The organism is Paraburkholderia sp. GAS38, from assembly GCF_050434965.1.
Taxonomy (GTDB): domain Bacteria; phylum Pseudomonadota; class Gammaproteobacteria; order Burkholderiales; family Burkholderiaceae; genus Paraburkholderia; species Paraburkholderia phenazinium_A.
Window position 1 is genome coordinate 172650 of sequence record NZ_JBNDJO010000003.1, and the last position, 57671, is coordinate 230320.

The window sequence follows — 57671 nt, forward strand, 5'->3', positions numbered from 1 at the left end:
GCGTTGCTCGCCATTGGCTTCGGAACTTCCGGCGCGGCGTTGCTTCACGCGCTGGAGCCACATGCACTGTTCTTTGGGGGCCTGTTCCTTGCGGGAATGGGTCACGGCATCGTCCTGCCGTCTGTCGTGCGGATCGTCATCGGCGAAATCGCGCCTGAGAAAGCGGGTTTGGCGTCTGGTGTCGTGACATCCATGCTGCAGATCGGATCGGCGTTCGGCGCAACCGCGATCAGTGGCGCGTTCTTTTCAGTGCTTTCCTCGGGTACGACGTCCGCCGATTACGTACGCGCCTACCAGACAGGCATAGCAATCGTGTCGGTGCTGTTTGTCGTCTGCGTTGCATTGTCGGTTGTACTGACGAGGCTGCAAGGAAGGGCGGAGGGCGCGTGAAACTGATGATCGACGGCGTCTGGCGCGGAGACATTGACCCCACGCCGGAGTTGCAGCGCAAGCGGATGATCCATGCCGGCCAGTTCCGTGAAAAGATCGAGGCGGGGGCGTTCCGTGCAGAGGCGGGTCGTTACCACTTATACCTATCGTATGCCTGCCCGTTTTCGCATCGCGTCCACGTAGTATGGGCGTTAAAGAAACTGACGGCTGTCATCGGTGTGTCGATCGTGCATCCGCTCTGGGATAACGGTGACGGCTGGACACTGGGTGCAACAGACTGGTCTACGGCTGACGGCGGCCGGAACGGATTCCGCTTCCTGCATGAGGCCTATCGCGCAACCGATCCGGCATACACCGGGAAAGTGACGGTGCCGGTCCTGTGGGACTGTTCGACGAAGCGGATCGTCAACAACGAGTCGATTGAAATCGCCACTTTGCTGAATGCGGAGCCTGATGAGCCGGGGTCCCGGCAGGTCGACCTTTATCCTTATCCCCTGCGTCGGGAGATTGACGGCCTGAATGAACAGATTGCGTCAAGATTAGCCAAGGGCGTGTATGCGGTTGGACAGGCGAGTGATCAGGACGAATACGACGCGGCGGTTAACAGCCTGTTTGGCTTCCTGGACGAACTGGAAGATCGCCTTGGCGATGGCCGGCCGTTCCTGATGGGCGACGAGATAACATTGACCGACGTGCTTGCGTATACCCCGTTGGCGCGCTTCGACGCTGTCTACCATCCCCTGATGAGGGCAAGCCGGAAGCGGTTGGTCGACTATGAACGGCTGGCGTCGCTCGTGCGCCGCATCCACGATCTGCCTGGTGTTGCCGCCGTCACCCGATTCGACCATATTCTCAAGCACTACTACGATGGCGATTGGGCGGTCGCGACCCGCCGCGGTATTGTTCCCGCCGAACCGAAAACCGATTTCCGTAGCGCAGCCGTTCTCAGCGCAGCGCGTTGAGCTTTGCGTAAAGCGCGTCGTAGTAGCCCGCACAGCTTTGAAGTCGTAGCCTGGCGCCGACCAGGATATCGGCGCCGGCAGACGGGGTTTGCTCGACGATCGGGACAATGACATTCATTAGCCATCCCTCACCGTGCACCACGTCGATAGTGACGTGCTCGTCGTAGTATTCCAGCTCGTTCGCGGTACCGAGTCCAACGCGCCGGCAGCCGCGCGCCAGCTTTTCGTATTGGGGCGGATCCAGCAGTTCGGTCATCGCCAGGATGCCTAATAGCTTGAAGTAATGTCTGCGGTTCAACGCGGTCAGCATGAAGAGGTTATAACCGGCGAGACCTTGCCAATCCAGCGTGGCCGCATGATTATCGACGGCCTGCCCGACACCGACACTATCGAGCAGCCGACGGAACAGCGTCACATGACTGCGCGCCGGTTCTCCTCGACCTGACTCGTCCCAGAAATTCTGCGCGAGTTCTTTGCGGACTTCGATTCTTGAACCGACCATGGAGAAAAGAAGCAGGTCGAAGAAGCGGATATTGAGCGCGCTGTCGCTCGTGAAGAACGCGATGATCTGCTCTTTCGAGGCTTCCTTCTCGAGGAAGTCGAATAACGGGTGGCACGAGGCGGGATGCTCGGACCATAGCCGCTTCAGCGCGGCAACCAGTTCGTCGCTGTCCGCCGGACGTGGAACGTGGGCGAATCTCGAGGTCTCAGTGTCGAGCCAGCGCCGTTCTATCTCGCGACGCAGCCGCGTCAGTAGGGGGTCGAATTGATGCTCGGTGCGGGGAGACCCCGCGTCTGCCACATGAAGGTCATATAGCAAAAAGAGCGCACGGTGAATCTGGTGCAGGGCGGCCTCATCGTGGTATCGAAGCGCTGCGTCCAGGGTTGCATGCGCTTTCGCGAGGAGTTCGTGCTCGTACGACCCGTTGTAACCCGGCACTTGATCGAGCGGTCCACTGTCGCACAACACAGCGACTGCTTCGTCAATGGGCAGCGAGAGGGTTTCGTCGATGATGCCTGGGTTGAATGTGACGAGGGGCGCGTCGTGACGGGCTAATCTCTGATCCGTAGGATTTGGACTCATGGTCTCCACTTCCCGGCAGGTTTCGGAGGCAATTGACGCACGCCACGGTTGATACTGGCCGGAGTGATGATACGTGTCTGTATCCTGTTTCGCCATCGTGAGATGAGCATTTAGATATGCAAAATATGGGAATGTACAGCGCATCAACCAGATCCACTCTTCCCAATTGTACGTAGCATCGGAAACATCCGTGCCACATGGTGTCCATAGAATCTCGGGCTTGTGCTGCGAGGCACCTCCCTTTCTATGCGCAATCGCCGCTATCGCCACAGCCCTCTCCGCTGCGGTGTGGCCGAACCGGACAACCGATGCCAGACGCCAGCATGCAGACCGACCATCCCGAAGCCGAACCGTCCGATGCCTGGTCTCCCCTGATCAACGTGCGTGACACAGGCCGCTTTCTGCAGGTTCTGGAAGCGCTGGGCTGCACGTTGGCGATCAGCCGGCGGCCGTCAGGGGTCGCCCTCGTCGGCGTAGAGAACGGCGTGCCTACACTCTCGGCTTGCTTACTGCCGCGTTCGATGGGTCTGGCTGTCACCCATGATCGCATTGCCATCGCCACGGCGCGCGAGTTGATGATTTTCGCCAACGTCCGCTCGATCGCCGCGCTGTATCCGGAACGGCCCGATTACTACGATGCGGTCTACGTGCCGCGTCATGCCTTTTACACCGGCGATTGCGACCTGCACGACATGGCCTTCGACGGCCAGCTCGTGTTGGCGGTCAATACCCGTTACTCGTGTATCTGCGTGATCGACGGCTATTTCAACTTCACGCCGATATGGCGCCCGCCGTTCCTCAAGGAACTGACCGCGGACGACCGCTGCCATCTGAACGGCATGGCGATGCACGACCGCAAGGTCAAGTTCGTGACGGCGCTTGGCACTACCGACACGCCCTATGGCTGGCGCGAGGGCATGGCCGGCGCGGGCGTGGTGATGGAAGTGCCGTCCGGGCGTATCGTCGCCTCGGGCCTCTCTATGCCGCACTCGCCGCGTGTCATCGACGGCCAGCTTTATGTTCTCGAAGGCGGCCGTGGCCAGGTGTTGCGCCTCGATCCGGTCAGCGGAGCCAGCACGGTGATCGCGACACTCCCCGGCTTTACGCACGGGCTGGCGGCGTATCGCGGCGTGCTGTTTGTCGGGCTGTCGAAACTGCGCCAGAAACGCGGTCCGCAGGGTCTGCCGATTGAGGCTGAAGGCGAACTGATGGCCGGCGTGGCCGCGCTCGATCAGGCCACCGGTGAGGTGCTCGGCATCCTGCACTTCTTCAATGGCGTCGAAGAGGTGTTCGACGTTCAGGTCATTCCGGACATCAAGCGCGCCGAGATCCTCGCGCCGGAACAGTGGTACCGGACCTCGTCGGTGGTGACCATGGAAGGCGGCATGTGGGAGCGGCAACCCCAGGAGCCGGTGGAAGAAGCCAATGGCTGAGGACGATGCCGGCACGCTATCCGCGAGGGCAAGCGCAAGCGCCGTCGAGCACAGCAGTGCTGTCTTCTGGTTGACGGGACTGTCCGGAGCGGGCAAGTCGACGCTCGCCTTCGGGGCCGAGAAGACACTTAAGGCGCTGGGCTACCGCGTGTGCGTGCTGGACGGCGACCGTTTGCGCACCGGCCTTAACCGCGACCTGGGATTCAGCGAGGCGGACCGGATGGAGAACATGCGCCGCGTCGCCGAAGTCGCTACGCTCTTCGCCGACGTAGGCGTGGTAGTGATCGTCGCGCTGATCTCGCCGCTGGCGGAGGGCCGCGAGCTCGCAAGGCGCGTGACAGGGCGCCGTTTTCACGAGATCTACCTCGCCGCCGATCTGGGTACGTGCGAAGCCCGCGATCCCAAAGGCCTGTACCGGAGGGCGCGCGCGGGTGAAATCGCCGGGTTCACCGGCATCGGTTCGGCCTACGACATTCCCCTTAGCCCGGACGCGGTCATCGATACTTGCAGCAAGCACGCGGCATCGTCCGTGGCGGATCTCGTCACGTATATCCGCTCGCGAATCGAACTTCGCTAAGTGCGTTTCGCCCGTGAAGCAACGGCCGCGCACGGTGGTTGCACACGGCGCGAGGTGCGTAACATCGGACATCGATTCGCCACGGCCGGCCGCTAGTATCGATTCGTTTCGTGCCCCCGTGCTGGCTTGCGAGGGGCGCTCCTCACGCTTTGCCGGACAACGCTAACAGCGCGATGCACGCGCCGGGCGGCGGGTTCTGCGCGGCAACGATCGACGCATCGCGGACGAGGCACCATGCGGAACATGTGGCAGCGAGGCGAGCGCGCTGGCGCACGCGGTTTTACCCTGATCGAAGTACTCATTGCGCTCGCGATCGTCGCGATTGCCCTGGGCGCGGTGCTGAGAGCGATCGGCGCGTTGAGTACGAACGTGGAGATGGCGCGTTCGCGTCTGCTGGCAATCTGGAGTGCCGACAACGTGCTCAGCGAGATCTCGATTGGACAGCAATGGCCGGACCCTGGTCAAAGCACATTCTCCTGTCCGCAAGGGCGTTACCGGTTTGTCTGCCGGCAAACGGTGACCCAGTTGAGCAGCCCATTGATCCGGCAGGTCGAGGTGCGTGTCTACGGCTATGCCGCGAGCGCCGACGTATTGGCCGACGCGGCAACGGTGATCCAGAATGAAATCCGTCGCTAGAGGTGTCCGTGTCCGTCCGCGTGCAGCGTTCGGCTTCACGCTGATCGAAATGCTGGTTGCCATTGCGCTGCTGGCCGTGGTGGCGATGCTGTCGTGGCGCGGTCTCGATGCAACCATCCGCAGCCGCAACGACATCGTGGAGAACCTCAGTCAGACACGCGAACTGGGCAAATACTTCGCGCAGTTGCAATACGACGCGCTAAACGTCGTCGCACCGGAAGAAGTGTTTGGGGCGCCGTTGCGGATGCGGCCTAACGAGCTCGTGCTGGTCAGACACCTCGGTACCGGATCTGGTGGGTTGACGCAATTACAGGTGGTCCGTTATCAGCTCAAAGGTCACGAGTTGTTGCGCAGCGCTTCGCCGCCGCTCTCGTCCCTGTCCCAGTTGAACGACGCCTTGCAGCACATGGACACATTCGCCGGCGTGGTCGTGAGCGACCAGGCGCGCGCTATGGGCATCTCGGTATGGCTGGCGCCGGGCGGCTGGACGGACCGGCAGGCAATCATCTCCGACGAGTACGCGCGCTTTCTCTCTACCCATGGCGTCTCGACGGTCGCGACCCGCGCCATGCCATTGCCCCGCGGAATTCGCCTCACGGTGACAACGGTTGAGCCGGTCACGGAATACGTTAGAACGGTTCCACTGGGCAGATAGCGCATTGAAGGTGAGTCCCCGAATAATAGTACGTACAACTGGTCATACAGTTGTTGGGATGCAGCCGTTAATCTGCAGAAAGCTGTAGCGAGCAGCCGCAAGACTTAACGACTGCGTGCCGGGCGGCGGTGCCGTGACGAGGCGCGCGACGACATCGAGGACATTGGGAAAATGAATCCGGAACCCTCATTGAACGACCGGGCCAGCGGGTCCGCGTCGGCAGGTGCTGCAAGCAGGCTGCCGCGCGGCGACATGTCGCTTGCCAGAGACCTGCATGGCAAGGGGCAATTCGATGCGGCCGCCCAGCAATACGAAACGGTGCTGGCCGGCCAGCCCGATCACGCCGAAGCGCTGCATCTGTACGGCGTGGTGCAGTATCAGCGAGGGCGGGCGGCGGAAGCAGAAGCGCTGCTGCGCCGTTCGGTGACGCTTACCGCCGAGCCGATGGCGCTCACCGATCTGGGCGCCGTGCTGGCCGCCTCAGGCCGCGTCGACGAAGCCCTCAAGCGCTTCGAGCAGGCGCTGGAGATCGAACCGCGTCACGTTCATGCGCTGGTTCGCCTGGGCAACACGCTCGTCGGCATGCAGCGCTACGAGCCGGCCCTTGCCGCTTATGACCGGGCGCTCGCGGTGTCGCCGCTGGTGCTCGATGCGCTATGCAATCGCGGCAGCGCGCTGCGCGCGCTAGGCCGTTATCTGGAAGCGATTGAAACCTACGATCGCGCCTTGACGGTCGACCCGCGCTCGTATGAATCGCTCTACAACCGCGGTCACGTTCTGCGCGATCTGCACCGCTACGCCGAGGCACTGCAGAGCTACGACCGTGCCATTGCGATCCGGCCGGGTAACGTCGCGATGCTGTCGATCCGCGGCCGAACCCTGGTGGATCTCGGCCGTCCCGCCGAGGCGCTTGCCAGCTTCAACGAAGCAATCGCGATTCAGCCGGACTTTGTCGAAGCGCTCTACAACAGCGCCGTCGCGCTCGAGCGCCTGGGGCGCGCGGCCGAAGCCGTGCAACGCTGCGAGCGCGTGCTGCTGCTGGAGCCGCAGCATAGCCGTGCGTTCGCCTGCCGCGGCAATGCATGGCTGCAGACGGAGCAGTACGCCGCCGCCTTGCGCAGCTACGATCAGGCGCTCGAAATCGATCCGCGCTCGGTGGAAGCACTCTGTAACCGGGGCACGGCGCTGCGCTTTCTCGAACGCTACGAGGAAGCGCTGCAGAGCTACGATGCCGCGCTCGCCGTCGACAAGGGCTTTGCCGAGGCATGGGGCAACCGCAGCAATGTGCTGCAGGATCAGCATCGTTACGAGGATGCGATGGCTTCGCTCGATCGCGCGCTCGCGCTGCGCGCCGATCATCCGACGAGCTGGTTCAACCGCGGCAACGTGCTGTACGAGATGGGCCGCCAGGACGCGGCGGTGCAGGCCTACGACAAGGCGATTGCTCTGGACCCCGGCTATCGCGATGCGCATTTTGCGCGCGGCTCGTTGTACCTGGCACAGGGCGACTTCGCACGCGGCTGGCCCGAATACGAGTGGCGCGTGCGCGACCCGAACGGCGAGCACAGCAGACGGGTTTTCACACAACCGCTGTGGCTCGGCGAGGAGCCGCTGGACAACAAGACCATTCTGATTCATGCGGAACAGGGCTTCGGCGACACGCTGCAGTTCTGCCGCTACGCGGCGCTGCTTCACGAGCGCGGCGCCCGTGTTGTGCTGGAGGTGCAGCCGGCGTTGAAGACGCTGATCGACAGCTTGCGCACGCCTGTGCAAGTCGTGGCGGCAGGTGAGTTGCTGCCGCCCGTCGATTACCACTGCCCGCTGCTGAGTCTGCCGTTTGCGTTCAAGACGGAGTTGCAGAGTATTCCTGGCAAGGTGCCCTATCTTTATGCCGATGCAGAACGGGTGAGCAACTGGGACAACCTGCTCGGTCCGAAGCGCGGCTTGCGCATCGGCGTCGCGTGGTCGGGCAACCCCTCGCATCGCAACGACCGTAACCGCTCGATCGCACTCGTGGCGCTTCTGCCGCTGCTGCGGGAGCCGAATGTCGAATGGATCAACCTGCAAAAGGTGGTCCGCGAGCGCGACCGCAGCGTGTTTGAGCAGGCGCCGCTGCGCAGCTTCGATGACGACATCGTCGACTTCGCGGATACCGCCGCGCTGGTGCAATCGGTGGACCTGGTCATCGCCGTGGATACCGCCGTCGCTCACCTTGCCGGCGCACTGGGCCGGCCCGTCTGGGTGCTGCTGGCCGAACCGCCCGAATGGCGCTGGATGCGTGCGCGCAGTGATAGTCCGTGGTATCCCGAGGCCAGGCTTTTCCGCCAGACGGTGGCGGGGCATTGGGGCGACGTCATCGACGCCGTCCGCAGCGAACTCAGGACGCTGTCGTAGCCAAGGAAGCGCAGCAAACGGATCACCGCGCGACAGCGGCGACAGGTGTGGCTTATCGAGGGATGAAGGATGCGATCAGAGGCGGAAAAAGAGCAGCCGGCTGCACCGCATGCCCAGTTGCAGCCTGGCGCCGCAGGCACGTTGTCGAGAGATGCCGCCTGGGAGGACAGTGTGCTGCGGCATGCACGGGCAGCGCACGAACGAGGGGCGCTCGCCGACGCGGAAGGGGGCTACCTCGAACTGCTTGGGGCTAACCCCCGGCACGCCGAGGCATTGCACATGCTCGGCGTTCTGCGGTTTCAGGAAGGCAATCTGCAGGATGCCGAAACGTTGATACGGCAATCCATTGAATGGAAACCCGCACCGCTCTCGCTGGCGAATTATGCCGCCGTGGTGGCCGGGCTTGGACGCCGTGAGGAGGCGCTAGGAAGACTCGAAGAGGCGCTTGCGCTCAACCCGGTGCATCCTCGCGCGTTGTTGCAGCGCGCGGGGATTCTCGCGGAGTTGCAGCGCCACGAGGAGGCGGTGGCGGCCTATGATCGCCTGCTGGCGGTGGCGCCTGCTTTCGTGGATGGACTGTGCCGGCGCAGCGCTTCGCTGCGCGCCATGGGGCGCCTGGAAGAGGCCCACGCCTCATGCGATCGCGCCTTGACGATAGACGGCCGGTCGTTCGGTGCGCTGGCGGAGCATGGACATGTACTGCGCGCGCTGGGCCACCACGAGGATGCCGTCACGAGCTTCGGCCGTGCGTTGGCGGTGGCGCCGGGCAACGCCGCCGTGCTGTTCGCACGCGGCATGAGCTTTCTCGACCTGGAGCGGCCCGAACTGGCGCTGTCGAATTTCAACGAGGTCCTCGCGAGCGCGCCTGATTTCACGGACGCGCTCTACAACAGCGCCGTGGTGCTGGAGCGGCTGGGCCGCAACGAAGACGCGCTGGCGCGTTGCAACCGGGTGATTGCCCTCGATCCGCAGCACGCCAGGGCACACGCCAATCGCGGCAACGTGCTGCACAACCTGGGCCGGATTGCCGAGGCCGCTGCCAGCTACGAGAAAGCGCTGGAACTGGAACCCGATTCGATCGAAGTGCTGTGCAACCAGACCAATACCTTGCGGCGTCTGGATCGCCGCGAGGCCGCGCTGCAATCTGCGGAACGCGCGCTCGCGATCGACGCGGGCTTTCTCGTCGCATGGTTTGCCCGCGGCCGGGTGCTGCAAGGGCTGCACCGCTACGAAGACGCGCTTGCCAGCTTCGATAAGGTGCTGGCGACAACGCCGGAAAACCCGTTCGCACAGTTTCATCGCGGCAACATGCTGATGACGCTGCGTCGGCACGACGAAGCGGCCGCGGCTTTCGGGCGAGCCATTGAGATCGATCCGGACTATGTGAATGCCCACTGCAACCTCGCGTTTCTCTGTTTGTCCATCGGGGACTTCGGCCCGGGATGGAAAGAGTACGAGTGGCGCTGGAAAGACCCGCAGATGTTCGGCGATCTCCCCAAATTCGCGCAACCGCGCTGGACTGGCGAAGAGTCGCTGGATGGCAAGGTGATTCTGCTGGGCGCCGAACAGGGTCTCGGCGATACGCTGCAGTTTTGCCGCTACATACCGCTAGTGAAGGCACTCGGTGCGAGGGTCGTACTTGAGGCTCAACCGGAGTTGCGCGGCGTGCTGGCGACGCTGGACGGGGTGGATGAATTCGTCGACCGCAAACGCGGCGCGGTGCTGCCGCCGTTCGATGTGCATTGCACGCTGCTCAGCCTGCCGCTTGCGCTGGGGACGGAGCTTGCGACGATTCCCTGCGACGTGCCATATCTGCACGCCGAACCGGAGCGCGTGGCGCGCTGGCGAGACAAATTGGGCACACCGACCCGTCCGCGTATCGGCCTCGTGTGGTCGGGCAATCCGCGGCATCTGAACGACCGCAATCGCTCGATTTCCCTCGCCAGCTTGTTGCCGCTGATGAGCGACGCGTTCGAATGGATCAGCTTGCAGAAGGTGGTGCGTGAGGAGGACGAACCGATTCTGGCCTCGTCGGCACTCAAGCATTTCGGCGACGAACTCGGCGATTTCGCAGACACGGCGGCGCTGCTTGAGACCGTGGATTGCGTATTGAGTGTGGATACTTCTGTCGCCCACCTGGCCGGGGCGCTGGGCCGGCCGCTGTGGGTGATGCTGCCGCATACGCCGGATTTCCGCTGGCTGCTCGATCGCGAGGACAACCCCTGGTATCCCCAGGCCCGGCTGTTCCGCCAGTCCAAACCGGGCGACTGGACGGATGTGTTCGAGCGTGTCGGTCACGCGTTGACGTCGGTGCGGGCGGCGACCGGTGTCGCCACATTTGCATGACGGCGGCCAACGGTCTGCGGGGGCAACTACTGGGAGAGCAGTGATGAGCGCTGAGCACAAGGGCTTGCAGGGACCCGCGATGTTGGCAGGCACGAGTGCCGTGCGCGCAGCGGTCGGGGATACGTTGCTGCGCGCGCGAGCGCTGCTTCAGCGCCGCGAGACTGCTGCTGCGCAACGGCTCTATCAAGGGGTGTTGCTGATCGATCCGGATAACGTGGAAGCGTTGCATCTGCTGGGCGTTGCCTGCCTGCAGGCGGGTGATGCGAAGCAGGCTGAACCGCTGATTGTGGGTTCGCTGAAGCTTGGGCTTGGGCGGGCATGGAATATCGCCAACCATGGTGCCGTGCTGGTTGCCCTGGGTCGCTACGCCGAGGCGCTTGCAGTGCTGGACAAGGCGTTGCAGCTCGACGCGAACTGCGCGCCGGCACTCCTCGCGCTTGGCAATGCGCTGCTTGCGCTTGGCCGCTGGCCCGAAGCCCAGGCGGCGTACGAGCAGGCGTTGGCGAATGCGCCTGGATTGCCCGAAGCCTGGTGCAATCGCGGCAAGGTGCTGCGCGCGCTGAATCGACCCGCGGACGCAATGATCAGCTTCGACCGTGCATTACGGCTCGAGCCGGCGAATGACGAGGCGCGTACTCATCGCGGTCATGCCTTGCGCGATCTGGGCCGCACCGAGGAAGCCCTGCGCAGCTATCAGCTTGCTCTGGTGGCGCGACCGAAGGCGCCGGAGTTGCTGGCGCTGTGCGGCTCCTTGCTGACGGATCTGGGCCGCGATCTCGAAGCGCTGGGGTGTCTCGACGAGGCGCTGCTGCAGCGGCCCAACGACGTTCAGCTTCTCTATCAGAGCTGTGTAGCGCTTGACCGGCTGCATTCCCACGCGGATCTGTTGACGCGTTGCGACCGGCTGCTCGCGCTTGCGCCCGGTCATCCGGTGGCGTGGCTCGCGCGCGGCAACGCGCTGCAAGGACTGCACCGCTATCCGGAGGCGGTGGAGGCCTATGGCAACGCTGTGGCTCGCGATCCGAGCCTGACCGACGCGTGGCGCAACCATGCCTCGGCGCTGCGTATGCTCGGCCGTTATGCCGATGCCCTCGACGACTATGACCGGGCGTTGGCTAAAACGGGCGCAAATGCAGAACTGCTCTACAACCGGGCAGCCACATTGCAGCAATTGGGCCACTACGACGAAGCGCTGACGAGTTATGAAGCGGCCGCGCTCGTCCCAGCCGAAACCGCACAGGCCCTCTACTCGCAAGCCATGGCGCTGCAGCAGCTACGTCGCGATAGCGAAGCGCTGGCGTGTTACCGGCAGGCGCGGGAGACCGACCCGAATCACGGCATCGCGCGCCGCTCGGAAGCGTTTTGCCGTCTGCTGACCGGCGACTTTGCTCAAGGCTGGTTGCAACACGAAAGCCGCTGGTCCGCCGGCGACACCATTTTTCACCGGCGCTATACCGACCGGCCGATGTGGCTGGGCGCGGAACCGGTGACCGGTAAAACCGTGCTGCTGCATGCGGAGCAGGGCTTCGGCGACACCTTGCAGTTCTGCCGGTATGCGCCGCTCGTTGCGGCGCTCGGCGCGACCGTTGTGCTTGAGGTTCCCTTGGCCCTGAAGCCGTTGCTCGGTTCGCTGCGCGGCGTCGACCTGCTGGTTGCTCAAGGAGGCGTCACGCCTCCCTTCGATCTGCATTGCCCGCTGATGAGCCTGCCGCTGGCGTTCGCTACGAACCTCGATACGATTCCCGCCGAGGTGCCTTATCTGCAAGCCGATCCGGGGCGACGTCAGGCGTGGCGGCAGCGTCTGGATGAGGTGTCCGCCCCGGGGCGTTTCCGGGTGGGTCTCGCATGGTCCGGCAATCCACGCCACAACAACGACGAAAACCGCTCGATTCTGTTGGAACACTTTGCGCCGCTGTATGGTCTGGACGCCACGTTCATCAGTCTTCAGCCCCTGGTGCGTGAACGCGATAAGGCTTGTCTTGCGCAAAGCGGCATCGTGAATCTTGGTGCGGAGCTGACCGACTTCGCCGATACGGCCGCATTGATTGACGCGCTCGACCTGGTGATCTGCGTGGATACCTCCGTGGCGCATCTCGCCGGTGCGCTAGGCAGGCCGCTCTGGGTGCTCCTGCCGAGGGTGCCGGACTGGCGCTGGCTGCTCGACCGGGACGACAGTCCGTGGTACCCAACAGCGCATCTTTTTCGACAGGATAAACCCGGTGATTGGCCGGCCACGATAGGGAACGCTGCGCAGGCGTTAAGCGGATGGATAGCGGAGAAACGCGCGCAGCGCTAACACCCGCGCAGCCTGGCGAAAGAATTGTCCAAGTATACGAAATATGAAAAATTCTACGTACAAATTCTGGAGTCCAAAAGGTATGTAACATCCGAAATACGGTTGCCACGCCGGATAAATAACATGCGGCCAGTTAACGCGGCCCTTGGGGTCGCTATCTGGCCGTATCCGTAACAACGACGTTCGGGGCGTTGAGGGGTGCGGTTATATCTCCTCTTTGCCCAGGATAGTCGGCGATGAAAGCACGTGGACGCGCACAGAAACAGACCAGCCCTTTCCCTGAGACGATCAGATCAGATATTCGCCCGCTATGCCGGGCCATTGCGATGGTGGTAGCGGCAAGTGCTGTGTCCGGTGCGGCGCATGCAGCAGGTCTTGTCAATCTCTCCAACATCAGTTCGCAGAGCGGTACCGCGCGCGCCGCGGCCGGCACGCCTGGCCTTGCGAACCTCGGCGTGGGGGTGTCCCCGCAACAGGCGCTGCAATCGAGTGCGCCGTCCATCCGTAACCTCGCCACTGCCGCACAAGGCATCGCGCAACAGATCGCCGCGCAACAGGCCGCTGCCGCTGCGGGCGCAACGACGCCGTCGAACGTGCCGAACGGATTGGCAGTGGGTGGCTTGCAGGTGGCGCCGGGCATCACGTTTGTGCCGGAGTTAAACGGGAACCAGACTGTCCTGGTCAGCCAGAACACCAATATCAGCAGTCCGCTGCTGTGGGTCAACGCGTACGGGCCGCAACAGACGGTCAATCCAAACGGCTCAGTCACCGTCAATGTTCAGCAAACCTCGCAGAACGCGGTGGCGACGTGGCAGACGATGAACGTCGGCAAGCAGACCACGCTCAACTTCGATCAGTCGGGCGGCACGCAATCGAACGGTGCCAACAACTGGATCATTCTTAACCGCATCGAGGATCCCAGCGGTGCGCCGAGCCAGATTCTCGGCAACATCACGGCCCAAGGCACGGTGCTGGTGATCAACCGTAACGGCATCCTGTTCGGTGCGGGTTCGCAGGTGAACGTGCACTCGCTGCTGGCGTCGTCGCTGGACCTGCTCAATAGGGACGACTACATCGTTGCGAACGCCCCGACGATCTTGGGCGGCGCGCCGCTGGTTTCCGGCAACCTGGTGCAGGACGCGGCGGAAATTGTCGCGAGCAACCAGTTGTTTTTGAATCTGCCCGGTACGACCGACGGCGGTCTCGCGGCACTTGAAGCGGGGACGTCGTCGACGACAACATCGGGTAAGGGCAATCCCAACGAGATACTGGGACTCGGCAACAATGTGTCGGTATCGTCGGCGAACCAGCTTCAGACGCCTGGCAATATCACCATCGCGCCAGGCGCGTCAATTACGACGAGCGCGGATGGTTCGGCCAGCGACGGTGGCTTCGTGCTGATCGCGGCACCGAACGTGAACAATGCCGGCAGCATCACCGTCGCGCCAGCCGGCCAGGTCGTGCTGGCGGCGGGCATCGGCGTCAGCCTGATTCCCGAGACTAGCAATCCGCAGGTGCTGATTCCTCTATTGAGCGGCAGGGTGGGGATCCCGACGGGCACGTCGACTTCAATCGATATCACGCCGGCTGGATCGCTAGTCAATACCGGCATCATCCAGGCCGACCGCGGCAATATCGACTTGCTGGGCAGTAGCGTTGCGCAGAATGGTGTGGTCGGTGTTACGACGAGCGTCAACACGCCCGGCAACATTTCGATCTCGACTGTCGACGAGTACGTGGCCAACACACCCACAGGGACCGCTTACACGGGCAGCGGCGGCGTCGTCACGGGCAGCAACACGGGACTCCCTACCAGTCGCGCCGGACAGTTGACTTTCGGCCCTGGATCGGTGACTGCGGTGTTGCCCGACACGGACGGCGAGACGGCGACGTCCACACCGGGCGAGAGCACCTTCACGCCCGGCGGCGTTTCAATGACGGCGGGATCAGTGTGGTTCCAGTCCGGCTCGCTCGTCGAAGCGCCCGGATCAACCGTTTCAGTTGTGGCGCTGACGCCATCCGCCGCAGGGGACATCACGCCTCCCGGCGATACCGCGGTGCAGGGACGTATCTATCTGGATACCGGTGCGATCATCGATGTGTCGGGACGTGCCAACGTCGAGTTGCCGATTTCCGATATCTTGCTCGATGTCGGAACGATCAATGAGAACGACCTCGCCAACTCGCCGCTGTTGCGTAACACCTTCCTGAATGGGTTGAGCGGCGTCGTGGTGGACAGCACGCTCTCAGGAACCTCGAGCGACGGCGTGCAGTGGGTAGGCAGTCCCATCCTCAATCTCGCGGGCGCCGTCGACCTGATGCCGCGCACCGTAGACCAGCTCCTGATCAACGGCGGCACGATTTCGCTGAGCGGCAACCAGGTGATGACGGCTGACGGCTCGTCGCTCAACCTGAACGGCGGCTACATTCATTACCTCGGCGGCGTGGTCAACACCACGCGGCTGGTCGACGCAAACGGAGCAATCGTGCCGATCGGCGAGGCGAGTCCTTACGATACCTATGTCGGGATTGCCGGAGAGTTTGTCGATAGTCACCCGCGCTGGGGTATCACCAACGAATGGTTCAATCCGCTCCTGAGCGGCGGCGCGTACGAGTCCGACTACATTGTGGGCGGCAACGCGGGCACCTTGAATGTGTTCGCTTCGCAGGCGATGGTGCTGGACGGCGATATCACGGCGCAGTCCTTGAGCGGTGAGAAGCAGGTACAGGGCAACGACCAGTCCACGGGCGGCTCGTTCAATCTGGGAAGCCTGGCTCTGGCGTCGTTGACACAGGGTCCCAATTCGTCCACCACAGGTGAGAGCGGCACGGTGATCCTGCAGGGGAGCGCGCCGGAACTGAACGACCTCCCATCCAGCACCGGAACCGCGTTTACCGCCAATACACCGCTGGATTCAGCCGCGCTAGGAACCTTGTCCAGCACCGATCCGCAGAACGTCCTCGCGACCACCGTCGTGCCGGTCAATACGCTCAATAGCGGCGGATTCGCAAACGTCAGCGTCACCGAGAACGGCACGGGCAGCGGCATTGTGGTCGCGCAAGGTACGCAACTCGCCGTGCAGCCAGGCGGCTCGATCAAGTTCGTTAGTCCCGGCGCGGCCGTCAGCGTGTTGGGCAGTCTGATTGCGCCGTCCGGCGTCATTTCGATTTCGACTGGCGGTGGCGGCGGTAGCGACCCGGCTGGCGGCGGAATTCTTGTCGGACCAGACGCTGTTCTCAGTGTGGCCGGACAGTGGGTCAACAACGACGTTGCCGCAGCGCCAGGCACGACGCTGGGTGACAGCGAGTACATCAACGGCGGCACGATTACTCTGACCACGGGGTTGGCGAGCGCTGTCAACAGCAACGGCACGGTGGTGACCGACCGGACGGGCTCGATCGTGCTGCAGTCGGGAAGCGTGGTCGACGTTTCCAGTGGCGGAGAGATCCAGTCCAACGGCCAGATGCTGATGCAGAACGGCATCCCGGAGGGCACCGGCGGCAGTCTTGCGATGATCACCTACTCGACCAATACGACCGATTCCTACGGGGGCGGCGGCGGTCCAGACCTGCCCACCACCCAGCCGACGGCCGGCCAGATTGTGATGGATGGCACGATCAAAAGCATGGGATTCGCGGGAGGCGGAACCCTGACATTGCAGGCGCCCGGTTTTCAGATCGGCGGTGATCCGGCTCAGGCACCGGCTGGCGATCTCTACCTGCCGACGGATTTCTTCGCGCAGCAAGGTTTTGGCAAATACATCCTGAACGCCATGTACGACGCGACGGTCGCGCCCGGCGCCACGGTGCAACTCACCCAGCAGAACCTGCTGCCTGATTTCGTCGCCTTGCAGCAGACGGCAACGGGCGCCGATATCACGGCAGCCGGCCTGACAACGCCCGGAACGCTTGATCCTTACCACCGCCAGGCAACCAGCCTTGTGATGACTGGCGGCGCCTATTTGGATTGGGAAAACAAGGCGGGATTCACCCCAGATTACGCCGGCGTAACGGGCGGGGTGACCGTGGGCGCGGGAGCATCGATCGTCGGCGACGCGGGTGCGAGTATCGGCCTGGGCTCGCCCGCGCAGGTGACGGTTTTAGGTTCAATCGTCGCGCCGGGCGGCTCGATTACCCTTTCGGCGGACTCGGGGGGGAATGGGTTTGCGATGCCGGGGCAGTTGTCGTTGGACTTCACGTCGCCGAGCCAGTCGGTCTGGCTCGGCCCGAATGCCGTACTCGACGTGGCCGGTGTGGCGCTTACTAATCCGCTCGCTGCACCGGTGAAGAACGGCTTGCAGACCGTCGTTCCCGACACAGGCAAGGTACTGCCTGGCGGTTCCGTAACAATCTCGGACGACTCGGGCTACGTGGTGGCACAGGCAGGCTCCGTGATCGATGTCTCGGGCACGTCGGCGAACTTCGACGAGCTGCAGTCCAACGGCCGCTATGCTTCGCAGCAGGTATGGAGCGACGCGGGTTCGATCACGCTGGGCGCGGCGAGCGGCCTGATGTTCGACGGTACCTTGCAGGCGCAGCCCGGTGCGGCACAGGCGCAAGGCGGTACGCTGACCATTTTGCCCGATACGACGGCGGTTACTCTGACTGGACACCCTGACGAGTCTAGTCCGGGCGCGCAGATCCTGATCCTGCAACAGAGCGGCAATTTCGTCCCTGCCGGCCTCATGCCAGGACAGAGCATTGCCGGCGTGGTGGGGGCCGGTGGCGAAGCCACGGGTGTACTGCAGTTCGCAGCAGATCGGCTGACGGGTTCCGGGATTGGCACGCTGGTGATCGGCATCCTTGGGAACAGCGCGTCAATACCGGTTGCCTTTGCCGGCAATGTCGACCTGAATCTTTCCAATGCGGTCGAGATCAATACCCCGCAGATAACTGCATTGAGCCGCGCCCAGGTCTCCTCCCTGGAGAAGGGAACGGCCAACGTCGCGTCACTGCTGGGCGACGAACCTGGGGCGACAGCACCGACCTCAATCGGCAGCACTGTGACGATCAATGCCCCGTATGTGGCGCTCATCGGAACGACGCTGTCAGCTTCGTCTCCAACCGCGCTGGTGGAAGCGGCGGCGGACAGCACGCTGAACGTCAACGCGTCGTTTATCGATCTGGAAAATCAGTTCGAGTTGAACAACTTTGGGCAGGCCAACTTCACGAGCAGCGGCGATATCCGCCTGAGCTCGACGAACGTGGCCGCGAGCGGAGCGAATGCCTTGGCGCCGGGCGAGCTGTTTACGCCCGGCAATCTGACCTTCAAGGCCGCAGACCTTTATCCGTCCACGGGCAGCGCCTTTATTCTCGATGCGGTCGGACCGACCGAGAGCGGCGCTCCGGCGCCGACGACCATTACATTCCTCGGCAACGGTTCGTCCGGGGTGCCTCTGTCGGCGGGCGGCGCGCTGCTGGTTGACGCGACGGATATCGTGCAGGCAGGCACGGTGCGTGCGCCCTCGGGCAGCCTGATTTTCGGGGTAGGCAACACGACCGATACGACGACACAGAGCGAGTTCAACGCGCTGCCGCTGGTCGCAACGAATTCGGTCTCGCTCGCCAACGGCAGCGTGACCTCCGTGTCGCTCGACGGCACGATCATTCCTTACGGCACAACGGTCGATGGAGTGGAATGGCAGTTCAACCCCATTCCCGGCCTGAATGCCGGGCCCGATGTTACGGCACCGCCCGCCAAGTTCGTCAGCGTCAACGGCAGCAACGTGTCGCTTGATCCGGGTGCGACGGTCGACCTCTCCGGTGGCGGCGACCTGCAGGCCGAAGAGTGGGTCTCGGGCACAGGCGGTACTCGCGACGTGCTGTCGCAATACAACATCAGCTATGCGACGTCGACGACCGGCACGGCCGTCCCGGTGAATGTGGGTGCGGCCAATGTGTACGCCATCCTGCCCGGCGCCCAGTCGTCGGTGGCTGCCTATGATCCGGTGTTCGCACAAACAACCCAGCCTCAGACGGGCACAAGCGGGACGGTCGGCACGATCACCGACAGCATCGGGGTCGGCAAAGCGGCGCTGAATGTTGCCACAGGCACTTCGGTGTACCTGTCCGGCGTACCGGGTCTGGCCGCCGGTTACTACACGCTGCTGCCGGCCGAGTACGCGACGCTGCCGGGTGCGTACCGTGTGACGGTGTCGAGCAGCAGCGGCACGGTCACGCCGGGGGCGAGCATGACGTTGCCCGACGGCACGGTGCAGGTGGCCGGCTACACCGGCAATGCGCTCACCGGCACGCACAGCGCGACGCCCACAGTGTTTGACGTGCAGTCCTCCGCTGTGTGGCAACAGTATTCGCAATACACGCTGACCAGCGCCAACAGCTTCTTCCCGCCGCTTGCTTCGAGCGCCGGCGATGTCACGCCGCCGCTGCCGATGGATGCCGGTCAACTGGTGCTGGCGGCCGCCCAGGGGCTGACGCTCGGCGGCACGCTCAAGACGGCGGCCGCGCCGGGTGGTGCGCCCGCCGAGGTGGATATCGCCTCGCAGGCGATCCAGATTGTCGGCAGCGGCGAAGCGGCCTTGCCCGGCTATCTGCAGATCAGCGCGGGGCAACTCGATGCACTTGATGCCGGCAGTCTTCTGTTGGGCGGTATCCGCACCCAGACGACCAGCGGCGTGACGATCGATCCGGTTGCGACAAGCGTGGTGTTGTCGAACGACGCGGCCAACCCGTTGAGCGGGCCCGAGGTGATGCTGGTTTCGGCGAACACTGTGCAGGTCGACTCGGGCAGCGTGATCGCAGCACAAGGCGCCTATCCGGCGGCGAAGGATGTGCCGATCACGATCAGCGCTAATGCCGCCACGAATACAAGCGACGGCGCCTTGCTGATTGTCACGAATGGTGCGGATTCGGTGGTCACGCGATCGGGCACCGTGAACGGCACGGGCTTACTGACGGTAGGAGCCGGCGCGACGCTCACGGGCGGCCAGGCACTGACGCTCGATTCATCGGGCAACCTGAGCTTCGATCCCGCCGCGACGCTATCGGGCAACACGATTGCCATCGACGGTTCGGCGATCAGCTTTACGAGCCAGACCGGCGCAGCCGCGGCGGCACTGCCCGGCTTCGTAGCCGGGCCGACGCAACTCGCGCAACTGGCAAACGCTCAGGATGTGATCCTGCGCAGTACAGGGACGATGTACTTTGACGGCACGGTCGATGCAACCTTCGGCAAGGACGTCGATTTGAGCGCCGGCTCATTCTCGAGCAATGGCGGAGCGGTCACGATCAATGCGCAGGAAGTCGCGTTCACCAACGAAGTCGGGGCAACCGTGCCGACAGCCACCATGGGGTCAGGCACGCTCACGGTCAATGCGGGCGAGATCGACTTCGGCACGGGTGACAAGACGACGGCGGGTTTCGGTTCCGCAACCTTTAACGCAACGGGTGGCATAGTCGGTCAAGGCAACGGAAGCTTCGGCTTCGGCGCGCAGCCCGTCACGCTCAACGCACCGATCTATCTGGCCGATACCGGTTCGAGTTCGACGTTGACTACGACCGGCACACTGAATCTGAACAGTGGTGGGGGGGCCGCCCTCACGCTGCAGCCGTTAGGCGGCGCATTCTCGTTCATTGGCGGCACGGTGAACGTCAACGGTGCGACCATCGATGCGCCGGCAGGCAATGTCAGCATGGAAGCGACCAGCGGGAATTTGAACGTCAACAGTGGTTCGACCATCAGTTCGGCGGGCTTTTCGTTTCCGTTCTTCGACATAACCGAATATGTACCGGCCGGCTCGATTTCGCTGACGTCCGATGTGGGTTCGGTCAACGTCGCAGCGGGGGCGACACTGAATTTCTCGGGAGCGAACGGTGGCGGGACGGCGGGCAGTTTGACACTGTCAGCACCGGATCAGACGGTGAACCTGGCGGGCACCATCAAGGGCAACGCGGCGAGCGGTTATCTGGGCGGTTCGTTCTCGTTGAACACGGGCGGTGCGGTCGATCTCGACAATCTCTCTAACGAGCTTGCGTCGAGCGGGGTGAATGACGCGATCACGGTGCAGACCAATGCCGGCAACCTGACACTGTCGGCGGGCAATACGCTGACTGCCCATGTGGTTTCGCTGACGGCCGATGGTGGGGCAGGAGCGCAGGACCCGAACAACGGCAACGTGCAGATTCTCGGCACGATCGACGCGAGCGGCAACGCAGGCGGGATAATCGACCTGTACGGCAAGAGCGGTGTCAATCTGCAGGGCTCGCTGATCGCGACGGGCTCGAGCGCGACCGAGCAGGGTGGCACCGTCAACATCGGCACGATGGGTAACGGCAGTACCACCAGCCTGAATTCGAACTACGGCTATGAGAACGTGCTGCCGGCGGATTCGGGTGTCATCACGGTAGGCAACAACGCGCTCATTGACGTTTCGGGCGGCACGGCAGGCGGCCTGTCGGGCGGCACGGTGAACTTCCGCGCACCGATCCTGACTGACGGCACCGTGAACGTGACGATCGCGCCGGGCGCGCAGATCAAGGGCTCACGCGCGACGACGCTGGCGGCCTATGCAGTATGGAGTACCGACGATCAGAGCACCAACGCCGCGCAGCACTTTGACGGCATCGTCGATCCGGCGGGCTGGTACGACAGCAGTGGCAATCTGGTTGCGGGTACGTTCACGAGCCAGGACGGCACCACCACCATCACCTACACGCCGGCGAACGGCACCACGCCGGCGAGCCTGTCGAACGAACCGGGCGCAACAGCCGCTCAGGTGGCCGCGGATCTGGCCTTGGATCTGGAGACCGATTATTTCGCACCGGCGAGTGGTGCGGCCGACACAAACCATCAAGTGTTCTATGGTTACCAGGCGGACGGTACGACGCCCGGCACGCTGATGGGCTTCGTGGAAAAAGGCGTACAGAGCGTAGCGAACCAGTTTGCGGGGACGAACGTCGCGAACTTCGCGGTGGCGCCCGGTATCGATCTGGACAACCCGGATCCCAATATCAACGGCGGCAATATCTCGATCCTGACGAACTGGAACCTGGGTGCAGGAAGCTCGCCCACTAGCCTGGCATTCCGCTTTGACGGTCAGGCGCCGATCATCACATTCCGGGCCGAGAACAATGTTGAAGTGAAGGCGAGCCTCACGGACGGGTTCTTCCAGATCGCCAATCCAACGGGTACGGGTTTAACGGCGACCGCTCCGGCCTATTCGAACCTTTACACGCAGGATGCGGCGTTATATACCCCTGGTTCGAATGGGTTCTACTACGGCGGATACTATCTGCAACACGGTCGCGCCTCACCCATTGCGGCTCCCGCCAGTAGTCTCAGTGTTCCACAAACCTCTAGCCAGGCCGAGGAGTACTACGGCCTCTACAGCGCATACCTCGCATATTTGCTTCAGCCGCTCGATGGTACCGAGAGCGCGTTTAGCGGCCTTTCCGGGACCACCCCAGTTGCAATTCTCGACCTGTCTGGTGCTAGCGGCCGTGTGACTGGCTGGACGTTGAATCCGATTGCCAGCAATCAGCCGACACTGACGAACCCGGCTCCATCGGCGGATGACCCAGCTGCCTACCTGAAATACCTCGCAACCTACAACACATATCTCGATAGCGAAATCACGTACTTTGAGACCACCGGCGTCGCTCCGAATCTGGTGTGGGTGCAACCTCCTCCGCTGCCGGTTGCCAAGGGCAGCGTGCTCCCTCCGGGGACGAGCATCACCGTTACTCCGGCCGCAACCGAGAACTCGCCGTCGCCGGTCGCCACTGCCGGCAATATCCTGCCGCTTCTGACGGCGTCACTGAACAAGGGCAACAGTTCCACGTTTAATGTCGTCGCCGGAGCGAACCTGGCGAGCGCCAACCCGCTCGCTTTGCAGGCCGCCGCGCTTTTCTCGGCATCATCCACCAGCACTCCGTCTGGCTCAGTCATATTGAGTGGAAATTTCGCCTACGACAACGCCAACAATCCCAACACGCCAAATGATCTGACGTTACTGGCCCCGACGATGATACGCACGGGTACCGGCTCGATCAGCGTGGCGGCGGCGAACGATGTGTGGCTGTTCGACCCGACCGACACACCGACATCGTTGCTGGGACAAACTGCGCCGTTGCTCATGTCCGCACCGGGGGTGATCTACACAGCCGGTGCACCTGCACTGGGGGCGCCGCTTGGCAGCACTGATTCAATTGTCCTTGGATCATCGTCGAGCCAGGTGCCCGATCTGATTGTCACGTCTGCGGTCAATCCTGACGGTGCCGGGAACGTCTCTATCGTGGCGCAGAACAACATCACGGGTATGGAAAACGTCGTCGATGCGACGGGTGCCGTGACCGGTAAGGCGGGCCAGAGCCTGAGCCAGTTCTGGTGGCAATGGATGGAGGTCACCGGTACCCCGACCGTGGTTCAGATCGGAGGTAATAACACATACTTGCCGATTGATCAGACCTCCATCGATTTCGGTGCATTCGATCAGGGCGTGATGAGCGTGGGGGGCAACGTTTCCGTCTCGGCCGGTGGCAATATTTCCGACCTGGCTGTGTCGTTACCGACCACGTGGTACCTGAGCAGCAACGGCACGCCCGTTACCGTCGGCGGGGGTAACCTGACCGTAAGCGCTGCCGGCAACATACTCAGTGGCGATTACTTCGTGGCGAAAGGCACAGGGACAATTACGGCAGGAGGTCAGATTGCTGCGGATTTCAGCACGTTGAACGGTTCATCAATGACTCCCGTGGCCACATTGTTCGCGACCCAGGATGGGGTTCTCGACATCAGCGCCAGGCAAGGCGTCGATATCGGTGGCGTGCTCGATCCGTCTTATGTTGAAGGCAATACGCTGATCAACAGTTATCGTCAGCATGCCGATTTTCAAGGGTATTCTTCGACCTCCGCAGTGAACGTCTCGTCGACGACGGGCGATATCGATTTCGGCACGTTGAGTGCCATTGGGTTTATCGGCGGTGGCAGTAGCGTTACGGGAGCCCCCGATTTCTCATACGTTCTGCCCGCGACCGTCAATCTGACGGCTTTTACTGGTGGCATAACCGTGGCGTCCGGTGGGGAGCTCTATCCGTCAGTGACGGGCAATCTCAGCCTGATTGCCGATCAGTCGATCAATCTATCGAACCAGAGCGGATCGCTCACCGCATTCGGCATGCTCGACATTGATCCATCGTTAATGCCTTCGCCGACGGATTTTGACGCGACCGTTCCGGAGCTAGGTACGGCAGCGAGCGATAGCGATGCGGCGCACGCTCAGACTCCCCTCCATGAGTATGACCCGGTCCCCGCGCGCATCTACAGTCTGACCGGCAGCATCGTGGATGGTTTTCTCGAGCCGCCGGGAGCACAGTTCGCCGGCTTCTATGATGACCTGGTTAATGTCGTGGTCGATAAGCCCGCGTCGATCGAGGCCGGCCAGGATATCGTCAATCTGTCGTTCGAGGGACAGAATCTGCGAGACGACGACGTTACGCGCGTTGTGGCAGGACGGGATATCTACGACACGCCATTAGTCAACAACCCTGTTGTATTGCCGAATCTACAGCTCGGTGGGCCGGGCTATTTTGACGTCGAAGCTGGACGCAACATTGGTCCCTTGACTAGCCAGCTACAGGTGACCGACGCTGGTTACATTTCTCCGGTCGCAGGCAACGCCGCCACCACCGGCATCGACGCCGTGGGCAACGCCAATAATCCGGAGTTGCCGCACGAAAGCGCCAACGTCGAGGTGTTGTTCGGCGTTGGGCCAGGCATCGCCGATGCGAACTTCATCTCAACCTATATCAACCCCTCGAGCGTGGTGCCCGGAATCACAGGAACCACGCAGGCGTTGATTGCCTTCATGGAGCAGTACGATGAAGGACAGGTCGTGGATACAGGATTGAAGTCCCAACAGGACGCACTGCAGAATCAGTTTGGTACGCTGGACGCCGCGCGAGCGTGGGCACAGTTCCAGACACTGCCGGCCTATGTTCAGCAACTGTTTGTCGAGCAGGTTTTTTTCAGCATCCTGACGCAGGTCGGGAACGAGATCAACGATCCTACCAGTCAGTATTTTAAACAGTATGCGAGAGGCTTCCAGGCGATCAACACGCTGTTCCCTGCTTCATTGGGATACACGGCGAACGATCTTGGAGGCGGGGCCAACGGAGCGAACGCACCGGTTCAAACAGGCAATCTCGACATTCGCGGCTCGACGATCCAGACGCAGCAGGGCGGCAATATCTCGATCCTTGGGCCGGGCGGAGAGGCGTTGGTCGGCAGTTCCTCGGCGCCACCTGCTACCGCCAACGCCGGTCCCGGCACGCAGGGCATCCTGACGCTGGAACAGGGCGACATCGACATCTTCACCGATCAGAGTCTGTTGCTCGCACAGAGTCGCGTGTTCACCGAGCAGGGCGGCAACATGACGATCTGGAGTTCAAACGGAAATATCGATGCGGGCAAGGGTTCAACCACCGTGGCGGATGTCCCGCCACCCGAATACGTGTGCGACGCGAATCACTTCTGTACGCTGGACGCCAAAGGAGAGGTGACGGGCGCAGGGATTGCCACGCTGCAAACCATCCCCGGAGCGGCAGTGGGTAACGTCAACCTGCTCGCGCCGCGGGGTATTGTAGATGCGGGGGCGGCGGGGATACGCGTGTCGGGTGATCTGAATGTGGCGGCGCTGCAGGTGCTGAATGCGGCCAATATTCAGACTCAGGGTAAGCAGACCGGTGTACCTGTTGCGGCGGCGGTGGACACGGGTGCGCTGACGGCGGCGAGTGCCGCGACCTCGGCCGTGACGCAGATCGCTCAGAACCTGGTGAATAACAATGCTTCGGGCATTGCGTCGCGTCAGTGGGTGATTTCGGTGGAAGTCGAAGGGTTTGGCGACGATGCGTCGTCGGACTCGGACTCGGATTCGGACGCGGCACGCAAGCGCAAGCAGCGTCAGAAGTAGCAGGCATTAAAGCATCGCGCTGGTCGATCGGTGACCTGCGCGATGCTTGACGCTGCTGCACGAGCAGTATTCCTGATCTTCATGTGAAGTTCCTCCACGATCAATATCAATACGACCGTGAGCGAATAGCACAAAAGAAAAATCTCCCGCCCCGAGACGTTACAGGGCGGGAGATTGGAGCGCGATACCGAAGCGGCTAGCGCCATGTGGTGCGCATCAGATTAGCGGCCCGAGCCGGACGTACATTCGGTGCCGTTGATGTTGAGATTGAAGCCGCTCGTGTTGCTCAGGAAGTCGGCCGTGATCGCCGACACATAGGCCGTCGGCACGTCAAAGCCGTTGCCATTGACGACCGACGTAAACTCCGCGGTCGAGTAGTGGTCTGTCAGGAAGTTCACCAGGCTGGAGGCGACGGCAGGGGTAGCGTAGCACTCGCTGAGAATGATCTGGCTTGTTCCGGACACCGGATAACCCGTGGTCGGATTGGCGGAATTCGGTACCCAGTTCGACTGGTTCGCCGCTTTCAGCGCGGTGTTCGGAATGCTGGTTTCCACGGTCTTCACAGCAGCATCAGCCTGCTGGTACGTCGGAGCGATGTCAGCCGTGCCCAGCGGGGAGTTGGTGATGAAGCGGTTCACCAGGCTGGCGACTGCCTGGGTAGCCGTAGCCGACGAGCTCTGCGGTGCGAGGAACGTGTTGGTGTAGTCCGGGCTGATATACGCCACGCCGCTGGGGCTGCCCGACGTCGTTTGCGACGCGAGCGACACGAGTTCACCCTTCACATTGCCGCTGCCGCTTTCGCCGACGAAAGTAGCACCGGTCGGGAAGCCGCTCGGGAAGTTGGACGTGAACGTCTGCGTTTCCAGGAAGGTGATACCTCCTGTTTGGGCGGTCGTGCAGACCTGAGCCAGGTGGCGCGTCAGCAGATCAGTCGTGCCGCTGCCATCCGAACGGTAGATCACCTTGATCGGTGCGCTGAGCGCGAACAGGGAACCCGTATCCGGGTTGGTCACCTGATGCCAGTTGGTCAATGCGCCCGAGAAGATGCCGCACAGATCGCTGTCGTTCAGCGCGACGCTGTGCGTTTGATTCGGGGTCGTTTGCGGTCCCAGGAGCGTGTCGGTCGACGACGTGGGGCCATTCACGTAGGCGATCGTAATCGGCGTCGTGATGAAGGGAATCTGGATCAGCGGACCACCCTTGTCCGTCGTCGCAAACGTGCTGTTGTCGTAAGACGTGATTTGCGTCGTCGACAGAGCTGCATCGCTGTTGGCGTAATCAACAGAGCCGGTCAACGTGGCGTTGAAGAACGTCGCGTTGTCGTTCAGGAAGGCGTTTTGGCCCGTGCCCGAGCTGGTGATGAAATACGTCAGCGCGAGCGTGTCTGCGCCGAAGTCGCCGATTTCCGTCGTGATCGACGGGCCGACCAGCGACGAACCGCCGCCGAGAACAACCGACTGAGCCATCGCCGAAGAGGCGCTAATAGCCGAGAACACCAGAGCAGCAGCAATACAGGATTTACGCTTGTTGAAATTCATGACACATCCCTCGAAGTTGAGAATGGCAGAAAAGCATCCAGTGCAGCCCGCGACGTCGGCGAACCGCAGAGCAAATATAGATTTGAGTTCCCTGCCGGGGAGTTAATCTTTTACGAAAGATTAAAGTCGCTTTGGCAACCGAAGGTACGGACAATTACGTTTCACATACGGTGTTGCGCAACATGAGAATAAAATTCGCTATTTTTATTTACAGTGAATAAATTTCCGAAAAACAGAAAATCAGATAATGAAATTGTCCGTACTTTTATTCACCGTCTTTTAACCGTTCGTCCGGCCGGAGCCGACCTCATCGGGTCTCAATCGTCGAACAGCCGGCTTTCGCTCGGCTGGCTGCTCGCCTGAGCGTCCAGATCCATGAACTGCGCGAAGGTCGCCGCCTCCGCCACCATGACGCTGGCGAAGGTCTCATGCAGGAACGCGCCGCTCATCGGAACCTCCGCCCAATCGAGCAGATGGCTGGCGTTCGGGAACATGGAATGGTGCGAGGCCCGATAGCGCAGGCGGAACAGCCGCGGCGCAGCGCTGCGCGGCTGGCGCAGATCGGCAATGTTCTGCACCGATGCGTCGAACACAAAACGAAGCCACGAAGGGTGCGCGGCACCTGGGTTCTGCGCAATGAATGCCGAAAGCACGAGCAGCACGTACGGAATGTCCTGCTGGGCGAGCGTGGGGCACGACCACATGTGTAACACGTCGGCTTGCGCAATGCCGTGCGTGAGCCTCACCACGCTGAAACTGGGCACGTGCCGGCGGATTTCCGCGAGATGCTGTTGCCAGTGCTGGGTGAACTCGTTGCGGCGCTGATGCCCGAGCGCCGCGTCGTACGGATAGATTGTCGTGAACGTGCTGGTGACCGGCAGCATGCTGTTCACGAGCGGACACTGCGCGCGTTCTCCCGCAATGTGAACGAAGTGAGCGGTATGCGCACGGTCCTGCATGTGCGCAGCGTGGACGTTTTCGCCACACACGGGGCAGCGCAGCGGAGGGTGCTCGAGCGGATCGTCGCGGCCGGCAGCGTCAAGACACTGCTCGGCGGTGACGCGCCGATGGTCCGTCGCATCCAGCGCGTACGTCAGGATCGGCTTCTCTTTCATGATAATGAGCCACGGGTCGCGCGGAGAGACAGGCATTTATAAATGTTTCGTCCCGCCATAGGCTTCGCTTTTAGTTGATTTAAATGTCGATAATCGTATCCACTGGTCAAGTCTCTTACGTGAAAGATAGTACGTATACTTTAATTTGACTACGCAACCGGCATATTTCAGGAAATATGAAAATGGTACTTAAAATTCGACATGCATTTGACGCACGGTGGGCCTAAGTTATCGAAAAATCCGTCTAAAGCGATTTCATTCCTATGAAAGCCACGAGGTCTGGTTGTTCCGGCATCCGTCGCGCAGTGGGCGTATTGTTCGCCGTTGGCGCCATGACCGCGCATGTTGCGCATGCGCAGGTCAATCTGAGTTTTTCGAATGTCGATATCAGTCAGGTCGCAAGGGCGATCGGCTCCGCGACGGACACGACGATCATCGTCGACCCCCGCGTCAAGGGACAGCTCAACATCGTCTCGGACAACCCCGTCAGCAAGGAGCGGGCGCTGAAGACGCTCGAAGCGGCTTTGCGCATGCAGGGATTCGCGCTGCTGCAGGACAACGGCATCCTCAAGGTCGTGCCTGAAGCGGACGCGAAGCTGCAGGGCGTGCCTACCTATATCGGCAATGCGCCGCAGGCGCACGGCGATGTCGTCATCACCCAGGTCTTCCGCTTGAAGAACGAGTCGGCCACAGCCCTGATGCCGATACTGAGGCCGCTCATCAGCCCGAACAACACCATTGCCGCCTATCCGAATGACAACACCCTCGTTGTGACCGACTACGCGGACAACGTGCGCCGCATCGCCGCGATCATTGCGGGCGTCGATTCGGGTGTGTCGCAGCAGGTCGCCGTGGTTCCGCTCGAGCGTGAGAGTGCTGTGGATCTCGCGCCGATCGTGCAGAAGATGCTCGACCCCAGCGACATCGGCAATACGGATGCCACGCTCAAGGTGGCGGTCACCGCGGATCCGCGTCTGAACTCGTTGCTGCTGCGCGCAAGCGATCCGGGGCGAATCAAGGAAGCGAGGGCGTTGATTGCGCAGCTCGACGCGCCGACCCGCGTGGCCGGCAATATGCATGTGGTGCGGATCCAGAACGCCAATGCGAGCGACCTCGCCAAGGTGTTGCGCGGCATGCTGGGTCAATCGAGCGATTCCGGTGAGGACTCCGACAAGTCCAGCTCGCAGAGTTTCAGTCAGGGTAATAGCGGCGTAGGCGGAAGCAGCGGGGCCGGTTCGTCTACCGGTACGCCGGGTTTGCCGCCGCTGCCCAGTGGCACGAGCGGGACGGGCAGCACGGGCGGCACCGGCGCCTCCGGTTCGGCCTCGGGTAGCGGATCGGGCGCCCAGGGCGGCCTGGTTGAAGGTGCGCGTGGCGGCGGCGAGGGCGGCGGCATGATCCAGGCGGATCCCGCGACCAACTCGCTGATCATCACGGCGCCCGAGCCGGTGTATCGCAACCTGCGGGTGGTGATCGACCAGCTCGACGCGCGGCGCGCGCAGGTCTATATCGAGGCGCTGATTGTGGAGCTGAACTCGAACACCAACGCCAATCTCGGCATTCAGTGGCAGGTCGCGAACGGTGCGCTGCTGGCCGGCACCAACCTCGCGACGGGCACGGGTAACAGCATCGTCAACCTGACGGCGGCCGGGAGCACCACCGGCCTCGCCGGGACGCTCATCAATCAGGGTCTCCAGCAGGGGCTCAACATCGGTTGGGTGCACAACATTTTCGGGGTGCAGGGACTCGGCGCGTTGCTGCAGGCGCTCTCGCAGACGGCCGACGCGAACGTGCTGTCGACGCCTAACCTCATCACGCTCGACAACGAGGATGCCAAGATCGTCGTCGGTACGAATGTGCCTATTCAGACGGGGTCGTATTCGAACCTCACGAGCGGCACCTCGAGTTCGGCATTCAATACCTACGACCGCGTCGACGTCGGGCTGACGCTGCACGTCAAGCCGCAGATCACCGCCGGTGGCGTTCTCAAGCTGCAGCTCTACACCGAAGACTCAGCGATCGTGAACGGCACGACCAACGCTACGGCGTTCCCCGCCGGTCCCGAGTTCACCAAGCGTTCGCTCCAGTCGACCGTGCTTGCGGATAACGGCGAAATCATCGTGCTGGGTGGTCTGATGCAGGACAACTACCAGGTCAGCAATAGCAAGGTGCCGCTGCTCGGCGATATTCCGTGGATCGGCCAACTGTTCCGCTCGGAATCGAAAAGTCGCAACAAGACCAACCTGATGGTGTTCCTGCGCCCCGTGATCATCAGCGATAACGATACTGCGCGGGCCGTCACGGAGAACCGTTACGACTACATCCAGGGTGTGCAGGGCGCGTACAAGTCGGATAACAACCTGATCAAGGACAAGGACGATCCGGTGGTGCCGCCGATGCCGCTCGGCCCGGCCGAGGGCGGCGCGCCCGCGATGAACCTGTTCAATCTGGATCAGATGCGCGGGCAGCAGGCAGCGCCGCCGCAGCAGCCCGGCGGCTCGCCCGTGCCGGTGACGAATGGTGGTGCGGTTCAGACCAATCCGGTGACCGTTGGGCCTTCTACCGCTTCGCCTTTGCCGGCTACGAACGGCGTGGCTGTTCAGACCAACCCGGTCACGGTCGCGCCGGCTAACACCACATCTGGAGCGCAGCCGTGAGCACGCTGTCTACGTTGCCGTCGGGCTTGGCGTCGTCAGCGGTGGCGCGAGCCGATGCTGCGGCGGTTCCGTCCGCAGCGGTGCCGTTTGTGGCGGCTGACGCTGACGTGGCCGCTGACGTGGCCGTGGCGGAGCACGCCTCGCGCACCGAGCACACCGAACGCATCGTACCGTCTGCAGTCGCGGCGCGTCTCGTGCCTTACGGCTTTGCGCGCGCCGGTCAGATTCTGGTGGCGCACCAGCATGCCGACGGCCTCGAAGTCTGGATCAGCGAGCGCACCAGCGATGCCGCGCTCGCCGAAGTCGCACGCAATTTCGGCGCGCTTTCCGTCGTGCGTCTGCCGGCCGACGAACTCGCGCTCGCGATCAACCAGGCCTATGCGCGCCAGGATGGCAGCGCGGCGCAGGTGGTCGGTGAAGTGGAAGGCGAAGTCGATCTCTCGCGCCTGATGCAGGAGATTCCCGAGGTCGAGGATCTGCTCGAATCGGAAGACGACGCGCCGATCATCCGCATGATCAACGCGCTGCTCACGCAGGCGGCACGCGAACAGGCGTCGGACATTCACATCGAGCCGTTCGAGAATGCCTCGGTGGTGCGCTTTCGCGTCGACGGTACGCTGCGCGACGTGGTACGGCCGAAGAAGGCGCTGCACGGCGCACTGATCTCGCGGATCAAGATCATGGCGCAGCTCGACATCGCCGAAAAGCGTTTGCCGCAGGATGGCCGGATCACGCTGCGGGTGGGCGGGCGGCCAGTGGACGTACGCGTGTCAACCCTGCCGACCGGACACGGCGAGCGCGCGGTGCTGCGTCTGCTCGAGAAGGACGCCTCGCGGCTGAATCTCGAAGCGCTTGGCATGGGCGCGGACACGCTCGTGAAATTCGACAAGCTGATCGGGCGCCCGCACGGCATCGTGCTGGTGACCGGGCCGACCGGTTCGGGCAAAACGACCACGCTGTATGCGTCGATGTCGCGACTCGAAACCACGACGAGCAACATCATGACCGTCGAAGACCCGATCGAATACGATCTGTCGGGGATTGGCCAGACGCAGGTCAACGAGCGCATCGGCATGACCTTCGCGCGGGCGCTGCGCTCGATCCTGCGGCAGGACCCGGACATCATCATGATCGGCGAAATCCGCGACCTCGAAACGGCGCAGATCGCCGTGCAGGCATCGCTCACGGGCCACCTCGTGCTGGCGACGCTGCACACGAACGATGCCGCATCCGCTGTAACGCGTCTCGCGGACATGGGCATGGAACCCTATCTGCTGGCATCTTCCCTGCTCGGCATACTCGCGCAACGCCTCGTGCGGCAGCTTTGCCCTGCTTGCAAGGAAGAGCGTGTCGAAGACGACGGCGAAGCACAAAGAGCAGAAGGAGCAGAAGGAGCAGAAGCTCAAGGCCGCACCCAGTGGCATCCGGTGGGATGCGAGCGTTGCGGGCAATCGGGCTATGCAGGACGGCGCGGCGTCTACGAGCTTCTGTTGATGGACGACGACATCCGTCCGCTGGTCCATCGCAACGCCGCGGATGCGGAGATTTTCGCGGCGGCGCGCGCGCAGGGCATGCGTACGCTGCGCGAGGACGCGAACCGGTGGCTCGAAGCCGGGCGCACCTCGCTCGAAGAAGTGCTACGTGTGACGGGGGGAGAATAGAACGATGCCGGCATTCCGTTTCGAAGCGATCGACCACGCGGGCAAGACGAAGAAGGGCGTGCTCGATGCCGATAGCGCCCGCAATGCGCGCTCCGCGTTACGCACGCAGGGCCTGACGCCCATGGTGGTCGAAGCGGCGGGCGCGCGCTCGCGCGGTTCGCAGACACAACGGCTGGCAGGCGGCAGGCGACTGTCGCAACGCGAGCAGGCGATTCTCACGCGCCAGATGGCGAGCCTGCTGATTGCCGGCCTGCCGCTCGACGAAACCCTGGCTGTCCTGAGCGAACAGTCGGAGCGCGAGTATATCCGCGAACTGATGGCGGCGATCCGCAGCGAGGTGCTGGGCGGTCACTCGTTTGCCAACGGGCTGTCGCAGCATCCAAAAGATTTTCCCGAGATCTACCGGGCGCTGGTGGCCGCGGGTGAACACACCGGCAAGCTCGGTCTGGTGCTCTCGCGGCTTGCCGACTACATCGAACAGAGCAACGCACTCAAGCAGAAGATCATGCTTGCCTTCACCTACCCGGCGGTGGTGACCTGCATCGCGTTCGGCATCGTGACCTTCCTGCTCAGTTATGTCGTGCCGCAGGTAGCCAACGTCTTCGTCAGCACCAAGCAGCAGTTACCGTTTCTGACGGTGATGATGCTGGCGCTCTCCGGCTACATCCGGCACTGGTGGTGGGCGACCTTGATAGGCGTGGCGGCCGTGATATGGCTCGTGCGACAAGTGCTCGCCCAGCCAGGGCCGCGGCTCGCATTCGACCGCTGGGCGCTTACCGCGCCGCTGTTCGGCAAGCTGGTGCGGGGCTACAACACCGTGCGCTTTGCCAGCACGCTGGGCATCCTCAGCGCGGCGGGCGTGCCGATTCTGCGCGCCTTGCAGGCCGCGGGCGAAACGCTCAGCAACCGGGCGATGCACGCCAACATCGAAGACGCCATCGTGCGAGTGCGCGAGGGCACGTCGCTCTCACGCGCGTTGGGCAACACGAAGACGTTTCCGCCGGTGCTGGTGCACCTGATCCGCTCCGGCGAAGCGACCGGCGACGTGACCAGCATGCTCGATCGCGCTTCGGATGGCGAGTCCCGCGAGCTCGAACGCAGGACGATGTTTCTCACCAGCCTGCTCGAGCCGCTGCTGATTCTCGCGATGGGCGGCGTCGTGCTGGTGATCGTGCTGGCGGTGATGATGCCGATTATCGAACTGAACAACCTGGTGCAGTGACGTGTCCGCTTGCTCAGCGTACGAAGCCGTCCGGATTGGCGGCGGCAGGCAGGGTGATTTCGCGCTGAATGCCGTCGTGATCGAGGACGATCGAGTGCGCACGGACTTCGCTCAGCGTGGTGGAGTCGTCAAGCCGGCCTTTGAGCGGAACGACGCGAGCAGGATCGCCGCCGACGCTGACGATCGCAGCGGCATGGCCCGGATCGAAGGCGAGGATGCCGAGCAGTTGCACCTGATCGTGGCGGCCGCTATCGGGCTGGGCGCCGAACAGCGTGGCGCCGGCCGCTGCATCGAGCGGGGCCGGTGGCGCCGGGTGCGAGAGGGGGACGACGGGCGTCGCGTGAAAGGCCCATGTCCACCAGCCGACGACGCCGATGAACAGGACGGCCGAAGCGCCCGATGCGAGCGTGGTGGGAGACGTGAGCGGTTGCAGGAGAGAGCGGGGCATGGTGCGGCTCGGCTTGGAGGAGGAGTGGGGTGCCGCGTTCTCCGGTCGTACGCGGTGCGTGTCGACGGAGGGGGCGTGGCGCTAGAGGACACTTCGCATTTTTGGACGGGGAAAGTGAATCCATGATGACTGAACTGAAGATAAGCATGACTGATCGTTTGCAACACCCCGGGAACGACGGTGTGAAGCGGCGCCGCCAGCGCGGTTTTACGCTCATCGAGATCATGGTGGTGATCGCGATTCTGGGCATTCTCGCCGCATTGATCGTGCCGAAGATCATGAGCCGGCCCGACGAGGCGCGTCGTGTCGCAGCGAAGCAGGACATCGGCACGATCATGCAGGCGCTCAATCTCTATCGGCTCGACAACGGCCGCTATCCGAGCGGCGACCAGGGGCTGCGCGCGCTGGTCGAGAAGCCTTCCACGGATCCGGTGCCGAACAACTGGAAGGATGGCGGATACCTCGAACGCCTGCCCAACGATCCATGGGGCAACGCCTATCAGTATCTGAACCCGGGGGTGCACGGCGCGATCGACGTGTTCAGCTACGGTGCGGACGGCAAGCCGGGTGGGGAGGGCAACGATGCAGACATCGGCTCGTGGGAGTAGCGTGGGCCGCCACGACGCGCTTCGGGCGCGTGGGGGCCCAGGCTGTGGCGTCTCGCGGCGGCGGCCGTCAGCCGGTTTCACGCTGATCGAAATGCTCGTGGTGCTGTTGATTGCGGGCTTGCTGATCGCCATCGTCGCCCTGGCGCCGACACGCAACCGCCGCACGGATCTCGCCGAGGAGGCGCAACGTCTCGCGACGATGCTCGAATCCGCGGACGACCAGGCCGAGGTGCGCTCCGCGTCCATCGCATGGGAGCCCGTCAACGGCGGCTACCGCTTCGATCAACGCGCCGAGGATGGCACATGGCACCCGATTGCCGACGACGTGCTCGGGCCGCATCGCTGGGGGACCGAAATGACGGACGTGTCGATCCGCTTCACGGGCAGCGGCAACGCGACGCCGCGCATCGTCTTCGGCGACGAGAGTATCGACGTGCCCGTCACGGTGACGCTCGACGCGGACGGCGTGCGTCTGCAGGTGGTGGGCACGGGGATCGGCAGTTTTGCGGTGCGCAGACCATGACGCGAACCTTGGGGGCGACGCCTCGAACCGCTTCGTCAGGCGCGCGCGCGGCGAGCCTGATCGTGCTGCTGCCTTCGAGCGATCTGATCGCGCCGGCCGGCTGGCCAGCGACGCCGATGCCGTTTGCGCTGCTCGGGCGCAAGAGCGAGATGCTGCGCGCGGGACATGCTCCGTTCGACGCATTGCCGCTGGCCGGGGAGACGGTGTTGATCTTCGCGGCGCGCGATACGCTGATGCTGCACACGAAGGTCCCGCCGGTGACCGGGCCGCGGCTGCGGCGGGTACTGCCGAACATCGTCGAGGAGCATCTGATTCAGGAGGCGCAGCGTTGCCACGTGGCAGTCGATCCGGTCTTGCCGACGCCGGAGGCCGATCTGCGCTGTCTGGCGGTGATCGACCGGGAGTGGTTCACGTCGGTACTCGAGCGCTTCGCCGCGGCCGGGCATCGGCGCGTGCGAGCGGTGCCCCTGATCCGCTGCATTCCGTTGCCGGAGGTGACGCCGCTCGCCGAACCGGAGGACGTGGCTTCAGAAGCCGAGGCGCCCGTCTCTTCGATCACAGACGCAGTTGCCGACGACACCGTTCCAGCAGCCGCCAGCGTGCTGATCGTGCGACGCCAGTCCGGTCAGTCGGTCGACGGTGCATTCGCGGAAACGGAAGCGGAAGCGGAAGAAGACCGCTCCGAGTGGGTGGAACTCGCGCTCAGGCAAGATTCGCTCGGCCTTGGCATGAGCGTGAAGGCTGCACAACTGGACACCACGCTTGCAGAGTTGGCGCAGCGCCAACCGCTTGAGGTCTACGCGCTGACGCTCGACGAGGATGGCGAACCGTCGCACGCGGTCGTACCCGCCACGTTAGCCGGGCAACGGACCTTGCCGCTGGCGAGCGTCGCGCGCGCTGCGCTCGCTTGCCGCTTCAACCTCTGTCAGTTCGAACTGGCCAATCCGGGCGGTAATCATGCCGCAGCGGCCGGACTCAAGCCATGGCGCGTGTCGCTTGGTTTGCTGGCGGCTTCGGTTGTGGTGTCGATCGTTGCCCTGAACGTGCAGTGGTGGCAGTTGCGGCATCGCCGCGACGCGCTGGAAACCCAGATGACGCAAATGGTGCAGACGGCGTTTCCAGGCACGGCGATGGTCCTCGGTCCGCATGAGCAGATGACGCTCGACCTGGCCCGTCTGCGCGGCACGGCAGGGCAACTGCGTGCGGACGATTTTCTGGCGCTGGCGGCGTCGCTGGCGCATGCGCTCGGTCCGATCCCCTCGCTTGCTATCGCTGAGATCGATTACAACGGCGGCTCATTAGAGGTGAGCTTCAAACCCGGCACCGAAATCGACGAGGGCGGCTTCAAAGGCCGTCTCGCGACCAACGGCCTGTCCGTAGAGGAGGAAGACGGCAAATGGAAGCTCAGATCCGCGCCATCAAGGCCGCGCTGACGGAGTGGTTCGAGGCTCGCGAGCCTCGAGAAAAGCGGCTGCTGGTAGCGGGTGGCGCGCTCCTCGCCGTGGTGCTGCTGTATAGCCTGTTGTGGGCGCCGGCCTGGGATGGTTGCAGCCGCATCAGGGCGAGCTTGCCGCTGCTTCAGGACGAAGTGGCGCAGATGCAGACGCAACTCGACGAGGTGCGCAGTCTCAAAGGCGCTGCCGCGATCCGCGCGCCACAGGGCCTCGCATTGCGCGACGCGTTGACTACCTCGCTGTCGCAGGCGGGCATCCCCGCACCGCAGATCACGGTGCTGGGCAAGGGTGTGCAGGTGGAAGTGAAGAACGTGCCGTTCGGCGTGTGGATGGGGTGGCTCGACGAGGTGCGGCGTTCGGATCACGTGCGCGTGGTGAGCGCGCATGCAACCGGCGAGGCGCAGCCGGGTCATGCCAATGTTTCCGTGACGGTGCAGCCGGCTGCGGAGCAGTGACGGTTTTTAATCTGACGAATGCACGGGAGGAGGACGAATCCTCCAGGTCGGAGATTAAACGCGCGGCCATTGGAATAATGAACGGATGATCCATTTTTCCGGTGCACGCCGGGGTGAGATGGGTTCTTCGGCAGGGGAGTTAAGTGTCGCTTGTCAGGTCGCATGGCCATTTCGAATCGACGTGCTGCGTATCCGTCGCCGAAGTGCGCTGGCGGTTGCGATGCGTCGAATTTCAAGCTCGCTGGTCGGTAATTGCGGAAAATCATTATTAATACGGATCAATAAATGTGGATATTTTCTGCGTTCAATAATTCTATTGGGGGAATCCGTATCCTGCTCCATTTTAATAATCCTGATCCGGCATCGTGGATCCCGATTATGTCTGCGCTGTGCTTACTATTAATTTCAAACCAATACATAAGCGGCGCGGATTGTGACCGTTTTGTGCCAAAAAGTACGTACCTTTCCCGCATGGCCGCCGGACCTGGGGATTTGACGATTCCGCCTTGTGCGGCGGCCTTCCCGGGGCAATGGAAATGTTACGGATATTTTGTCGTGAAACCATAATATTACTTCTTTGTAAGAGTAGCTATCTGGGATCTCAGATGGTTTTCTCGCATGGAGAAACTTTGTTTGATGGGCAGCCTTGTTAATTCAGGAGCTTCTATATAGACTGGCGATTCCGGTGAATTAAAGCGGCGAAGCAGATTTATTTGATCGCGCAGATATCGCAGTCCGCACAGGGTATGATTTTCGAGGGCCTTGCTTATGCGCGACATCCTGTCAGGCTATGGGGAATACAAGTGAGACAAATACTGGGTCAGGGAGCCATTGAAATGGCCACGCGCGAATTCAGCAAGAATCCGTCGAAGGCTTTGCGGGAGGCCGACGCGCAGCCGGTACTGGTGACGAAGTACGGTCACCCGATTGCCTGCGTACTGTCCATCGAGTCGTGGAACGATCTGCTGGCCAAGGTTCACAACTGCGACCTGCTGGAGCAGATGAGCCGCTAATAAAGCGGCGAACCCAAAAGCGAACCGCGCGGCGAACCCGGCCGCGAACCCAATCGCCATTCCGGCCGGCATGCAGGACTCAGCCGGCAACACGATGTGCCCACACCACGGCAGTCCAACTGAAATCGCCAATGCCATAGCGCGCGATGAGCGTATCCATGCGCAGATTGACCTTGGCGGAATGGATCCGGCAGTGCACGAGGAAGTAGCCGCTATTGGTGCTGACGAGGGTGCCGCTCGGTAGCGCGCCATTGGTCAGTACCGCGGACAGCAGGAGCGCAATATCGCTCGCGCTCACGAAGTATGCCGTCTGGCGTCGTTCCACCAGCATATGGGCCTGGCTTGCCGAAAGCGTCGGAATGGCCGCTTGCAGCGCCGGCTCGCTGGCGGTGTTGGCGTTGACGTTGGTGTATTCGGGAAGCACCGTGACATAACCTGTCAGCGCTTTCACTGTCGCGGCATCGTAGCCCGGCACGCGCGCGAGATCCTGAGGCGAGACCAGTTGCATGGGCCAGCCGTCGCCGGCGCCATTGCCGTTGCCGAGCGAGCGCAACATGTAGCTCGCGGTCGCCTCCGCAAGCGCCGGATTGAGCGCAAGCGCGCCAAGCAGGCGCCGGTAGGCTTCGATCCCTGCGCTATCTATCTGCCAGGGCGCGTTGGGTCCCGCGCGCGAGACCAGATCCGTCAGGTTGAATTTCGCCTGCGCGTCTTCGACCTCTCCGGAGATATACGCGTGTGCCAGTTCGCCATTGAGTGCGACGGTGTCGCGCGGCAAAAAATCCACGAGTTGCACGTCCTGCACCGGCGCCGACCACGCCTGGCCCACATAGGCCACGTTGGACGTCGAGCTTTGCGCACGCAGCGTTGCACGTGCCCATTCGACGGCTGCGCGTTCCACCCACATGGTTTGAACATTCAGGCGCTGGTTCTCCACATCGCGCACCGCCACCAGTTCGCGCCACACCACGCTGGCCGCCAGCGTGGCGGCCAGCGCCACCACCAGCAGCACCGTGACGATAGCGATACCGCGTTGCGGCGTCCTCGGCCGCGCAGCGCTGAACTGTCGCGAGACCGGCTTACGGCTCGTGTTGCACATTGACTCTCCATCGGTTCTGGCCGCTGCGAACCGGGTCGTCCAGTCGTCGGGTGCAAAGATCGTAGTCCGCAACGTGTGCGCTGTCGTGACAGGTGTTGCGTACAAATAGTACGCAACATCGTGAAAAAAATTGACACGCATGCTGGCTATCATGCCGCCAGGGTTTGATGCATCTCCGCGCCAACCGACTGTCCTTCGGTGCCATGCGGTGTCCCGCCATGCAGTTTGATGCGGGTCACCCGTCAATCCGGTTTCCGCAACAGCAGGATTCCCTCGTCAGACAGTGGGGCGAAGTCGTTTGACTCGTTCGTTGTACGTAGCATTGGTCATGAACGGGACTTCTGACGTTTGTATTGTCCACGTCTTGACAATTCACCGGCCGCTGCACGACGAGCCGGATCATCGCGCAAATGAAGGAGTGGCGGCAATGACGCCGAAGATGTACGGGGAAGCATCGAATCGCCGGCGCTGTCTGGCCGGGGTGGTTCTAGCGGGAAGCGTGACGCTGGCCGGTACGGCGCATGCGCAGTCGAATGCTGCACCGGCGCCGGCTGCTACGCCTGCTTCCACGGGCACGTCTGGCACGGCGTCGGGTGCGGGAAACCAGCCGGGACGCTTCGACGTGAACGAATACATCGTGCGCGGCAACTCGACGTTGCCGAGCCTCGACATCGAAAAGGCGGTTTACCCGTTCGAAGGGCCGGACCGCACGCTCGACGATGTCAACGCCGCGCGTGACGCGCTGCAGAAGGTGTACCAGGACCGCGGTTATCAATCAGTGGTGGTTGAATTGCCGCGACAGCAGGTCAAGGACGGCGTGATCGTGCTGCAGGTGGTGGAAGCGAAGGTCGGCAGAGTGCGCGTGGAAGGCGCGCAATACACCTCGCCGCAAGCGATTCGCGATGCCGTGCCGGCGCTGGCGGAAGGCAAGGTGCCCGACTTCACCGACGCCCAGCAGCAGCTCACCGACCTGAACAAATCGCCCGACCACCAGGTGGTCCCCGTGCTGAAGCCGGGCAGCTTGCCGCAAACGGTGGACGTGGACCTGAAGGTGGACGACCAGAATCCGGCGCACGGCAGCCTCGAACTCAACAACGACCAGAGCCCGGATACCTCGGTGCTGCGCACGGTCGCGTCCCTCAGCTACTCGAACCTCTGGCAACTCGGGCATGTGGTGTCCGGCAGCTTCCTGCTGGCGCCGCAGCATCCGCGCGACGCCGAGGTGTATTCGTTCTCCTACCTGGCGCCGTTGCAGGGCACTCACTGGAGTTTCCTCGGGACGGTGTTCCACTCCAACAGCGACGTGGCGTCTCTGGGCGGTACGAACGTGCTGGGCAAGGGCACCTCGTTCGGGTTCACGGCAATGTACGCGTTGCCCTCGACCGATACCTACACGCAGTCGGTGAGCGTCGAACTCGACCACAAGCATTTCGACGAAAACGACACGATCGCGGGCACGACCTCCACGGCGCCGTTGACCTATGTGCCAGTGACTCTCGGGTACACGGGCCAGTTGAACCGCAAGAATTCGCAGACCACGTTCTCCGCGTCGATCACGACCGATATCCGTGGCGTGGGCAGCGACGCCGATGCGTTCGACAACAAGCGCTACAACGCAACGGCCGACTTCATCTACGGCAAGTTCGACGTCAACCACACCCAGGAACTGCCGGACGACGTTCAGCTCCATGGCCACGTGAGCGCGCAATTCGCGAACTCGCCGCTGGTGTCGAGCGAGCAGTTTTCGGCGGGCGGCATCAATACCGTGCGCGGCTATCTGGAAGCCGAGGACACCGCCGACAGCGGCGTGATCGGCTCGCTCGAACTGAGCAGTCCGTCGATCGCGAAGTACGTGGGCAGCGCCGTCAACGAATGGCGTTTTCACGCCTTCGTCGACGCGGCGCATCTGTGGCTGCTGAGTCCGCTGCCCGAGCAGATCTCAAGTTTCAACATGGCCAGCGTTGGACTCGGTTCGCGCATCCAGTTGCTGAAGTACGCAAGCGCGGACCTTGAAATGGCGTTCCCGCTCAAGGCCGGAACGTTCACGAGGGCCTATAACCCGCGCTTCGACTTCTACGTGCGCGCGAGTTTCTAACCGGTTTTTCTACAGGTGATGCGCCGGCGCGTACTGATGTGGCCGGCTTGATCAGGGGAGTGGATTGTGAAGCGAGCTTTATTCCTGTTATTGACGGTCCTGGTGGGTTTTCTGCCGGGCGTGGCCAATGCCTGGTGGCAGAACGACTGGTCCTATCGCAAGGCGATCACCATCGATACCAGCCCGAAAGGCGGCAATATCGCGGAATCCGCTGGACGTGTGCCGCTGTTGATTCGCCTGCACTCGGGCAACTTCCAGTTCGACGGACTCGAGGATAACGGCGCGGACATCCGCTTCGTTGCAGCGGACGACAAGACCCCGTTGAACTACCAGATCCAGCAATACGATCCGGTTCTCGGCGTGGCGCTGATCTGGGTGGACGTGGCGCAGTTTCCGGCGGGCGCCACGCAGAACATCTGGATGTACTACGGCAACAAGAAAGCGCCCGACGGCAGCAAGTCCGCCGAGACCTTCGACCCGGACTACACGCTCGTCTATCACTTCAACGACGCGGCCGGCACGCCGCCGAAGGACAGCACCGCGTACGGCAATCACGCGCAGAACGCGCCGCTGCGTATCGCCGAGGACGGTATCGTCGGCAAGGCTGCGCAGTTCAACGGATCGACGCCGCTCAAGCTCGCGGCGAGCCCGTCGCTGGCAGTACCCGAAGGCGGCAGCTTCAGCTTCAGCGCGTGGGTCAAGCCCAACGCGCTCGCACCGCAAAGCTTGCTGTATAGCCGCCGTGACGGCGCCCATGCCCTGCTGATCGGTCTGGACAACGGCGTGCCGTTCGCCGAGGTGGACAACGCAGGTGCGCCGCAGCGGAGCGCAGCCGGCGCCGCGCTCCCCGTCAATCAATGGACGCAGATTGCGGTGAGCGCCGACGGCAAGAATGTGACGCTGTACGTAGGCGGCAAGCAGTACGCCCAGGTGCCGGCCGCGCTACCTGCGCTGAACACGCCGGCGGCGGTCGGCGGCGATGTGGACAATGCACCGGCCGGCTTTAGCGGCTTTAGCGGCGAGATCGACGAACTGCGTCTCTCGAAGGTTGCCCGCTCGCCGACGCTGTTCGCCGTGGACGTCATGAGTCAGGGCGCCGAATCGAAACTGGTCAACTACGGCGCCGACGAAAAGCAGTCGGGCTTCGGTTTCGGCTACTTCGGCGTGATCGTCAAGTCGGTCACGGTCGATGCCTGGGTGGTGATCGGCATTCTGCTGCTGATGGCGTTCGTCTCGTGGTTCGTGATGTGGAACAAGGCCAGCTACGTGGGCACCGTGGACAAGGCCAATGGTTTCTTCGTGCGGCGCTTCCGTGAAGTGGCGGGCAAGCACCTGGTGGGTCTCGCGCACATCGACGAGAAATCGGACGACGGCCGGCGCCTGCGCGAGTCGTCGCTCTACCGGCTCTACCGCGCCGGGGTGGCGGAAATCCATAGCCGTGTGGACGGCAGCGGCCGCACGCTGATCACGGCGGAATCGATCGAAGCGATCCGCGCCACCATGGACGCCACGCTCGTGCGTGAAAACCAGCGGCTTTCGAAGTCGATGGTTCTGCTCACCATTGCCATCTCCGGCGGTCCGTTCCTCGGCCTGCTCGGCACGGTGGTCGGCGTGATGATCACCTTCGCCGCGATTGCCGCGGCCGGCGACGTGAACGTCAACGCGATCGCGCCGGGTATCGCCGCGGCGCTGCTCGCCACCGTGACGGGTCTGTTCGTCGCGATCCCGGCGCTGTTTGGCTACAACTACCTGCTGATTCGCAACAAGAATGTGACGGCCAACATGCAGGTCTTCGTCGACGAATTCGTGACGCGTCTTGCCGAAGCGCACAGCAGCCCCGACCACTCGCTGGCGGGGAACTGACGAACAGGGAGAACCGCGATGCAAGTTCAGGACGACGACAAGCCCTACGACGACATCAACATCACGCCGATGCTCGACCTGGCGTATGTACTGCTGATCATTTTCATCATCATGACCACCGCCTCGGTGCAGGGTATCAAGGTCGATCTGCCGAAAGCGAGTTCCTCGACGAGCCTCGCCAAACCGCAGACGAAGGCGATCACCGTGTCCGACTCGGGGCAGATTTTCCTCGATGCGTATCCCGTGTCGATGGCGGAACTGGAGGACCGGCTGCGTACGCAGAAGGCCCTCACGCCCGAATTTCCGATTGTCCTGAAGGGCGATTCGACCGTTGCGTACCAGAAGGTCATGGACGTGCTGGATCTGTTGCGCCGGCTCGATCTGTCGCAGGTCGGCCTCGTCACCGGCAAGGCGCCGCAAGGCGGCTAGGGAACGACCATGGAAATGACCTACGACAACGGGCGCGGCGACGATCCGGAAGGCGGCGGGCGGCGCTGGTTGAAGCCTGCGATTGCCGTACTCGTGCTGCTCGGTGTCGCGGCTCTCGTCTGGCATTTCGCGAGCGACACCGCGGGCGTCAAGCGTGCCGAAGCGCCGCGAGTGACTACGGTCATTCCGTTGCCGCCACCACCGCCGCCGAAGCAGACGCCGCCGCCTGAGAAAACCCAGGAGACCGTCAAGACGCCGGTGGACAAGCCGACGGTTGCGCCGAAGCCGGCCGAGGCGCCTAAGCCTTCGGACAACCAGCCGAAGCAGATGACGATGAACGCCCCGGCCCAGGCGGGTACGGACAATTTCAACATCGGTGCGGGCGACGGCACCGGCATGGCAGGCAGCGGCTCGGGTACGGGCAGCTTCGGCAACGCGAGTTACGCGCAGTACCTGGGCTACACGCTGCAGCGGGCCATCGAGCAGGACAAGCATGTCCAGGAGGCGGGCGGCGCGCGCTTCACAGGCAGCCTCAATCTGTGGATGGACCCGTCAGGCCGCATTACCAAAGTGACGATCGTGCAGTCGACGGGCGACGCCCGCATCGACGATGCGGTCATCGCGGCGGTCGAGAGCCTGGGACGCGTGGATGAAGCACCGCCGCCGCAAACGGTGTACCCGAAGCTCGTCAAGTTGCAGGGCCGCAAGCCGGGGTAAGCGGAGCGCCTCGACAGAGTCGGCAGCGGATTCAATAACCGGTTCGCTCACACACTCGTGAGCGGGCAGCACCAGTAAAAAATCAGCACGTTAAGTGGAGAATGGGAATGTCTATGGATACGGCACGGGGACGCCGCAGCGTGATGGGTGAAGGCGGACGGCTGCGACGCACGCGCGTCTGCTTCGCGGTGCTCGGCGCGCTCGGCATGACGCTCGCCGGCGGCGCCCATGCGCAATCGCTCGAGACCCAGGCGGCCGCCGGCACGGCGCCGCCTACCGAGAGCACGGTGATCAACCTGATCAACCTGCTCGTCAAACAGGGCGTGCTGACGAAGGCAAGCGCGAGCGGCCTGATCGCCCAGGCGCAGGCCGAAGCCGCGCAGGCAAAGGCGGCCTCGGCTTCCGCGCCGCGCGCCGCCGCAGCCGTGGTGAATGCGCCGACCCAACCGGGCGACGTCGCCGTGCCGTACGTGCCGCAAGTGGTGCGGGACCAGATTCGCGACCAGGTGAAGCAGGAAGTGGTGGCGCAGGCAAAGGCCGAGAACTGGGCGCAGCCGAACACCTTTCCGGATTGGGTCTCGCGCATCACGATCAACGGCGATGTGCGTGTGCGTGACGAGGGCGAGTACTTCTCGCCGCGCAACGTGACGGGTCTGACGAACTTCGCGGCCATCAACTCGGGCACCCCGTACGACGTCAATCCGAATACCAACACGAGCGTCCCGCCGCAACTGAATACTACTCAGGATCGCAACGAAGCCAGCGTCCGTGCGCGTCTGGGCGTGACCGCCGTGATCTCGGACCAGTTGAGCACAGGCGTGCAACTGGCGAGCGGCGACACCGACGGCCCGGCGTCGACCACCACGCTGCTCGGTAACGACTTCGGCAGACAGAATATCTGGCTGAACCAGGCCTGGTTCAAATATCAACCCCTGGGATGGCTAAACGTCACCGCGGGTCGCTTCGACAATCCGTTCTTCTCGTCGGATCTGCTGTATTCGAGGGACCTGGAGTTCGACGGCATTGCCACGAACTTCCGTCACCTCTTGCCGGGTAACGACAGTGTGACGCTGTTCGGTACGGCCGGTGTATTCCCGATCCAGTACAGCTCGGACAGCTTCGTCGGCGAAAATGCGGATTCGTCCTCGAGCAACACGAAGTGGATGCTGGGTGCGCAACTGGGTGCCGAGTGGAAAATCGACGAGCAGAACAAGCTCAAAGGCGCGATTGCCTACTACGACTTCATGAATCTGAAGGGCGAGTTGTCCGCGCCATGCGCGCTGTACCTGGGCGCGACGAGCTGCAGTACCGACGACGATGCGCCCGCTTCCATGCAAAAGGGCAACACGCTGATCGCGCTGCGCAACATTGCGCAGAATCCGAATCTCCCGGCGGGCGACACGCCCGAGCCGCAGCTCTTCGGGCTCGCCTACAACTACCGCCTGTTCGACGCCAAGCTCGAGTGGGATACCAAGGTGACGGACCTCTTCAAGCTGCGGCTCGACGGCGAGTACGTGCGCAACCTGGCGTACAACACGAACACCGCCTTCAGCGCGGCCTCGACGCCGGTCAACAACTACAACAACGCGAGTTCGTCCAGCACAGTTACCCAGGCGGACTACAAGAGCGGCGCCAACGGCTTCCTGTTCAAGGTGACGCTCGGCGAGCCGGATACGCTGGAGAAGGGGCAGTGGAACTTCTCGGTGACGTACAAGTATCTGGAACCGGACGCAGTGCTCGATGCGTTCACCGATCCGGACTTCAACCTGGGCGGCACCAACGCGAAGGGCTACATCATCGGCGCGCAGTATGCGGTCGCACGCAATGCGTGGTTGTCGGCCCGCTATCTGAGCGCACGCGAAGTCTACGGGCCGCCGCTGTCGATCGACGTGCTGCAGCTCGAACTTGACGCCCATTTCTGAGGCGAGCCATGAGAACGTCCACCCAAGCGTGTCACCGCATCCTGCTCGCAGCCGGCTTGCTCGGCGGCCTGTTGTGCGTCGCCGCGCCGGCTTCGGCGCAGAGCATCGAAGACCGGTTGCGCTCGCAACTTCGTACCACTACGCAGCAGTTGCGCGATCTGCAGGACGGGCAGGCGCAGTTGCAGGCCGACAAGGCCCAGGCCGAGCAGCAGCGCGACAAGGCGCAGGCCGACCTGAAACAGGCGCAAGCCGACCTGGCCGCTGCCAAAGGCAACTCGGGCGAGCAGGCGGCCGCGCAACGTTCGCTCGCCGCCGAGAAGGCGAGTCACGCGAAGGACGACCAGCAACTGGCGAAATATCGTTCGGCGTACGAAGACCTGGTCGCGCAGTCGCGTTCGCATGACGCCGAACGTACCCAGGCGGAAGGCCAGCTCAAGACGGCATCTGCGCAACTGCAGACCTGCGAGGCAAAGAACGCCCAGCTCTATGAAGTGGGCCACGAGATTCTCGATGCGTATGAGCACGTCGGTTTCGGCACATATCTGAAATCGCGCGAGCCGTTTGCGCAAAGTGCGCGCGTGAAGTACGACGAGATCGGGCAGGACTTCGGCGACAAGCTCTACGCCGGGAAATTCGATCCGCGCGCAGCGGCAGCGCCGGCGTCCGCGCCGGCGGCGTCGAAGTAGGGCAGCGCTGCTCGGGCTGCTTCATGGATGGGCGTCTCGATGCGCAGCGCGCACGACCTGTCGGGCGTGTTGGCATTCACCAGAACCAAGGGAAATGATCATGGCAAGCAAGGAAACGGAAGTCGCACAAACCACCACCGCACAAAAGGTGCTCGAAGCAGTGGCGGTCGAACAGGTGGCGGATCTTTTCAAGGCGGCGGGTTACCGCGTGACCCCCGCCGAGCAGAACGGCATCGTTCAGTTGATGAGCGCGAGCCAGGGCGTGGGCTTTGCGGTGCGCTTCGGCAACGCCGCCGCGACCCAAGGCGCCTACCTCGACTACACGCTGAGTTGTGCGATGCAGGTGCAAGGCGAACTGCCGCCGGAACTGGTGTTGAGCTGGAATCGCTCGAAGCGTTTCGCGCGGTTGTCTTCCACCGCGCAATTCCTGCTGCTGGAGATGGACGTGATCGTCGCCGGTGGGGTGACCGAGCGCTATCTGAGCTCGACGATCGAACTGTGGGACCGCCTGATTCAGGAGTTTCTGCTGCATCTGCGCAACCGTCCGGCGATCGCGCAGGCCCAGCAACAGGCCCAGCAGCAAGTGCAGCAGAGCCAGCAGGCGCCTGCGGCGAAGCGCGCCGAGACGCAGCCGGCTGCGGAAGCTGGCGACGCCGCTCACGGGGCGACCCTGCAGTGAAGCCGCGCGGCTATGGCGGCAGCTGGATCGGCGCGCTGGCAGCGGCGGTGGTCGGCTTGTTCGGATTCGGCGCGCCGGCGCAAGCCGGTACGGTGCCGGTCGATCAGGCACCCCAGGCATGGGTGACGTACGCGCAACGGATCTCGGCCCACTTCCAGGCGGCGCTCGAAAGCGAAGCGCCCGCAGCGCAGCGTTTTCACGCGTTTCTCGAGCAGCGGATGCAGCCCGACGCGGCTTCCGGCCCGACCGGGGTGCCGGTGGTGTTGAGCATCCGGACGTGGATCGGTGCGACGGGACGTGTGACGCAGGTGGAATTCGCGCCGTTCGGCGATCCGCAGGCCGAGGCGGATCTGCGGCAGGTGTTGAGCGCGCAGTCGGTCGGCCGCGCGCCGCCGCCCGGCATGCGGCAACCGGTAGTAGTGCGCCTGAGTCTGGCTGCACAGTTGTAGGCGACGGCGCGTTGCGCGACAGCGCACGGTCGTCGATTGGCTAACGCAGGAGTGGGAGGTTTTCGATGAAGACAGTTGCCAGGGTAGTGAGCGGCCTGCTGGTATGCGGGCCCCTGATGGGCGTCTCGCTTGCGGCGCACGCAGAGGACGACGTGATTGCCAGCACCGGTCAGGCGTCCGTCACGCAGTCGGATATCACGAGCGTGCTGCAGTCGCTCGACGCGAATACGCGGATGCGCCTCGCCGCAGATCCGGCCAGACTCGATCAGCTCGTGCGCGCCAAGCTCGCCGAGCAGACTGTGCTGACCGAGGCACGCGCCAAGGGTTGGGACAAGCAGCCCCAGGTGAAGCGCGTACTCGAGCAGGCGCAGCAGGAAGCGCTCGCGCGCAGCTATCTGGCGTCGATCTCGGCGCCGCCGTCCGATTATCCTTCGGACTCCGATATGCAGGCGGCCTACGATCAGAACAAGTCGGTCTTCATCCTGCCGGCGGCGCTGCACTTTGCGCAGATTTTCATTGCCGCTCCGCAGACCGCGGACAAGGCGACGCTCGACGCCGCTCGCAAGCAGGCGGCCGATCTGGCGAAACAGGCGCATGCGAGCGGCGCGGACTTCGCGGCCATCGCCAAGGCCAGTTCGCAGGACAAGGCGAGCGGCGCGAACGGCGGCGATATGGGTTTCGTGCCCGATCAGGCGCTGCTGCCGGAAATCCGCAAGGCCGCGGATGCGATGAAACCGGGTGACGTCTCGCAGCCGATCGAGACCGCCGCCGGTTTCCATATCGTCAAGCTGATCGAATCGCGCCCGGCGAGCGTGCGTCCGTTCGCCGACGTGAAAGAGCAGATCCGTGCGACCTTGCGTCAGCAGCGCGAGGCACAAACCGCCCAGGCTTATCTGGCGAAGGCGGTGGGGCCAGGCACGGTGGCGATCAACGAAGGCGCCCTGAAAAAGGCGCTGAGCGCGGCGCAGTGAGCGCTGCGACAAACGCGTGGTGATCTTGGACAAAGGCCTGCACCCGCTCGACGAGCGCTATGTCGACGAGTACGCGCTGCGCGACCAGGCGGGCGCCGGCGTGCAAGGCGTCCAGGTGACGCTGCGATGTCCGCTGTGCCTCGGGGTGCTGGTGCAGACGCATCGCCAGCGGCGCGGGTTCGCCTATTTCAGGCACCTGTCCGACTCGGACTCGGCCCGCTGTCCGCTGGCGACCTCGAACTATCAGCCTGACGGCCTCGTCGTCAGCACCTTGTCGCGGCCGCTGGTGGCGCAGGAGCAGCGTGCCCGCTTTCTGTTCAACTGGAAGCGGCACTTCCGGATTGCACGCGGCATGGTGCCGGTTTTGAGTCTCGAGCGCTTCACCGAACTGATCGAATACGCCGACGTCTTGAACCTGTGGTCCTATGCGCCGCTGGAGTTGAAGGACGTGCCCTATGTCCTGCTGGTGCTCGCCGGCTTTATCGCCGTGCGCAGCGGCGAGGAAGAGATGACGTGGGTGCGCTTCTGGTTCGACGGACGGGTGCGCGACGTCGGCGATCTGTGGCGTGCCGGCGCGCCGGCCGCGCAGTTGTTCCGGCTGATGTATCGGGACCCGCTTCATACGCCGTTTCCGACGGCCGCGGAGCTTCTGCACTGGGAGCGGGTGGTGCGCGTCGAGCGGGCGCAGGATATCGGCCGTGTGGCGATCAGCCGGGCTGAAGTGCGGGCCTTCGATCGCTTCATGCAGCGCAATGCCGCAAAGCAGTTTGCGCATCGGGAAGACGGCGATGATCAATGAGCGCGAGGAGATGGCCGTTCGGCAGACGGCTGGACCGGGTGCCCGGCGCATGCGCTCGTGGACCTTGGTCGTCGCGGTTTGGATCGGCGCGGCGCTTCCTGCGTCGGCGCAACGGGCGGTAGGTCCACCGGAAAGCGCAGCAACAGCGGCGCCGTCGAAGCGGGTTTGTGTGGACGCCGAAGTGGACGGCGTGCGCGCGCTTTCATACGACTGCCTCAGCCAGCAGCTTGCACCGGCCAGCGTGGCAGGCGGCGCGTCCGCGGCCAATCCCGCGCAAGCGCTTGCCACCGGGCCCTCCAATCGCACGGGCACCTTCAACTACTCCGCCGAAAGCATCCGCTTCGGTTCCAACTGGGGCAAGTCGGTGACGCCGCAGCGTCCGCAACCGCCTCAAGCCGTGCCGCTGCCCCGATGAGCACGCGCGACAAACGCGGCGGGATCGGATCACGCGGCGGGCATGCGGGACGTACACGCTGCGCAGATGCGTCATTCGCAAGGACGTTGGACAACGCTATGAACGACAGGTCGCAATCTATTCGCAAGCCCCGCTGGGTCACGCTCGCGCTGGCGACGACGTGGGCCGCGGCGGTCGCAGGCGGCGCGGCACTGCCGCCCGGCGCGCAGGCCCAGGAGTCGGCGCCGGCGACGCTCGCGCAGGCCGCGCTGCCGAACTTCTCGAGCCTCGTCAAACGCTACGGCCCGGCTGTGGTCAACATCAGCGTGACGCGCGAGGTGACGCAGATGGGCGTGCAGTTGCCGCCCGGCATCGAACCGGGTAACCCGCTTGCGCCGTTTCTGGCGCGGCGCGTAATCGGCAATCGCGAAGAAATGAGCCTGGGATCGGGCTTTATCGTGAGCAGCGACGGCTACATCCTGACCAACCGTCACGTGGTGGGCGATGCGACCGAAGTCGACGTGAAGCTCACCGACAAGCGCGAGTTCAAGGGCAAGGTGATCGGCAGCGACGCGCTCTCCGATGTCGCGCTCGTCAAGGTGGACGCCAAAGATCTGCCGGCGGTCGTGACCGGCAATCCGAACCGCACCGAGGTGGGCGACTGGGTGATGGCGATTGGTTCTCCTTATGGATTTGCCAATACCGTGACGGCCGGCATCGTCAGCGCCAAGTCCCGTTCGCTGCCCGGCGAGGCATATATCCCGTTCATCCAGACCGACGTTCCGATCAACCCCGGCAATTCCGGCGGCCCGCTGTTCGACCTCGATGGCCGTGTGATTGCGATCAATTCGATGATCTACACGAAAACGGGTGGCTACCAGGGTTTGTCGTTTGCGATTCCGATCGACGTGGCGCTCGACGTGAAGGACCAGTTGCAGAAGACCGGTCAGGTGAGCCGCGGACGGCTGGGCGTGGTGGTGCAGGAAGTCAGCCAGTCGCTCTCGCGCTCGTTTGGGCTGACAAAGCCGGACGGGGCGCTGATTAGTACCGTGGAGCCGGGCGGCCCAGCGGCGCAGGCCGGCTTGCAACCGGGCGACGTCGTACTGGCAGTCAACGCCACACCGGTCAGCGACTCGGCCGATCTGCTGACGACCGTCGCCAGGGTCCGGCCGGGCGGTCAGGTCGATCTGCTGGTCTGGCGTTCGAACACCGCGACGCATATGACGGTCACAGTGGGCGCGATGGATGCGAACGGCGCCGCACCCGCTGCGACGCAGACGCCTTCGCGGCTTGGCGTGACGGTGCGGCCGCTGACGCCGCAGGAGCAGCAAAAGGTCGGCGTCGATCACGGTCTGCTGGTGCAGCAGGTGACGGGCCGCGCGGCGAGCGTCGGACTCAAGCCGGGCGATATCGTCCTGTCGGTCAACGAAACGCCGGTCGCGACGATCGATCAGCTCGCCGAGGCGCTCAGGCTCGCGCGTGGGAACGCGGCGCTGCTGATCCAGCGCGGCACGAGCCGCCAGTACGTGCCTATCGACCTCGGCTAGTCACTGCGGTCGCATGGAACCGTTAGCGGCGCGCAGCGAAACGCGAAGCCCGTGACTTGTGCGCGCCACGACGCACCTGGTTGAAATTGTCAGTACCTTTCGACATGCGGCTGAAACGCCCCGACCACACAATTCGCAAGCACCGACGCTCGCGCCTGCAGCGGCCTTTTGTTGTGTCGGGCCATCCGTGACCCGCATGCGGATGCATAACAAACATCCACGTCGAGGATGCCCATGTTTAGCATGCCAAGCTCGTCCGAACACGCGAGTCAATCGCCCGGGCGCGAGATCGTATTACCGCCGCTCGCGGCAAACTCTTCCACATGGACCAATGTCGCCGCGGCGATCCGGACGATTGTCGAAGACCCCACGCTCGAAATGTACTTCGACGAATACCCGGGGGAATTCGACGCACTGTCGAAGCAGGTCGACCGGACCGTGGACGCCGCCTTCGAACAGCATGACGAACGCGCCCTTGCGGACGTGCATGCCATTCTGTTCGCACTATATGACCTGCACGTTGCGCCGGCCGCGAGCATGCGCACGCACAACCAGTTCAATCCCTATCTGACCCGTCTGCGCGGCAGCATTGAACGTCGCTGGCTCGGCTCGGCGGCATTGGGCGAGATCGCACCGGTCGAACTGCGCACTCCGCAGGAACTGGTCGAGGCGATTTGCTCGACGTCGGCGCAGCATCGCGCGTCGAAGCATCCGCTGTTCGATTTTCTTGAGACGCAGGCCACCCAGACGCAACTCACGGAATTCTTCCGCAGCGATAGTGCGCTCAACATCCGCTTTTTCGATCTGATCGTGCTTGCCTTACTGGGCTCCGACCCGGCCGTGCGCGGCGAGCTTTCGCAGAACTTCTGGGACGAAGCCGGCAAGGGCGATCCGGTGCGCAGTCACGTGACGCTATTCCGCAACCTGCTGCTCACCACCGGCATTGCGCCGGCCGAGGACGATCACGCGTCCTTGCTCAACTGGCAGGGGCTTGCCGGCTATAACCTGTTCATGATGACCGGCCTGAACCGCAGCCAGGGCTTCAAGTCGCTCGGCGTTATGGCGGTGACGGAACTGCTGGACCCGTCCCAGTATGAAAAGCTCACGCGCGGTTGCCGGCGCCTTGGCCTCGGTGGCGCCGGCGAGCTGGACTACTACGACGAACACGTCAGCATCGATGTGGTGCATGCCGAAGGTTGGCTGTCGAACGTGATCGTCCCGCTGGCCGGTAAATTTCCGCATCGCATGAACGACGTCTACGTGGGCGCCCAATGGCGTTTGAATACCTGCGCCCAGTACTACGACGACCTGCACGAGAGCTTGCTTAGACTCGCCTGACCGCACCTCAACCGCTTCCCGCTCGCCCATCGGGTCGGCGCTTCCCGCGCCCGCCCGGTGGGCTTTTTTTCATTCTCGCGCTCTGCAGTCCTGCGTAATGTTTCAGTAAGGTAATGTCAAAAATAATTCAACGAATTTTGTTGTCTGACCTATCGCCTAAATAGACCGGTCTGTATAGACTGTGTCGGTCTTGTAGCACCTTACTGAACATTACTTCATGTTTGCGTTCGTTTTGCATGCGGTAAGTGCAAGCGAGCTCACACCTTGACGGCGGTTAACCGTAGGTTGTCTTTGCAGGGGACCTGAATGGAAACGTCGGCGACACATAGCGCGCGTTCAATTACGACGCGCGACCTGAGCAAGAATCCGTCGAAGGCATTACGCGATGCAGGCGAGCAGCCGTTGATCGTGATGCGGCATCAGCGACCCATTGCCTGTCTCGTGTCTATCGAACAATGGGCCGAGTTGATGAGCCGGTTGAAAGACGTTGAGTTGAACACCAGCGTGGCGCAGATCGACATGCAGATTCGCAGCGTCGCGCTGGCTACGCCCATGCATTTTTCGTCGGCGCTGCCCGCGCTGGTCCTGGGTACCTCGAGCGGCAAATAGCCTGGCAGACAAGCGCCGTGGCCGGATGCGCACCGGCCGGCGGGACGGGGCAGTGACGCGTTGGATTCGGGTAGTACGACACCGTTCGGACGGCTTCGCGAGATTCTGTTGAGCAGCGTCTCGCAACATCGTCCGGCCCACAGCATGTAGCCGATTGATCGATGTCACTTACACAGAAACCTATTCAAGGCAAACGGCAAGCGCTGGTTGCCAAAGCAACTGAGTTGTTCGCGCAGGAAGGCTACCACGCAGTCGGCATCGATCGGATTATCGCGGAGTCCGGCGTTGCGAAGATGACTTTGTATAACCACTTTGCTTCGAAATCCGAACTGGTGCTCGAAGTGCTGCGGCAACGCGAAGAGCAGGCGGCGGAGTCGTTGCGGGCGTTCATCGCGGGCTATACGGTGCCGCTCGAACGCATCAAGGCCGTGTTTCAGTGGCACGAAGCGTGGTTCAGCACGGAGACGTTCTGCGGCTGCATGTTCATCAACGCCGCTTCCGAATTTCCCGATCACGCTGACGCGATTCATCGCGCCGCCGCTGGGCAGAAGCAGCACGTGACGCAACTGATCGGTGAACTGCTCGAAGAGATGTTCGCGCCGGACGTGGCCGCGCGGCTCGCGGAGCAATTCCTGATTCTGATCGACGGGGCGACTGTGACGGCGCAGATCTCGGGTCAGCCGAAATCCGCCATGCTGGCGTGGGAGATCGCGCAGCAGTTGGTGGTGGCGGCAAAAGCGTAGCGGGTGTGAGGGGAATGAGCGATCCCCTCGGCACACCGTAGATGGATTGTCACAGAATCGGTAAGGGTGCTTTGCGGACTCGTGCGATGACGGCGGGCAGCATACGGGGCACAATGACTCTCGTGGCGGATCTAGCTCCCGGCTGGGGCGAAGCCGGACTCCTCATCTGGCGATTCGTCACACTTCCCCCCTTATTCCCTGGCTTTCCCGACGCGCTCAGCGCGATCCGGGTCGCACGCGCGGCTCGCCGCTCGAGCCACGCTACTGCATCACCCCTCTCCCAAGACGCGCGCCGCGCCCGCACTGCTTTGACGGCGCCGGGTCCGCACCGCTTTGACCGCTTGCGGTTTCGACTCGCGCGGCAGCGTAGCGCCCCGCATCTCAGTCATGCTTTGCAGCAGAATCACCGTGTGCTGCTTCACGATACGCATCAGTTTCGCCAGCCGCTCGGTGTCGATGGCGTCCCAGCCCAGCACCCCCAGCGACTTGCGGCAGTGAGTGTGGAACACGAGCAGCGGCCCGTTCAGCGTCAGCGTGCGAATCAGCGTCTCCTCGTCATCCGCCGGACGTCCAAGCAGCCGGCCTACGATCCCCGCGTTGACGGCGGTCATGCGGCGGCTAATGCGCTTCTCGATCATTTCGTATCCTGAGGTGGGCCCGAGCCCCGCTTGCTCGCGCGCCATGAACGGGCGCCAGTGGCTGGATTCGGAGGAGGTGAGCATGAACTCGGCGACGCGCGCCTGAATCGCGCAGAGGGCCTCGATCAGCGTGTTGTCGTCCGCCTGGCTCGCCAGCGCAGCCTCGGCGGCCTCGACCGGGCCCGCGAGCTGTTCCCAGACCCGCGACACGATGTGCTCCACGCAGGCCAGGTACACCCCTTCCTTGTTGTCGAAGTAGTAGCCGATGGCCGGTGCGTTGACGCCCGCACGCTCGGCGATGTCGCGCGTGGAGGCGCCGTCGAAGCCGTGTTCGCCAAACAGGTTGAGCGCCGCCGCGACGATGCGGGCGCGCGTTTCTTCGCCGCGCGGGTAGCCGCCGTCGACGGCATGGCGATGTCTCGGGGAAGGGGACATCCGTCTGTTTCCTTGAAGTTTTCGTAAGCCAGGCAAAAATATATCAATTGACAGAATTTTGCCAACTGGAATAATTATACCAATTGGAAAAAATTTGGAGTCGTCATGTCGGCCACCCTTCCCGTCAACGATGCCGGGGCTGCAACCCCTGCTCGCCGTTCTCCCGCGCGCCGGCTGCTCATGGCGGCCGGCGTGATTGCCCTCGTCGCAGCCGCCGCCTACGGCGTGCGCTGGTGGACAGTGGGCCGTTTCATACAAGGCACTGACGACGCCTATCTGCAAGCCGATAGTATGACTGTTGCGCCGAAAGTGTCGGGATATGTGGCGGAAGTGTTGGTGGGCGACAACCAGACGGTCGCCGTCGGACAGCCGCTCGTGCGGCTCGACAGTCGCCAATACACGGCTGCGCTGGAGCAGTCGAACGCAACGGTGGCGGCACGCCGCGCGGATATCCTGCGTGGCGAGGCCGAGCTGGCGCAGCAGCAGGCGAGCATCGGGCAGGCGCGCGCGCAGCTCGACGGCGCCGTGTCGAACGAGGCGCATGCGCTCGCCCAGGTCAAGCGCTACGAGCCGCTCGCGGTCACGGGAGCCGAGACCGACGAACGTGTCGCCGACCTGCGCAATACGGCGCGCCAGGCGAGCGCCACGCGCGCGGCGGATGCCGCGGCGCTGCAAGTCGCCGAGCGGCAGGTGGCGAACCTGCAGGCGCAGATCCAGCAAGCCCATGCGCAACTCGACGCATCGCTCGCCGCCGCGGACCAGTCGAAGCTCGACACGGACGACACGCTGGTGCGCAGTACGATTGCCGGACGCGTCGGCGACCGCACGGTGCGCGTCGGCCAGTACGTGCAGCCCGGCACGCGCCTGATGACCATCGTGCCGGTGCAGGACGTGTACCTCACGGCGAACTTCAAGGAAACGCAGATCGGCCTGATGCGGGTCGGCCAGCCGGCCACAATCCGCATCGACGCGTTGCCCGGCGCCGATCTGCACGGCACCGTGGACAGCTTCTCGCCCGGCACCGGTTCGCAGTTCGCGCTGCTGCCCGCGCAGAACGCCACCGGCAACTTCACCAAGATCGTGCAGCGCGTGCCGGTGAAGATCCGCATCGCGGCCGGTCCGGAAACGCGCAAGGTGTTGCTGCCGGGCCTCTCGGTGAACGTCGACGTGGACACCCGTAGCGCACGCGATACGGCACAACGCATCGAACGGGAAAACGGGCGTGGCTAATTCCAGCACCCCCGCCACTTCACCGGCCGCCGCATCCGGCACGCCGGGCGCAGCGAAGCCGGCGCAAGCCGCGCTACCGCCCAACGCCAGCGCCGGCGACTGGATCGCGGTGGCGGCGGGCGCGCTCGGCGCGCTGATGGCCACGCTCGACATCTCCATCACGAACTCGGCCCTGCCGCAGATCCAGGGGCAAATCGGCGCGACGGGCACGGAAGGCACGTGGATCTCGACCGGCTACCTGATGTCCGAGATCGTGATGATCCCGCTTGCCGCATGGCTCACGCGCGTGTTCGGGCTGCGCAACTTCCTGCTCGGCAACGCCACGCTATTTACGCTGTTCTCCATCATGTGCGGCATCTCGCACAGCCTGCCGCAGATGATCGCGGGGCGCATCGGCCAGGGCTTTGTGGGCGGCGCGATGATTCCGACTGCGCAGACCATCGTGGCGACGCGCCTGCCGCGTCATCAGATGCCCATCGGCATGACCATGTTCGGCCTGATCGTCCTGCTCGGGCCGCTGCTGGGTCCGGTGGTGGGCGGCTGGCTCGCGGAGAATATCGACTGGAGCTGGTGTTTCTTCCTCAACATACCGGTGGGCGTGGCGCTGGTAATCCTGCTGTTTGTCGGGCTGAACA

General features: G+C 63.3%; 42 protein-coding genes (2 of these 42 cut by a window edge). 35 read left to right on the forward strand and 7 right to left on the reverse strand.

Features of this window, described 5'->3' with window-relative positions; all coding sequences use genetic code 11:
* Together P3T42_RS08355 and P3T42_RS08360 are read left to right on the forward strand one after the other, a co-directional pair.
* Positions 1–390: the final stretch of an MFS transporter gene (locus P3T42_RS08355; RefSeq protein ID WP_429305715.1), read on the forward strand. 1107 nt of this gene lie to the left of the window's left edge; 390 of the gene's 1497 nt are visible here — the last part of the coding sequence; the start codon falls outside the window, past its left edge; its stop codon occupies positions 388–390.
* A 5-nt stretch (positions 391–395) separates the two neighbouring features.
* On the forward strand, positions 396–1352 hold the full coding sequence (locus P3T42_RS08360) for a glutathione S-transferase C-terminal domain-containing protein (RefSeq protein WP_429305955.1): 957 nt from the start codon (positions 396–398) through the stop codon (positions 1350–1352).
* On the opposite strand, the gene P3T42_RS08365 is transcribed toward P3T42_RS08360, so the two are convergent.
* Entirely contained in the window at positions 1336–2532 is a 1197-nt protein-coding gene (locus tag P3T42_RS08365) for an iron-containing redox enzyme family protein (protein ID WP_429305716.1), read from the reverse strand. The two genes, P3T42_RS08360 and P3T42_RS08365, sit on opposite strands and share 17 nt — an antisense overlap.
* A 212-nt stretch (positions 2533–2744) precedes the next feature.
* Here P3T42_RS08365 and P3T42_RS08370 point away from each other — a divergent pair, with 212 nt between their 5' ends.
* The 8 genes from P3T42_RS08370 (at position 2745) to P3T42_RS08405 (ending at position 25702) form a co-directional block, all read left to right on the forward strand.
* Positions 2745–3869 carry a TIGR03032 family protein gene (locus tag P3T42_RS08370; protein ID WP_074294406.1) on the forward strand — a complete coding sequence of 375 codons (1125 nt, stop codon included), beginning with the start codon at positions 2745–2747 and terminating at the stop codon, positions 3867–3869.
* The gene (cysC, locus tag P3T42_RS08375) at positions 3862–4446 is read left to right on the forward strand and encodes an adenylyl-sulfate kinase (protein WP_429305717.1); all 585 of its coding nucleotides are present in this window, start codon (positions 3862–3864) and stop codon (positions 4444–4446) included. Before P3T42_RS08370 ends, cysC begins: the two co-directional genes overlap by 8 nt.
* Positions 4447–4680: 234 nt before the next feature.
* Positions 4681–5082 (forward strand): type II secretion system minor pseudopilin GspI, encoded by a 402-nt coding sequence (gspI, locus tag P3T42_RS08380; RefSeq protein ID WP_074294408.1) that lies wholly within the window; start codon positions 4681–4683, stop codon positions 5080–5082.
* Positions 5066–5737 (forward strand): PulJ/GspJ family protein, encoded by a 672-nt coding sequence (locus P3T42_RS08385; protein ID WP_429305718.1) that lies wholly within the window; start codon positions 5066–5068, stop codon positions 5735–5737. Before gspI ends, P3T42_RS08385 begins: the two co-directional genes overlap by 17 nt.
* A gap of 252 nt (positions 5738–5989) precedes the next feature.
* The gene (locus tag P3T42_RS08390) at positions 5990–8131 is read left to right on the forward strand and encodes a tetratricopeptide repeat protein (RefSeq protein ID WP_429305719.1); all 2142 of its coding nucleotides are present in this window, start codon (positions 5990–5992) and stop codon (positions 8129–8131) included.
* A 69-nt stretch (positions 8132–8200) separates the two neighbouring features.
* Entirely contained in the window at positions 8201–10477 is a 2277-nt protein-coding gene (locus P3T42_RS08395) for a tetratricopeptide repeat protein (protein WP_429305720.1), read from the forward strand.
* A 43-nt stretch (positions 10478–10520) separates the two neighbouring features.
* Positions 10521–12773 carry a tetratricopeptide repeat protein gene (locus P3T42_RS08400; protein WP_429305721.1) on the forward strand — a complete coding sequence of 751 codons (2253 nt, stop codon included), beginning with the start codon at positions 10521–10523 and terminating at the stop codon, positions 12771–12773.
* A 236-nt stretch (positions 12774–13009) separates the two neighbouring features.
* Positions 13010–25702 (forward strand): filamentous haemagglutinin family protein, encoded by a 12693-nt coding sequence (locus tag P3T42_RS08405; RefSeq protein ID WP_429305722.1) that lies wholly within the window; start codon positions 13010–13012, stop codon positions 25700–25702.
* Between the two features lie 221 nt (positions 25703–25923).
* On the opposite strand, the gene P3T42_RS08410 is transcribed toward P3T42_RS08405, so the two are convergent.
* Together P3T42_RS08410 and P3T42_RS08415 are read right to left on the reverse strand one after the other, a co-directional pair.
* A complete protein-coding gene (locus P3T42_RS08410; RefSeq protein WP_074294413.1) occupies positions 25924–27240 on the reverse strand; it encodes a substrate-binding domain-containing protein in 1317 nt (438 codons plus the stop codon).
* A gap of 317 nt (positions 27241–27557) precedes the next feature.
* Positions 27558–28355 carry a hypothetical protein gene (locus P3T42_RS08415; protein ID WP_429305723.1) on the reverse strand — a complete coding sequence of 266 codons (798 nt, stop codon included), beginning with the start codon at positions 28353–28355 and terminating at the stop codon, positions 27558–27560.
* A gap of 332 nt (positions 28356–28687) precedes the next feature.
* On the opposite strand from P3T42_RS08415, the gene gspD reads away from it, so the two are divergent.
* The 3 genes from gspD to gspF all read left to right on the forward strand — a co-directional run bounded on the left by gspD (position 28688) and on the right by gspF (position 33895).
* Positions 28688–31012: a type II secretion system secretin GspD gene (gspD, locus tag P3T42_RS08420; protein ID WP_429305724.1), complete on the forward strand. Its 2325-nt coding sequence runs from the start codon at positions 28688–28690 to the stop codon at positions 31010–31012.
* A 119-nt stretch (positions 31013–31131) separates the two neighbouring features.
* Positions 31132–32673, forward strand: a complete 1542-nt coding sequence (gene gspE, locus P3T42_RS08425) for a type II secretion system ATPase GspE (protein ID WP_429305956.1) — start codon at positions 31132–31134, stop codon at positions 32671–32673.
* A 4-nt stretch (positions 32674–32677) separates the two neighbouring features.
* Positions 32678–33895 (forward strand): type II secretion system inner membrane protein GspF, encoded by a 1218-nt coding sequence (gene gspF / locus P3T42_RS08430; RefSeq protein WP_074294416.1) that lies wholly within the window; start codon positions 32678–32680, stop codon positions 33893–33895.
* Between the two features lie 13 nt (positions 33896–33908).
* Here the strand turns inward: gspF and P3T42_RS08435 are convergent, their stop codons facing one another.
* Positions 33909–34343 (reverse strand): hypothetical protein, encoded by a 435-nt coding sequence (locus P3T42_RS08435; protein WP_074294417.1) that lies wholly within the window; start codon positions 34341–34343, stop codon positions 33909–33911.
* Positions 34344–34489: 146 nt separating this feature from the next.
* Here P3T42_RS08435 and gspG point away from each other — a divergent pair, with 146 nt between their 5' ends.
* The 4 genes from gspG to gspM are packed head-to-tail and all read left to right on the forward strand — an operon-like array spanning position 34490 to position 37383.
* Entirely contained in the window at positions 34490–34951 is a 462-nt protein-coding gene (gspG, locus tag P3T42_RS08440) for a type II secretion system major pseudopilin GspG (protein WP_429305725.1), read from the forward strand.
* The gene (locus P3T42_RS08445) at positions 34926–35474 is read left to right on the forward strand and encodes a prepilin-type N-terminal cleavage/methylation domain-containing protein (RefSeq protein WP_429305726.1); all 549 of its coding nucleotides are present in this window, start codon (positions 34926–34928) and stop codon (positions 35472–35474) included. Before gspG ends, P3T42_RS08445 begins: the two co-directional genes overlap by 26 nt.
* Entirely contained in the window at positions 35471–36907 is a 1437-nt protein-coding gene (gene gspL / locus P3T42_RS08450; RefSeq protein WP_429305727.1) for a type II secretion system protein GspL, read from the forward strand. The genes P3T42_RS08445 and gspL overlap by 4 nt, the downstream gene beginning before the upstream one ends.
* Complete coding sequence (gene gspM, locus P3T42_RS08455; protein WP_074294421.1) at positions 36871–37383, forward strand: type II secretion system protein GspM; 513 nt, start codon at positions 36871–36873, stop codon at positions 37381–37383. The genes gspL and gspM overlap by 37 nt, the downstream gene beginning before the upstream one ends.
* 153 nt (positions 37384–37536) lie before the next feature.
* On the opposite strand, the gene P3T42_RS08460 is transcribed toward gspM, so the two are convergent.
* The gene (locus tag P3T42_RS08460) at positions 37537–37725 is read right to left on the reverse strand and encodes a hypothetical protein (RefSeq protein WP_429305728.1); all 189 of its coding nucleotides are present in this window, start codon (positions 37723–37725) and stop codon (positions 37537–37539) included.
* Positions 37726–38219: 494 nt separating this feature from the next.
* Here P3T42_RS08460 and P3T42_RS08465 point away from each other — a divergent pair, with 494 nt between their 5' ends.
* The gene (locus tag P3T42_RS08465; RefSeq protein ID WP_253190003.1) at positions 38220–38396 is read left to right on the forward strand and encodes a type II toxin-antitoxin system prevent-host-death family antitoxin; all 177 of its coding nucleotides are present in this window, start codon (positions 38220–38222) and stop codon (positions 38394–38396) included.
* Between the two features lie 79 nt (positions 38397–38475).
* Here the strand turns inward: P3T42_RS08465 and gspK are convergent, their stop codons facing one another.
* A complete protein-coding gene (gene gspK, locus P3T42_RS08470) occupies positions 38476–39492 on the reverse strand; it encodes a type II secretion system minor pseudopilin GspK (protein WP_429305729.1) in 1017 nt (338 codons plus the stop codon).
* Between the two features lie 427 nt (positions 39493–39919).
* Here gspK and P3T42_RS08475 point away from each other — a divergent pair, with 427 nt between their 5' ends.
* The 15 genes from P3T42_RS08475 (at position 39920) to P3T42_RS08545 (ending at position 54733) form a co-directional block, all read left to right on the forward strand.
* Positions 39920–41587, forward strand: a complete 1668-nt coding sequence (locus P3T42_RS08475) for a ShlB/FhaC/HecB family hemolysin secretion/activation protein (protein WP_429305730.1) — start codon at positions 39920–39922, stop codon at positions 41585–41587.
* Positions 41588–41653: 66 nt separating this feature from the next.
* Positions 41654–43450 carry a DUF2341 domain-containing protein gene (locus P3T42_RS08480; protein ID WP_429305731.1) on the forward strand — a complete coding sequence of 599 codons (1797 nt, stop codon included), beginning with the start codon at positions 41654–41656 and terminating at the stop codon, positions 43448–43450.
* A gap of 18 nt (positions 43451–43468) precedes the next feature.
* Positions 43469–43879, forward strand: coding sequence for an ExbD/TolR family protein (locus P3T42_RS08485; RefSeq protein WP_074294425.1), 411 nt, complete (start codon positions 43469–43471; stop codon positions 43877–43879).
* 9 nt (positions 43880–43888) lie between these two features.
* Positions 43889–44596, forward strand: coding sequence for an energy transducer TonB family protein (locus P3T42_RS08490; RefSeq protein WP_429305732.1), 708 nt, complete (start codon positions 43889–43891; stop codon positions 44594–44596).
* A 107-nt stretch (positions 44597–44703) separates the two neighbouring features.
* Positions 44704–46518 (forward strand): putative porin, encoded by a 1815-nt coding sequence (locus P3T42_RS08495; protein WP_143788255.1) that lies wholly within the window; start codon positions 44704–44706, stop codon positions 46516–46518.
* Positions 46519–46526: 8 nt separating this feature from the next.
* Positions 46527–47204, forward strand: a complete 678-nt coding sequence (locus P3T42_RS08500) for a hypothetical protein (protein ID WP_074294428.1) — start codon at positions 46527–46529, stop codon at positions 47202–47204.
* 100 nt (positions 47205–47304) lie between these two features.
* On the forward strand, positions 47305–47883 hold the full coding sequence (locus P3T42_RS08505) for a YbjN domain-containing protein (protein WP_429305733.1): 579 nt from the start codon (positions 47305–47307) through the stop codon (positions 47881–47883).
* Positions 47880–48332, forward strand: coding sequence for a YbaB/EbfC family DNA-binding protein (locus P3T42_RS08510; protein WP_429305734.1), 453 nt, complete (start codon positions 47880–47882; stop codon positions 48330–48332). The genes P3T42_RS08505 and P3T42_RS08510 overlap by 4 nt, the downstream gene beginning before the upstream one ends.
* A 65-nt stretch (positions 48333–48397) precedes the next feature.
* On the forward strand, positions 48398–49303 hold the full coding sequence (locus tag P3T42_RS08515; RefSeq protein ID WP_429305735.1) for a peptidylprolyl isomerase: 906 nt from the start codon (positions 48398–48400) through the stop codon (positions 49301–49303).
* Positions 49304–49328: 25 nt separating this feature from the next.
* Positions 49329–50102 (forward strand): hypothetical protein, encoded by a 774-nt coding sequence (locus P3T42_RS08520; protein ID WP_429305736.1) that lies wholly within the window; start codon positions 49329–49331, stop codon positions 50100–50102.
* Positions 50092–50517, forward strand: coding sequence for a hypothetical protein (locus P3T42_RS08525; RefSeq protein WP_429305737.1), 426 nt, complete (start codon positions 50092–50094; stop codon positions 50515–50517). Before P3T42_RS08520 ends, P3T42_RS08525 begins: the two co-directional genes overlap by 11 nt.
* 98 nt (positions 50518–50615) lie before the next feature.
* Positions 50616–52043, forward strand: a complete 1428-nt coding sequence (locus P3T42_RS08530; RefSeq protein ID WP_429305738.1) for a Do family serine endopeptidase — start codon at positions 50616–50618, stop codon at positions 52041–52043.
* Between the two features lie 234 nt (positions 52044–52277).
* Entirely contained in the window at positions 52278–53381 is a 1104-nt protein-coding gene (locus tag P3T42_RS08535) for an iron-containing redox enzyme family protein (protein ID WP_429305739.1), read from the forward strand.
* 306 nt (positions 53382–53687) lie between these two features.
* Positions 53688–53990 carry a type II toxin-antitoxin system Phd/YefM family antitoxin gene (locus P3T42_RS08540; RefSeq protein WP_429305740.1) on the forward strand — a complete coding sequence of 101 codons (303 nt, stop codon included), beginning with the start codon at positions 53688–53690 and terminating at the stop codon, positions 53988–53990.
* A 161-nt stretch (positions 53991–54151) separates the two neighbouring features.
* Positions 54152–54733, forward strand: coding sequence for a TetR/AcrR family transcriptional regulator (locus tag P3T42_RS08545; protein ID WP_074294435.1), 582 nt, complete (start codon positions 54152–54154; stop codon positions 54731–54733).
* 269 nt (positions 54734–55002) lie between these two features.
* Here the strand turns inward: P3T42_RS08545 and P3T42_RS08550 are convergent, their stop codons facing one another.
* On the reverse strand, positions 55003–55806 hold the full coding sequence (locus tag P3T42_RS08550; protein ID WP_429305741.1) for a CerR family C-terminal domain-containing protein: 804 nt from the start codon (positions 55804–55806) through the stop codon (positions 55003–55005).
* Between the two features lie 105 nt (positions 55807–55911).
* On the opposite strand from P3T42_RS08550, the gene P3T42_RS08555 reads away from it, so the two are divergent.
* Positions 55912–57036: an HlyD family secretion protein gene (locus tag P3T42_RS08555; protein ID WP_074294437.1), complete on the forward strand. Its 1125-nt coding sequence runs from the start codon at positions 55912–55914 to the stop codon at positions 57034–57036.
* Between the two features lie 109 nt (positions 57037–57145).
* A protein-coding gene (locus P3T42_RS08560) for an MDR family MFS transporter (RefSeq protein ID WP_253190113.1) crosses the window boundary here: on the forward strand, positions 57146–57671 show its 5' end (the start). The gene runs 986 nt beyond the window's last position; only the first 526 of its 1512 coding nucleotides appear in the window; the start codon lies at positions 57146–57148; its stop codon lies beyond the right edge, outside the window.

Coding starts and splice junctions, on each gene's coding strand:
- P3T42_RS08360 (WP_429305955.1), top strand. CDS start 396: ATGATCGACGGCGTCTGGCGCGGAGACATTGACCCCACGCCGGAGTTG.
- P3T42_RS08365 (WP_429305716.1), bottom strand. CDS start 2,532: ATGGCGAAACAGGATACAGACACGTATCATCACTCCGGCCAGTATCAA.
- P3T42_RS08370 (WP_074294406.1), top strand. CDS start 2,745: ATGCCAGACGCCAGCATGCAGACCGACCATCCCGAAGCCGAACCGTCC.
- cysC (WP_429305717.1), top strand. CDS start 3,862: ATGGCTGAGGACGATGCCGGCACGCTATCCGCGAGGGCAAGCGCAAGC.
- gspI (WP_074294408.1), top strand. CDS start 4,681: ATGCGGAACATGTGGCAGCGAGGCGAGCGCGCTGGCGCACGCGGTTTT.
- P3T42_RS08385 (WP_429305718.1), top strand. CDS start 5,066: ATGAAATCCGTCGCTAGAGGTGTCCGTGTCCGTCCGCGTGCAGCGTTC.
- P3T42_RS08390 (WP_429305719.1), top strand. CDS start 5,990: ATGTCGCTTGCCAGAGACCTGCATGGCAAGGGGCAATTCGATGCGGCC.
- P3T42_RS08395 (WP_429305720.1), top strand. CDS start 8,201: ATGCGATCAGAGGCGGAAAAAGAGCAGCCGGCTGCACCGCATGCCCAG.
- P3T42_RS08400 (WP_429305721.1), top strand. CDS start 10,521: ATGAGCGCTGAGCACAAGGGCTTGCAGGGACCCGCGATGTTGGCAGGC.
- P3T42_RS08405 (WP_429305722.1), top strand. CDS start 13,010: ATGAAAGCACGTGGACGCGCACAGAAACAGACCAGCCCTTTCCCTGAG.
- P3T42_RS08410 (WP_074294413.1), bottom strand. CDS start 27,240: ATGAATTTCAACAAGCGTAAATCCTGTATTGCTGCTGCTCTGGTGTTC.
- P3T42_RS08415 (WP_429305723.1), bottom strand. CDS start 28,355: ATGAAAGAGAAGCCGATCCTGACGTACGCGCTGGATGCGACGGACCAT.
- gspD (WP_429305724.1), top strand. CDS start 28,688: ATGACCGCGCATGTTGCGCATGCGCAGGTCAATCTGAGTTTTTCGAAT.
- gspF (WP_074294416.1), top strand. CDS start 32,678: ATGCCGGCATTCCGTTTCGAAGCGATCGACCACGCGGGCAAGACGAAG.
- P3T42_RS08435 (WP_074294417.1), bottom strand. CDS start 34,343: ATGCCCCGCTCTCTCCTGCAACCGCTCACGTCTCCCACCACGCTCGCA.
- gspG (WP_429305725.1), top strand. CDS start 34,490: ATGACTGATCGTTTGCAACACCCCGGGAACGACGGTGTGAAGCGGCGC.
- P3T42_RS08445 (WP_429305726.1), top strand. CDS start 34,926: ATGCAGACATCGGCTCGTGGGAGTAGCGTGGGCCGCCACGACGCGCTT.
- gspL (WP_429305727.1), top strand. CDS start 35,471: ATGACGCGAACCTTGGGGGCGACGCCTCGAACCGCTTCGTCAGGCGCG.
- gspM (WP_074294421.1), top strand. CDS start 36,871: ATGGAAGCTCAGATCCGCGCCATCAAGGCCGCGCTGACGGAGTGGTTC.
- P3T42_RS08460 (WP_429305728.1), bottom strand. CDS start 37,725: ATGGAGCAGGATACGGATTCCCCCAATAGAATTATTGAACGCAGAAAA.
- P3T42_RS08465 (WP_253190003.1), top strand. CDS start 38,220: ATGGCCACGCGCGAATTCAGCAAGAATCCGTCGAAGGCTTTGCGGGAG.
- gspK (WP_429305729.1), bottom strand. CDS start 39,492: ATGTGCAACACGAGCCGTAAGCCGGTCTCGCGACAGTTCAGCGCTGCG.
- P3T42_RS08475 (WP_429305730.1), top strand. CDS start 39,920: ATGACGCCGAAGATGTACGGGGAAGCATCGAATCGCCGGCGCTGTCTG.
- P3T42_RS08485 (WP_074294425.1), top strand. CDS start 43,469: ATGCAAGTTCAGGACGACGACAAGCCCTACGACGACATCAACATCACG.
- P3T42_RS08490 (WP_429305732.1), top strand. CDS start 43,889: ATGGAAATGACCTACGACAACGGGCGCGGCGACGATCCGGAAGGCGGC.
- P3T42_RS08495 (WP_143788255.1), top strand. CDS start 44,704: ATGTCTATGGATACGGCACGGGGACGCCGCAGCGTGATGGGTGAAGGC.
- P3T42_RS08500 (WP_074294428.1), top strand. CDS start 46,527: ATGAGAACGTCCACCCAAGCGTGTCACCGCATCCTGCTCGCAGCCGGC.
- P3T42_RS08505 (WP_429305733.1), top strand. CDS start 47,305: ATGGCAAGCAAGGAAACGGAAGTCGCACAAACCACCACCGCACAAAAG.
- P3T42_RS08515 (WP_429305735.1), top strand. CDS start 48,398: ATGAAGACAGTTGCCAGGGTAGTGAGCGGCCTGCTGGTATGCGGGCCC.
- P3T42_RS08525 (WP_429305737.1), top strand. CDS start 50,092: ATGATCAATGAGCGCGAGGAGATGGCCGTTCGGCAGACGGCTGGACCG.
- P3T42_RS08530 (WP_429305738.1), top strand. CDS start 50,616: ATGAACGACAGGTCGCAATCTATTCGCAAGCCCCGCTGGGTCACGCTC.
- P3T42_RS08535 (WP_429305739.1), top strand. CDS start 52,278: ATGTTTAGCATGCCAAGCTCGTCCGAACACGCGAGTCAATCGCCCGGG.
- P3T42_RS08540 (WP_429305740.1), top strand. CDS start 53,688: ATGGAAACGTCGGCGACACATAGCGCGCGTTCAATTACGACGCGCGAC.
- P3T42_RS08545 (WP_074294435.1), top strand. CDS start 54,152: ATGTCACTTACACAGAAACCTATTCAAGGCAAACGGCAAGCGCTGGTT.
- P3T42_RS08550 (WP_429305741.1), bottom strand. CDS start 55,806: ATGTCCCCTTCCCCGAGACATCGCCATGCCGTCGACGGCGGCTACCCG.
- P3T42_RS08555 (WP_074294437.1), top strand. CDS start 55,912: ATGTCGGCCACCCTTCCCGTCAACGATGCCGGGGCTGCAACCCCTGCT.